Below are 55,338 nucleotides of genomic sequence, written 5' to 3'. Positions count from 1 at the left end.
ATGGACGACGTGCCGCAGCGCGAAACCGGCATGACCGCCTATGAAATGATGCTGTCGGAAAGCCAGGAGCGCATGCTCATGGTGCTGCAGCCCGGCAAGGAAGGCTTTGCCGAGGCGATCTTCCGCAAGTGGGAGCTGGACTTCGCGGTCATCGGCCATGTCACCGACACGGGCCGCATGGTGCTGGTCCACCGGGGCGAAACGGTGTGCGACATCCCGCTCGCGCCGCTGGCCGACGACGCCCCGCTCTACGACCGGCCGTCGCTGTCGCGCGAAGACTATAAGGCCTGGGCCAAGGTGGAACCGCTCGGCGACTTGCCTCAAAGCGCCAATGTGGGCGCGGACCTGCTGACCCTCATGGCCTCGCCCGACATCGCCAGCCGGCGGTGGATATGGGAACAATATGACCATATGGTCGGCGCGGACACGGTGCAGCGGCCGGGCGGCGACGCGGCGGTCGTGCGCGTCCATGGCACGCGCAAGGGCATCGCGATCAGCACCGATTGCACGCCGCGTTATTGCTATGCCGATCCCTATGAAGGCGGCAAACAGGCCATCGCGGAATGCTATCGCAACCTGTCGGCGGTCGGATCGACCCCGCTCGCCGTCACCAACTGCCTGAACTTCGCCAATCCCCAGCGGCCCGAGATCATGGCGCAACTCACCGGATGCCTCGACGGCATGGGCGACGCCTGCCGCGCCCTGGACTTCCCGATCGTGTCGGGCAATGTCAGCCTCTATAATGAAAGCAAGGCGACCGGCGGCGGATCGGCCATCCTGCCGACGCCTGCGATCGGCGGCATCGGCCTGCTAGCGGACGTGGACGTCATGGCGACGGTCGCGTTCAAGACCGCCGGCGACGCCATCTGGCTGATCGGCGGCGAAGGATCGCACCTTGGCCAATCGATCTGGCTGCGCGAGATTGCCGGCCGCGAGGCAGGCGACGCGCCCAAGGTCGATCTGGCGGCCGAGCGCGCCAATGCCGATCTCGTCCGCACGCTCGTCGCGAACGGCACGGCGAGCGCCGTCCACGATATTTCCGATGGCGGGCTGCTGGTCGCGATCGCCGAAATGGCGCTGGCCGGCAATATCGGCGCGGAAACCGTCACCGCCTTCACCCCTGCAAGCGCCTTTGGCGAGGATCAGGGCCGCTATGTCGTCACCACCGCGCCGGACGCCCAGGTCGCGGGCGCGGTGCGGATCGGCACGGTGGGCGGCGACGCCGTCGCCGGCGTGCCGCTGGCCGACCTGCGCGCCGCGCATGAAGGCTTCTTCCCTGCGCTGATGGGCGGCGAACTCTAAAGACGATCAGGGTCGGCGGTAGATAAATTCATGGTCGGTCCAGTCACCGACCGGAAAGCCATATTCGCCGACCTTCTCGAAGCCGCGCCGGCCATAGACAGCCTGCGCCCGTTCGTTGCCCGACCAGACGCCCAGCCACACCGGCCCCGGCATATGCGTGCCCAGCCAATCGAGCGCGGCGTCCAGCAGCGCGCGCCCGGCGCCCCGCCCCTGCGCGGCGTTGAGGGCGTAGATCTGATATAGCTCGCCCTGATCGGCGCTGGCCTCCGGATGGGGCAGCTTGCACGGTCCGACATGGGCATAGGCCAGCAGCCGGCCGCCATCCTCCACCACCCATGTCGCGTGCGTGGGATCGGCAATCTCCCGTGCCACCTTCTCCACGCCATAGCTCTCCGCCTCGAACCGGGCGAGGTCGGCGGGCGGATAGGGCACGCCGAACCCGTCGAGGAAGGTTTCGCGGAAAGCCGCCAGCTTGAGTGCCGCCAGCGCCGTCACGTCGGCGGCCTCGGCGGGGCGAAGGGAAAATCCGGTCGTCATCGCTCCCGCATTGCATGGGGGCCGCCGGTGCGCAATCCTCGTCTCAGCGCGTCACCCGGCCGAACAGCAGCTGATAGCGATCCTGCCCCCCGGCGGCGTCATAGGCGTCCATCACGCGCCGCAACTGCCCGGCGGACAGGGGGGGGCGCCCCGCGCCGGGCACGACCGCGCCGATCCCCTTGAGATGCGCCAGCAGCGCCCGCGCACCCCGCCCCTCGATCGCGACCTCCTCGTCGAAGGCGAAGGCGTCGCCATGATCCGCCAGCATCGGTCGCAACGCGTCCAGCGTGGGATAGAGCGGCACGCCGCATGGCAGTCCGCAGGCGTCGTGCGCCGCGCGCCAGGCCACGAAACTGCCCCGCCCCATGGTGGAGAAGATCAGGCTTCCGCCGGGCCGCAGCAGTGCTGCAAGTCGGGCGATGGCGGCCGACAGATCGTCAAACCACTGGAAGGCGAGGCTGGAAAGGATAAGGTCGAACCATGGCCCGTCGAAGGCCGGAGCCTCCCCGTCCATCGTCAGGAACGTGCCGGCCACCCGGCCCTGCGCCGCCGCCTGCGCCAACATGCCGGGGGAGATATCTGTCGCGGTCAGTTCCGCGGCGGGCCAGCGCGCCTGGATGTCGCGCGTCAGCAGGCCCGTGCCGCAGCCTATCTCCAATATCCGCGCCGCGCCGCCGGGATGCTGCCGCCGGGCAAGATCGGCGACAAGCGCCGCGGCGAAGCGCTGCGGCCCGGCATGCGCCTCATAATGCGGGGCCGCCGCGCCGAATGCGTCGCTGATCCGCTGCTTGCGCGCGTCGATCATGGCTGGATCAGGGCGGGTTGACGGGTCATGCACTCGCCTTGGAAAATGCGGCGATGAAGCACAAGGCCCTTTTCACGCCGGATGAAAAGGCTCTAGGCGCGTCAGAAGAGCGCCCGCCCTCCCGGCCGAAGCAGGAAAATATCGTCGCATGACCGCTTCCCCCCGCATTCCCGCCATGGACGTGCTGCGCGGCTGCGCCGTGCTTGGCATAGTGTGGATGAACATCACCGCCTTCGCCCTGCCGCAGAGCGCCTATTTCAACCCCGCGATCGCTGGATCGCTTTCGCCAGGGGACATCGCCTTCTGGGCGGTCAGCCTGATCCTGGTGGACGGCAAGATGCGCGGCCTCTTCGCCCTTTTGTTCGGCGCGTCCATGCTGCTGCTGATCGACAAGGAGGAAATGGCCGGCCGCGACGGGCGGCGGACCCAGATGATTCGGCTGGCCTGGCTGTTCGTCATCGGCTGCGCGCACGTCTTTCTGCTCTGGTGGGGCGACATATTGCGCATTTACGCCATTGTCGGCCTGTTCGCGCTGCTCTTCGTCGGGCTGGAACCGCTGGCGCTGGTCAAGCGCGCCTTTCTTTGCTTCCTGGTCCAGTTTCTGCTGATGGCCGCCTTCATCGCGAGCCTCTATCTGTGGGGAAGCGCCGCGGCAGCGCCCGATGCCAGCGCCGCCACGCGCGAGGGCTTCCAGAGCTTCATGCGCGCGCTCAGCGATCCCGCCAGCCCGGCGACGCTGCACGAAATCGCGACCTATCGCGGCGGCTTCACCGGCATCCTCGCCATGAAGGCGGCGGCGTTCCCCGGCGAATGGCTGTGGGGCTTCCTGTTCAACGCCTTCGAAACGCTGGGCTTCATGCTGCTCGGCATGGCGATGCTGAAGGGCGGGTTCCTGACAGGCGGCTGGGATGCCGACCAGTATCGGCGCACCGCCCGGCACTGCTTCCTGATCGGACTGCCGCCGATGGCGGCGATGGCGCTGTGGGTCGTGGCGAGCGGCTTCGCGCCCCTGCCCGCCTATGGCGTGGCGCTCGCCTGGTCGCTGCCCTTTCGCATCCCGCTGACGGTCGGCTGGGCGGCGCTGATCCTGTGGCTGCTCGCGCGCCATGCGCCCAGCCCTTATGTGGCGCGATTCGCGGCGGTGGGGCGCATGACGCTCAGCAACTATCTGGGCACCAGCCTTGTCATGACCGCGCTTTTCTATGGCTGGGGGCTCGGCCTGTTCGCCCATGTCCGGCCGGCGCTGCTGCCCTTGTTCGTGCTGGGCGGCTGGGCACTCATGCTCTTGTGGTCCAAACCATGGGCGGATCATTTCGCCTTCGGCCCCGCGGAATGGCTGTGGCGCACCCTCTCCTCGGGCAAGACGCAAAAGATTCGCAGGAGCAGCTGATTCTACTATTGCGACCCATTATCATCCACGCTATCTCCGTTGCGACAGGAGAAGCATCACGATGGTCGTCTGCGTTTGTAACGCGCTTCGGGAAAAGGATGTGCGGGAAGCCGCACGCAACGGCGCGGATACGCCGTGCAGCGCCTATGCCCAGTTCGGCCGCCGTCCCAAATGCGGCCAGTGCGTGTCCTTCGCCCGCACCATCATCGCGGCCGAACGCGCCTCCGCCTGACAGGATTGCGAAGCATCCGCAGGGAATTGCCGCGATCACCACGCAATAGCGCCCCAAAAAATCGCGGATTTCCAAGGCTTTTCAGCTTAACAGCCCTGCGTCGAAAGGCTATGGTCCGGCCGTTCCCCAATCGCCGGAGTATAACGCCATGAAGGGCGACCCGAAGGTCATCGAATTTCTGAACGAGGTGCTCAAGAACGAGCTGACCGCGATCAATCAATATTTCCTCCACTACCGCATGCTCAATCACTGGGGCGTCGAGAAGCTCGCCAAGTTCGAATATGAAGAATCGATCGACGAGATGAAGCATGCCGACAAGCTGGCGGAACGCATCCTTTTCCTTGACGGCCTGCCCAACTTCCAGCTGCTCGGGCGGCTGAAGATCGGCGAGAGCGTCGAGGAAATCCTGAAAGCCGACCTCGAGCTGGAATATGAAGCGCTGCCGGTGCTCAAGGACGCGATCGCCTATTGCGAATCCATCCGCGACTATGTGAGCCGCGACCTGTTTCAATATATCCTCGAAAGCGAGGAAGAGCATGTCGACACGCTGGAAACCCAGTTCGAGATGATCGAACGTATGGGCATCCAGAATTATGTGCAGTTGCAGAGCAAGGCCAAGGAAGACTGACCGGGCTTGTTGGCGGCCCGTCCGGGTCGCCACTCCTGCCGGACCGCACCGCGCATCCCTTTTATAGCAACGCCTCCAGCAGGCCGATCAGCGGCAGGTCGGCGGGAGGCATGTCGAGCGCATAGAGTTGCGCAGGCCGCGCCCATTTGAGCGCCGTCGCATGCCGCGCCTCCGGCACCCCCTGCCATTTGCGGCAGACATAGAGCAAGAGCAGCAAATGCCTGTCGCCCAGCGGTTCGCTGGCGAAGGTCGCCGGCGCCAGGCAACTGGCGTGGGTGCGAATGCCCAGTTCCTCCTCCAGTTCACGGACCAGCGCCGCCTCCGGCGTTTCGCCGGCTTCCACCTTGCCGCCTGGAAACTCCCACAGCCCCGCCATGGCCTTGCCCGGCGGCCGCTGCTGGACCAGCACGCGCCCGTCCGCGTCGACCAACGCCACCGCGACGACGAAGAGGGGGGAAAAATCAGTCATAACGCTCCAGATCACAGGGCTTTGTTAACCCTGCCTCCTTTACATGGCTCCAGGGGACTGTCTGCACCGAAACGGGGAAAATGATGCGCGACCTTCTACGGTTTCTGGCCCGCTCAAGCCTCATGCGGTGCAGCCGGGGCGCGACTGCGGTCGAATATGGGCTGGTCGTCGCGCTGATCGTGCTGGCTATGCTTGCAGCGTTGAACAAGCTTGCAAGCAAGACCGTCGGCATGTGGAACAATGTCGCAACAGAAGTAAGTTCCCATTAACCATCAAACTTTGACAATTGGATCGCGGCATTAAGTCTTTCTCAACTGAACCCCTCTATTTCCGTTGTTGCTGACCACCAATTTCCAGTCGGGGCGGCCGGGTATTTTTAACGCTGTATTTGGTATTCCAAGGAGACGTAGCATGAAGTTCGTGCGTAAGATGCTGAAGAACGAAAAGGGTGCAACCGCGATCGAATACGGCCTGATCGCCGCTCTGATCGCCGTCGCCGCCATCGGCGCGATGAGCAACCTGGGCAGCCGTCTGAGCGGCACCTTCAACAACGTGTCGGGCAACCTGAAGTAAGCTCCGCACCGTTGCAAAGACACAAGGGCGGTGGACGAAAGTCCGCCGCCCTTTTGCGTTTCCGTCACCAGCCGACGATCTTGACCCGTTGCCCCGGCCGCAGCGTGGCGTTGGCGGCGAGCGCGTTGATCGTCACGAACCGCTCCACCGGATAATCGGTATAGGCCATTCGCTTCGCGAGCGATTGCACCGTGTCGCCAGCCTTGACGGTCACGACCTGGACACGGCGCGGCTTGATGGCGGCGGCGTCCTGCGCGGAGAGGCGCTGGATCGATTCGACCATCGGCACAAAGGGGCCAATCCCGCGCCCGGCCGGCGTGATGAGAAGGAAGTGATAGGCTTTCCCGCCGCCAAAATCATAGGCGAAGACCGTGGCATCGACCTGGCTTGACTGGGTCGAGGCGCGCACGGTGCGCCACGCCGCGGGCAGGCCGTTGATCGTGGTGCGCTGCACCTCGCCCTGCGGCACGCCGCCCTTGCCGCCGCCCAGCCGAGCAAAGACGCCGTCGATATAGCCGGCAAGGTCGCCGCCGTAAGCGCCGCCGCCGAACTGCGCCTGCCCGCCCGATCCAGTGATGGAAACCGCGTCGGCGCCATTTTCCATGCCGAAGCCGCTGGGCGCGGTGAAGCTGAGCCGCAAGTCCGGATGGCGGAAGCGGTTGCCGTCGATCACGCCCTGCTTGGGATCGTCGCCATAAAGCACACCGTCCAATGCGTTGAGGAAAGCGTCGCGATTGCGCGCCGTCCCGCTGGCCCGGGTGGCATCGGCCGCCCGCGCCGCGCGGGTCACGCGAGACGCAGGGTCAGGATGGGTGCTTGCCCATTCCGGCGTGGACCGGGCGCTGCCCGCCGCCCGTGCGTCGAGACTGCTCTGCGCGGCCAGAGAGGCAAGCATGTCCGACAGCGCGCGCGGATCGTAACCGGCGGACGCCAGGTAGCGGATGCCCAGGTCGTCGGCCTCATATTCCTGCGTGCGCGAAAATTTGAGGGTCAGCAGCTGGCTCCCTGTGCCGATGCCCTTCTGCACGATACCGGCCAGCCCGGAATCGCCCAGAAATGCCCCCGCCAGCACCCCCAGCAGGGCGCCGCCAATGGCGTTGCGCTGGGCCGCTTTCTGCCTGCGCTGGCCATGTTCCGCCGCGACATGGCCGACCTCATGGCCCAGCACGCCGGCCAGTTCCGCCTCGTCGTTCATCAGGGCCATCAATTGCCGCGTCACATAGACATAGCCGCCGGGAATGGCGAAGGCGTTGTTGACGGGGGAATTGAGCAAGGTGACCGTGAAATCGCCCTGTGCGTTGGACAGGCCGGACTGGACGGCGATGCGCCGGCCGACCCCTTCCACATATTTCGCCTGTGGCCCTGCATAGGCGCCGCCAAATTCCTTCAGCAGTTCCGGATGCCGCTTCGCCCCGCTCGCCTTATCCTGCGCGCTGATCGACGATGTGGTGCGAACCGCGCGCTGTTGCCCGATCACCGCCGGCGCGGCGATGGCGGCGATCAACGCCGCGCCCGCACCGCCCAGCGCCCATCTACCCTTCATGCGCCTCACCCTTTCCCGTTACCCCTTCGCAACGAGCGACAATGGCGGGGCGTTCCCGGAAAATGAAGTGGGTTCAGGCCCCTATGGCGAGAAATTTGTCGGCACGGTCGGTGCGCAGCGCATCGGCGGCCATGCCGTCGAGCGCGTCCAGCTCCGCCTCTATCGCGGTTCCCAGGCTGGCGATCGCCTGCACCGGCTCGCGATGCGCGCCGCCGATCGGCTCCGGCACGATCCGGTCGATCACGCCCAGATTTTTGAGGTGCTGCGCCGTCACCTGCATGGCGGTGGCGGCGTCGCTCGCCTTGTCGGCCGTGCGCCACAGGATCGATGCGCAGCCTTCGGGCGAGATGACCGAATAGACCGCATGTTCGAACATGATGACGCGATTGGCCGCGGCCAGCGCAATCGCGCCGCCCGATCCGCCCTCGCCCACCACGGCGGCCACCATCGGCACGCCCAGCTTCAGGCAGGCTTCGGTCGATCGCGCGATCGCTTCGGCCTGCCCCCGTTCTTCCGCCTGCACGCCGGGGAAAGCGCCCGACGTATCGACCAGGGTCACCACCGGCAGGCCGAACCGATCCGCCAGTTCCATCAGGCGGATCGCCTTGCGATAGCCCTCGGGCTTGGCCATGCCGAAATTGTGCCGCACGCGGCTGGCGGTGTCGTCGCCCTTTTCATGGCCGATCACCATCACGCGCCGTTCGCCCAGCGTCGCGAAACCGCCCAGGATCGCCTGATCGTCGGCAAAGGCGCGATCCCCGGCAAGCGGCATGAAATTGTCGAACAGGCCGGCAACATAATCCTTGAAATGGGGACGATCGGGGTGCCGCGCCACCTGCGTCTTCTGCCAGGGCGTCAGCTTGCCATAGGTGTCCGCCAGCAGCTTGGCGGCACGGTTTTCCAGCGTGGCGATCTCGCCGTCGATGTTGATGTCGCCGACGCTCGCGGTGGCGCGCAATTCCACGATGCGCGCTTCCAGTTCGGCGATCGGCTTTTCGAATTCCAGAAAGCTAACCATGGCGCAAGGCGTTAGGGGGATGGCGCGTCCTCGTCAACGCGGGGATGCACCGCGCGGTGCGCCATGCCGGCCAGCGGGTGCCGCTGGTTGACCAGGTCCACCAAGCGCCTGCTGTCGACATGGGTGTAGATCTGCGTCGTGCCGATGTCGGCATGGCCCAGCATCGTCTGCAACGCGCGCAGGTCCGCCCCGCCCTCCAGCAAATGGGTGGCGAAGGCATGGCGCAGCACATGCGGGCTGACCCGTTCCGGCGCGATCCCCGCGGCGGCGGCCAGGGTCTTTACTATCGGTACCAGCCGCTCCCGCCCCCCCTTGCCCTTCAGGATCAGGAAGGGCCGATCGGCGGCCAGCGCGCGGCGCGGCAGCGACACCAGCTCGCTGGCACGCAGGCCCGATCCATAGAGCAGCTCGATCAGCGCCGACAGCCGCAGGTCCAGCGGCGCGGGATGCTCGACATCGATCCGTTCCGCGATCAGCGCGAAGAAACGGTCCACCTCCGCCGTGGACAATATCTTGGGCAAGGGCCGTCGCGTCACCGGCCGGGGCAAAGCGGAAGCCGGGTTGTCGGCGCGCAGCCCCTCCTCCTCCAGAAAAGCGTAGAAGGCGCGCAGTGCCGACGCTTTTCGCGCGACGGACGATGCGGCGAGCGGCGCCCATTGCGCCGACAGGCCAGCCAGCGCATCCTTGTCCGCAGCCACCAGTCCGCCGACCAGCGCCGCCGCCCCGGCCAGGTCGGTCCGGTAGGCGATCAGCGTATTCCTCGACGCGCCGCGCTCCGCCGCCATCATTTCGAGGAAGCGGTCGATCAGGGCGGCGTCTTCCTGCACCTTAAGTCCTGCTGATCGCCTCTGCCGCGATCATCCGCGCTTCGGGATCCAGCCCAACGCGATGCAGCGCCGCGACGATATGATAGAGATGGCCGGGGGGCAGCTTCGACCAGTCGTTCCCCTGCATGCCCACCGCCGCCAGCAGCGCGACGGTCGCTTTCTCGCCCCGCTGCGCCGCCGCGCCGATGGCGCGCGCCCAGCGGCTGTCGGCGGCGAGCGGCACGCCATTGTCCTGCGCCAGGGACTGCGCGTCGCCGGCGGACAGGCGCGACAGGCCCGCCAGCGCCGCGATCAGCATCCGTCCCTTCGCCGCGCCGGCCTCCTCGATATAGGAAGAGACGCGACCGCTGCCCATGTCCACCACCGGGCTGGGCGCGCCGACCGCCAGCAAGGCCCAGAATTGCGATGCCCCTGCGCCGTCCAGCTGGCCGATGGCGCGCGCCCACCGTGCCGCATTGCGATCATAGCCGGCCGTGAGCATCGACGCGACCAGATTGGCGGCATCCTGCCCATCGGTCTGCGCGACGGGCAACGCGGCGGCGGCGCGGGCGGTGGCGATCAGCCCAACATAATCGGGGTGCGCATTGTCCTGCCACCAACTGCGCATGCCGACGATCCGATCGCCCACGGTCGCCCCGGAATAGGCTGTGCGCAGGGCTTCCACCCGGTCGGCCACGTCCGCCGGCGGATCGCCCTCCGTCCCCATCTGTCCGTAAAAGCCCACCAGCGCGGCGCTGGAAAAGACCCCCAGCCGCGCCGCGATGTCGACGCCCGGCCGCCGCCGCATTGGCGACAGCGCCGCCGCGCGCGCTTCCCAGGCGCGGACATGGCTCCCCGCCGTCGCATAGAGCGGTTCGGGAATTTCCACATTGAGCGCGGTGGCGAGGCCGTAGCGCCATGACGTCAGCCGATCGACCCCGGTCCATTCGATCTTGACCGAACGGCGTGCGTTGAAGCCGGTGCCCACCACCTTTTCCGCCAGCCGGTAATCGACGCCGCGCACCTCGCCGCGCCGCTGCACCTGGTTGAGCGCGCCGCTCGCCGTCCCCTGATCGCCCGACAGCGCGGGGCAGATGGCGCGGGTCATGGCCCATCCTGCTGCCTTGCTGGTGCGCAGCGCGCCTTCCGACAGCGGGCACAGCCCGGCCGGATCGGCGGTCGCCAGATAGGTTTCCATCGCCACCGCATAGAGGCGCGGCGTGAAGCGGTCCGAATCGACGCTCTGCACCATCAGCCGGGCGCTGTCCGCCTCGCCCATGCGCAGCAGCAGCCAGGCGCGCTCGGCCGCCCAGTCCGCCCCGTCTATGTCGCGCGGGGTGTCGGTGGCCGACAGCAGCGCGCGGCGAAGCAGGATGGAGGCCCAGCGCGAGACGATGGGCGCATGGGTTTCGCGCATCAACGCCGCCAGATACCTGCCGGACTGGGCACCGAAGGCTGTGGATTCGAAGCCGCGCGTCTCCGGCGTCAGCGGTCCGATGCGGTCAAGCGAACGGCGCGCCGTATCGGGCAGGTCGTATTTCGCCTTCTCGGCCGCCAGTTCTTCCGGCGTCATTTCCTCGGCCGCATTGTCGCCGTCCAGCAGCGACAGGTCGGCCGATGTGCCGGTGTCCAGCGGCTGCACCATCGGAACGGCCGGCGCGGCAGGCGAGGATGGCGACGATTGGGCCGGGCGGGAGGGCTGCGGCGCTGGCGTTTCGGGCGCATCGCCAAAGCCGGGGGGCAGCAGCGATTCGGGCGCCTGCTGCGCGACGACGGGCAGCGCCAGCGCGAGCGCGAAGCTGCCCACCGCCCATCTGGCGTTCCCCCGCGGCCAGCGCATCGGCCTTATTGCCCCAGCTTGTCTGCGGGAATGACCTTCTCGACGCGTTGCTGCGGCTGTTCGCCGCCGCGCGACCAGAAGAAGGCGAGCAGGGCGACGACCAGCAGGACGAGGACGATGGGAATGACAGGCAACCGGGTGCCGCGGCGGCGCGCACTGCTATCGAAACTGCCGAAGTTGCGATTATTCTTCATAAATCCTTGGCTTAAGCTGACGAGCCTGCAAGGCCCGACGTCCGGGGGAAAGATGCGATTTGCCTCTGCGACGGCTGGCTGTATAGCCCCGCAAGCCATGCAGCGAAACAGCAAAATCCCCGACAGTCAGGCCGGCCGTGGCCCTATCGTCCTGGTGGGCATGATGGGCGTGGGCAAATCCACGGTCGGGCGCAGGCTGGCGGCGCGCCTGGGCCTCAGCTTCGTCGACGCGGACGAGGAGATAGAGAAAGCCGCCGGCATGAGCGTGGCGGAGATTTTCGAACGCTATGGCGAGGCGCATTTCCGCGACGGCGAGCGGCGGGTGATCGCCCGGCTGATGGATGGCGCGCCCAAGGTGATCGCGACCGGCGGCGGCGCCTTCATGCAGGAAGAGACCCGCCGCCTGATCCTGGACAGCGCGACCGCCATCTGGCTGGACGCCGACATCGACATATTGGTGGATCGCGTGGCGCGGCGCGACAGCCGCCCGCTGCTGAAGGGCAAGGATCCCCGCGCCGTGCTGACCGAACTGGCGGCTACGCGGAACCCGATCTATGCGCTCGCGCCGATCCACGTGAAGAGCATCGCCGCCCCGCACGAGGTCGCGGTGGAGCGCATCATGGAGCAACTGACGGCATGGCATTAGTCCGCGTGGCGCTGGACGCGCGCAGTTACGACATAGTGATCGAACAGGGGGCGCTCGACCGCGCCGGCGATCTTCTGTCCCGCCATGCGCGCAAGGGGCGGCTGGTGGTGGTCACCGACACGCATGTCGCCGCCGCGCAATTGCCGCGCCTCGACGCGGCCCTGCGCGCAAGCGACGTGACGGTCGAACCCATCATCCTGCCGGCGGGCGAACAGACCAAGAGCTGGCGCCATCTGGAACAGTTGCTCGACGCGCTGCTGGCGCTGGAGATCGAGCGGGGCGACCATGTCGTCGCGCTGGGCGGCGGGGTCATCGGCGATCTGGTGGGCTTTGCCGCGTCCATCCTGAAGCGCGGCTGTCACTTCATCCAGCTTCCAACAACCCTGCTGGCCCAGGTCGATTCGTCGGTCGGCGGCAAGACCGCGATCAACACGCGCGCGGGCAAGAATCTGGTCGGCAGCTTCTACCAGCCCGCTTTGGTGCTGATCGATCCTTCGACCCTCGACAGCCTGCCCCCGCGCGAAACCCGCGCCGGCTATGCCGAAGTCGTCAAATATGGGCTGATCGACGATCCCGATTTCTTCGCCTGGTGCGAAAGCGACGGCCATCGCCTGCTCGCCGGCGACGCGCAAGCGCGCGTCCATGCCATCGAACGAAGCGTTCGCGCCAAGGCCGCCATCGTCGCCGACGACGAACGCGAGACATCGGGCCGCCGCGCGCTGCTCAACCTCGGCCACACCTTCGGCCATGCGCTGGAGGCGGACACGGGCTTTTCCGACACGCTGCTGCACGGCGAAGGCGTCGCGGCGGGCATGGCGCTCGCCTTCCGCTATTCCGCGCGGCTTGGCCTCTGCCCGCAGGAGGATGCTGACCGCGTGACCGCTCATTTGAAGGCCGTGGGCCTGCCCTACGACCTCGCCACCGCTCATGTCACCGCTAACGGCCCGGCGCTGGTCGCGCACATGCTCCACGACAAGAAGATGGCAGCGGGCACCCTCCCCTTCCTCCTCGCCCGCGGCATCGGCCAGACCTTCCTGTCGAAGGACGTCGCGCTGGACGACGTGGCGGCGTTCCTGGACGAGGATCGGGCGAAAGCTCAGCGAGGCGCGACCCTGTAGCCGCTATCGGCTGCGATCCAGATCACAGGCTTGCCCGGCAGGTTCACGTCGACACGTTCCACCTGACCATATTTCATCAGCCTGCCGCCCTCCATCCTCAGGCCATCACATGTCTTTTTGCCGACAAGCGGCTTGAGCTTGGCAATCAGACTTTTCAGCGCCATCGCGTGACGGTCTGGTGGCAACAGCGCGCCACCAACCCTCACCTTCGCACCTTCAAGGGCGGCGTCAGTCAGCTGACCGCAGATGGAGCCGCCGTCGATTGTCACGGGAATCGACGTTTGAAGTGTAATCGGCTGGTCTGGGGCAAGCAGAACCTCCCCCGTTTCCACGAACGAGCCGTCTTCAGCGGCGGTGTAGGAGGCAATTGTCGAACATGTTTTGGTGGCGACGTCGGGGTTGGAACAGAGTTTCATGCCAGCCTTGCTGTTCGCGACCACGTCTATGTCCGATACGCCCGCGACAGCACCGGCAAGCAGCAACAATGAAATCATCTGATCGGTCCCTCCCCCTCGGCGGATCGCCTCCGCCAACCTGCAATGACGATGTCCACCACAATGGCAGGTCCAATCACAAGCAAAAAAGGGCGCCCCGTCCCCGGAGCGCCCCCTTCATCTCAAACCCGCTAAGGCCGATTACTTCTTCAGCGTCAGGCCGCCGAAACGCTTGTTGAAGCGCGCCACCTGGCCGCCGGTGTCGAGCTGGCGGTTGCCGCCCGTCCAGGCCGGGTGCGACTTGGGATCGATGTCGAGCGCCAGCGTGTCGCCTTCCTTGCCCCAGGTCGAGCGGGTCTGGAAGGTGGTGCCGTCGGTCATCTGGACGGTGATCATGTGGTAATCGGGGTGGGTATCGGCCTTCATGGCGGTGATGCTCCTATAGTGGCCGGTTTCCGACCGGCCGGATGCGAAAAAATGCGAAGGCGCGCCGTTAGCGGTTCGCGGGGCAATTGGCAAGGGATAAGCCTGCCCCCCAATCGTCATCCCAGCGAAAGCCGGGGTCTCATTGTGGCGCGCACTGGCAGGAAGATGCCAGCCTGCGCCGGCATGACGAGCAAGTTCCGCGTCAGTCCTTGGGCGGATCGGCGATCATCGCGACGAACTGCGCCTCGGCGGCCAGCTTGCCGTCGACCATCGCCTTGCCGCGGAACTTGCAGACCGCGCCGCGGAACTGCGTCGCGTCCACATGCAAGTCGAGCAGGCAGCCCGGCTCTACCGGAGAGCGGAACTTCGCGCCGTCGATGCTCATGAAATAGACGAGCTTGCCCGAATCGGCGAGGTTCATCGAATCGACCGCCAGCACGCCCGCCGCCTGCGCCATCGCCTCCACGATCAGGACGCCGGGCATGATCGGCCGCCCCGGGAAATGCCCCTGGAAGAACGGCTCGTTCATCGACACGGCCTTCACCGCATGGATCGACTGGTTGGGCACCAGCGACACCACGCGGTCGACAAGCAGCATCGGATAGCGGTGCGGCAGTGCAGCCATGACCCGACGGACATCCATCGGGCCACGCGCGGTCGATTCAACCTCCCCCGTCATCTTTTTATATCAGCGCGACTTGGGAGCCTGCGCCGGGGTCGCCGGAGCGGCGGCCGCAGGCGCGGGTGCCGCACCCTGCGCCTGACCCGGCTGCCAGCCGGCCGGCGGGGTGATGCCGACGCTGGGCACCAGCGCGTTGAGTTCGGTGATGACGGCGGGGGTGATGTCCGCGCCGGCGCCGAAGCTTTCGGTCGCGCCCTTCTTGAACACGATTTCCGACTTGGTCTTCGCGGTCGCGGCCTTCAGCGCATCATCCAGCTTGGCGACGATCTGCTGCTCGACATAGGCGCGGGCGAGCTGCACCGGCTGGCTCAGCCGCTGCAATTCGGCCTGGCCGTTCTGCTGGGCCTGCTGCAACTGCTGATACTGGGTCTCGATCGCCGGGGTCGGCTTGTTGCCGGCGGCCTTGTACGCAGCCTGCAGCGCGTCATTCTTCGCCTTGAGATCGGTCTCGATCGCGGTGCGGCGCGTGTTGATCTGGTCGATCTGCGGCTTGTAGGTGGTCTGCATCTGCGTCATCGCCGTGGTGAAGGCGGCGCTGCGGGCGACGGCTTCCTCCAGATCGACGACCGCGATGCCCGACTTGGTCTGGGCGGCGGCCGGCACGGCGGCCAAAGAAATCGCAGTCGCCGCGATGGCAGTCATGGGCGCCAGCGTCAGCGCCGCGGCCTTGATAATCGTCTTCATCAGAATTGAGTCCCTACGTTGAAGGTGATGAGCTTGGTGTCGTCCCCTGGTTCCTTGAGCAGGGCCTTGGCGATATCGATGCGGAACGGGCCGAAGGGCGAGTTCCAGTTGACGCCAAAGCCCACGGACACACGCGGCTTGAGCGTGTCGCCGAGATATTCTTCCTCGAAATTGCCGCCCGCGAAGCTGAAGTTCGTGCCGCATACCGGCGCGCGGGCGCTGCCGGTCGCGCGCACCCTGGTCGATCCGGTGGGCGCGGCCGTGGTGGGATCGCAATAGCCGGCAAAGCTGCCGGTGCCGTTGACGAGGACCGGGTCCTTGATGCCCGCGACGGCGCCGGCGTCCACATAGATGGACGGACGCAGCCCCATCTCGCGCGCGCCCGATCCCAGCGGGATTTCGAGTTCAGCGCGCGACATATAATAAATCCGGCCGCCCAGCGCGTCGTCCGACACATTCTGGTTGCCGTTGACCCGCTCATAGCCGGTGGTCGCGCCGTTGCTGTCGGTGGTCGCCTGGAGGAAATAGCGCTTCACGCGCGGACCGACGCCGCGGATGTTGAAGCCGCGGATCTGCGGTTCGCCCAGGAAGAAGCGGTCGACCAGGCGGATGCGCTCGGTCGGGAAGCCGTCCGGATCGGTCCGCTGCCCTTCGAGCGAATGGATATAGCCGCCCTCGCCAGTGACCGAGAAGATGAAGCCGCTGCCCAGCGCCCAATATTTGCCGGCATTCACGCGGGTACGGACATAGCGGACGCTGCCGCCCAGGCCCGCGAAATCCTGGCTCAGCACGACATTGTTGCCGCGGGTCGGACGGATGCGATTGTCGCGCGTGTCGTAGATCAGCGAATAGCCGATCGAGGAGGTCGTACGCTTGCCGATGGCGTCGCACAGATAGCGGCCGGCGAGCAGCGGGTCGCACCGTTCGGCCAACGGACCCGCGCCGTCGGGATCGGAATAATAGGTGGCGCGGTCGAGCGTCACATTGTCGAAGTTCAGGCTGTAGCGCAGCGCCAGCGAGATATATTCGGTGACAGAGAGACCCGCGCGCAGCTGGAAACCGGTCGTGGTCTGCTCATAGGTGGTGTCGCGGTCGTTGGTGCTGTTGCCCAGGAACCGGAAGCTGTTGAGGTCGCGGCGGTAGATGTCGCCACCGATGGCGATATTCTTGTCCATGAAATAGGGTTCGGTGAAGCCCACTTCCACCGACTTGGAATAGGCCGAATAATTGACCGAGGTCCGCAGTTCCTGGCCCTTGCCGCGGAAATTGCGCTGGGTGATCGACGCCGACACGATGAAGCGTTCCAGCGAGGAATAGCCGGCCGACAGCGACAGCTCGCCGGTCGATTTTTCCTGCACGTTCGTTTCCAGCACGATGCGGTCGGGCGCGGAGCCGGGCTTCTGCTCGATGTCCAGCTTCTCCTGGAAGAAGCCCAGCGAGTTGATCCGGTCCTTCGACCGCTTGACCAGGAAGCTGTTGAAGGCGTCGCCTTCGGCCAGGCGGAACTCGCGGCGCACGACCTTGTCCTGCGTCAGCGTGTTGCCGTTGATGTCGACGCGTTCCACATAGACCCGCGGCGCGTTGCCGATGCGGAAATTGATCCCCATCGTCAGGTCTTCCTTGGACCGGTTGAAGTCCGGCGACACGTCCGCGAAGGCATAGCCGAACAGGCCCGCCGTCTCGCTGAGCGTGTCGACCGTGTCCTCGACCTGCTTGGCGTTGTACCAGTCGCCCTTCTTCATCGGCAGCGTCTTCGTCAGCGCCTCGCCGGACAGGTCCCGAATGTCCGATTCGACCTTCACGTCGCCGAATTTGTAGCGGTCCCCTTCTTCCACCACATAGGTGATGATGAAGTCCTGCTTGTCCGGCGTCAGTTCCGCCACGGCGGAAATCACGCGGAAGTCGGCATAGCCTTCGGTCAGGTAGAATTGGCGCAGCTTCTGCTGGTCATAGGCCAGGCGATCGGGATCGTAGCTGGTGCCCGACGAAAAGATGCGGAACCAGCGCGACTGCTTCGTGACCATCTGGCTGCGCAGTTCGCCGTCCTTGAACTTCTCGTTCCCGATGATGTTGATCTGGCGGACCTTGGACTTGGGCCCCTCGCTGATCTCGAACACGATGTCGACGCGGTTCTGGTCCAGCTGGACCATCTTGGGCTCGATCGTCGCGGCGAAACGGCCCTGCCGGCGGTACAGCTCGATGATGCGGGCGACATCCGCGCGGACCTTCGATCGGGTATAGATCTGGCGCGGAGCCAGTTTTATTTCAGGACGTATCTTGTCTTCCTTGAGGCGCTTATTACCTTCAAGGACGATGCGGTTGATGACCGGGTTTTCCTTCACCTGGACCGTCAGCGCGCCATTGTCGTTGCGGATCTGGACGTCGGCGAACAGTTCCGTCTCGTAAAGGTCGCGCAGCGCCTGATCCAGGCTCTCCTGGCTGAAGGGCTGGCCCTGGCGCAGCTTGGTGTAGGAAAGGACCGTGTCCGGCTCCAGCCGCTGCGTGCCGGTGACGGTGATCGACCCGATCGTGCCCAGCGGCGCACCCGCCGGCGTCACGGCGGGCGCGGTCGAAGCGGCGGCCGGCGCGGACGCGGGCGCGGATTGGGCCATGGCCGCGATGGGCAGGCCCGCGATCATCGTCGTCGCCAACAGGGCGGCCACGACCGGGCGCTGCCTCATGCTGCTGTTCATCGCTGTCACCCGCTCCACCTCAAAACTCAAAACCCGAATGTTTCCGCCGACCCAAATGATGCCGGAGGGCGCTTCCCTGCCCGATGCGCGTCAGCCGATCAAGCCGGACAGGCTTTTCCACAGGCCGAAAGACGACAAATCGTTGAAAGTCACCAGCAGCATCATCGCCATCAACAGCGCCAGCCCCGACCGATAGGCCCATTCCTGCGCGGCCGGACTGACCGGCCGCCGCTGGACCGCCTCGATTCCGTAGAAAAGCAGGTGCCCGCCATCCAGCATCGGAATTGGCAACAGGTTGATGAACCCCAAGTTAATCGAGATGAGCGCGGCGAAGAAGATGAAGCTTTCCAGGCCCAGCGTCGCCGCCTGCCCCGAAACCTGCGCGATCTTGAGCGGCCCGCCCAGTTCCTTCACCGACCGGCCGCCGCCCAGGATCTGGCCCAGCGTCTCGACCATGGTGCGCACGATCTGCCCGGTGCGCTCGATGGCGACGATCGGCGCGCGCCACAGCGGCACCGGCTCGATCACCGGTTCGCCGGGCGCGATGCCGAGCCGCCCGACGGCGAATTTGTTGCCCAGCCCGTCATCCTCAGTCACGCTGCCGATCCGGCCCTGCTTGACGATCCGGCGACCATCGCGCTCGATCACCAGCTCGACCGGCTGGTTGGGGCGGATCTGCGCATAGAGGCGGATGTCGTCGAACGTGTCCATCGACCGGCCGCCCAGCGAAACGATGCGGTCCCCCGCGACGATGCCGGCCGCCGCCGCGGCGCTGCCCGGCTGGACCTGCCCCGCCACGGCCGGCGTGCGGCTTTCCCCATGCAGGAAGGCGAAGGTCGCCAGGATCAGGATGGCGAAGAGGAAGTTGATCGCCGGTCCCGCCGCCACGATCATGGCGCGCTGCCACAACGGCTTGGCGGGGAAGCTTTCCGCCCGGTCCTTCGCCGGCATCTCCAGCCAGGCGGGATCGGTCATGCTCGCCGCGTTCATGTCGCCCTTGAACCGGACATAGCCGCCAAGCGGCAGCGCCGCGATCCGCCAGCGCGTCCCGCGCCGGTCGACCCAGGCGAACAGCTCAGGGCCAAAGCCGATGGAAAAGGCCTCCGCCTTCACGCCGCACCAGCGCCCGACCAGATAATGGCCGAGTTCGTGCACGAAGACGAGCGGCCCGATGACCGCCACGAAGGCCAGCACGGTCAGGATGAAACCGGGATTCTGGATCAAGCCGTCAATCTTTCCATCACTTGCCCCGCCTGCGCGCGGGCCTGCGCGTCCGCAGCCAGCACATCGTCGATCGACGAGGGCGGCGGCGCGCTGTATCGCTGCAACACATCCTCCACAATCATGGCAATATCAAGGAAGCCGATGCGCCCGGCCAGGAATGCGGCGACCGCGACTTCGTTGGCGGCGTTGAGGATGGCGGGAGCGGCGCCGCTTTCCGCCGCCGCGTCGCGGGCAAGGCGAAGCGCGGGAAAACGTTGTTCGTCAGGGGCTTCGAAGTCGAGCCTGCCAATCTTTACCAGGTCCAGCGGCTGGCATGGCGTGGCGATCCTTTCGGGCCAGGCGAGCGCATGGGCGATGGGAATCCGCATGTCCGGCGAACCCAGCTGCGCCAAAGTGGAACGGTCGCGATATTCGACCATCGAATGGATGACCGATTGCGGGTGCACCAATATCTCGATCCGGTCGAGTCCCACGGGAAAGAGATAGGCGGCCTCGATCAGTTCCAGCCCCTTGTTCATCATCGTCGCGCTGTCGACGCTGATCTTCGCGCCCATCGACCAGTTGGGATGGGCGACCGCCTGCGCGGGCGTGATGTCGGCCATCTCGGCCCGGCTGCGGGTGCGGAACGGGCCGCCGCTCGCCGTCAGGATGATCCGTGCGACATCCTCCAGGCCATAGCTGGCAAGGCACTGGAATATCGCGTTATGCTCGCTATCCACCGGCAGCAGCGTCGCCGACGACGCAGTCGCCGCCTGCATCATCAGCCCGCCGGCCGACACCAGCGACTCCTTGTTGGCCAGCGCCACCGCGCCGCCGCGCTTCAGCGCCGCCATGGTGGGCTTGAGCCCCGCGCAGCCCACGATCGCGGCCATGGTCCAGTCCGCGTCCAGGCCGGCCGCCTCGACCAGCGCCTGTTCCCCCGCCGCCGCCTCGATCCCGGACCCGGCAAGCGCATCCCTGAGCGCGCCATACAACCGATCCTGCGCGATCACGGCGACCTGCGCGCCTGTTTCCCGCGCCTGCGCGGCGAGGCTGTCCACATCGCTGTTCGCGGTCAGCGCGACGACGCGGTAGGATTGCGGATCGCGCCGGACCAGGTCGAGCGTCGACAGACCGACCGATCCGGTCGCGCCGAAGATCGAGACGCGCTTCATGCGCCCTGCACCAGGATGAGGTAGCATAGGGCGGCAAGCGGCGCTGCGGCCACCACCCCGTCCAGCCGGTCCATCACGCCGCCATGGCCGGGGAGCAGCGTGCCGCTGTCCTTCACGCCCGCCCGGCGCTTCATCCAGCTTTCCACAAGATCGCCCAGTTGCGCCGCGACCGCCAGCAGCCCGCTCGCCGCCGCCAGCTGGATCGGCAGCCCGGCCAGGCGATGCAGCAGGAAGCCCAGCAGCAGCGCGGCGAGCACCCCACCGGCCAGGCCCGACCAGGTCTTGGACGGGCTGACGCGCGGCGCGAGCTTCGGCCCGCCGATGGATCGGCCGGCGAAATAGGCGCCGATGTCGGTCGCCCACACCAGCGCCAGCGCCCACAGGGCGAGCAGCAGGCCGAAGCCATAGGGCTGTTCCCCGCGCAGAAACTGCAACGCCACGATGGGCACGCAGACATAGGGGATGCCGAGCGCCAGACCCGGCTTCCGGCTGGTGAACAGGACGAAGAAGAAAGCCGCCGCGCCCGCCACCAGCACCGGCCAGTCGATGCCCGCCGCCAGCGGGCATAGCAGCGCCAGCGGGATGGACACGGCGAACATGGCGGTCTTGCGCTGCTGCGGGTCGGCGCCGGTCAGGTCGCCCCATTCCCCCTGCATCAGCACGCCGGCGACCACCAGCAGCATCCAGAAGATGAGGCCTCCGGCCAGCAGCGCGCCCATCGCCAGCGCGATCAGCGCGACGCCCACAGTGGCGCGGGTGCGCAATTCGCTCGTCATGCGCTCACAAGCCGCCGAACCGGCGGTCCCTCAAACGAAAGGCGTCCAGCGCCTGCGCCAGCGCCTGCCCGTCGAAATCGGGCCACAGCATGTCGGTGAAATAGAGTTCGGCATAGGCTGCCTGCCACAGCAGGAAATTGCTGAGCCGCTGCTCGCCCGACGTACGGATCATGAGATCGAGCGGCGGCAGGTCGGCGGTATAGAGTTCCGCGTCGATCATCTCGACGCCGATATCCTGCGTCGCCAGCATGCCTTGCGCGGCGCGTTCCGCGATCGCCCGGACCGCGCGCACCATCTCGTCCTGCGCGCCGTAATTGAGCGCGATCGCGATGATTGGCCCGCTATTTCCCGCCGTGCGCGCCATTGCGCCTTCGATCAGGTCGACCAGCGACGGGTCGAGCGCCCGATAGTCGCCGATGATGCGCAGCCGCACGCCGTTGGCGTGGAATTCGTCCAGGTCCGACTGGATGAAATGGCGCAACAGGCCCATGAGGTCGGACACCTCGCTCGCCGGCCGCTTCCAGTTTTCCGAGGAGAAGGCGTAGAGCGTCAGGCATTCCAGCCCCATCTCCCGCGCCGCGCGCGCGACGCGGCGCACCGCCTCCACCCCCGCCCGATGGCCGGCGATGCGGGGCAGCAGCCGCTTCTTCGCCCAGCGGCCATTGCCATCCATGATGATGGCGACATGCCGCACGCCCGGCGTTCCGGGCGGAACGCCCCGGTTGCGCGCGCCATCCATGGGCGCGCCCTCGCTCAGGTCGGGCTTGGCTTGACTGGCCATCAGAAGGACATGCGGGTTTTGGCCACGAAAGAAAAGCCCCGGCTTATTGACCGAGGATTTCCTTTTCCTTCGCGGACGCGGCGGCGTCGATATCGGCGATGGTGCTGTCGGTCAGCTTCTGCACTTCCGTTTCCAGCCGCTTGCGCTCGTCCTCGCTGATCTCGCCCTTCTTCTCGTCGGCCTTCAGGCTGTCCATGCCGTCGCGGCGGACATTGCGCACCGCGACGCGCGCGCCTTCGGCATATTTGCTGGCGAGCTTGGCCAGTTCCTTGCGCCGCTCCTCGGTCAGGTCGGGGATCGGCAGGCGCAGCGTCTGCCCGTCGACGATGGGGTTGAGGCCCAGCCCCGCCGAACGGATCGCCTTGTCGCACGGGCCGACATTGGTCTTGTCCCACACCTGCACCGACAGCATGCGCGGTTCGGGCGCGGAAACGGTCGCTACCTGGTTGAGCGGCATGTTCGCGCCATAGACGGTGACCATGACGGGATCGAGCAGCTGCACATTGGCGCGGCCGGTGCGCAGACCAGTCAGGTCCCCCTTCAGGGCTTCGATCGCGCCGGCCATGCGGCGTTCCAGATCGGCTTTGTTATATTGCGGCATGGGATTTCAACGCTCCTGATTTTGCACGATCGTCGCGACGCCATGCCCGGCAAGCACGGTGGCGAGATTGCCGGTCTCGCGGATGTTGAACACGACGATGGGGATATTATTCTCTCGGCACAGCGCGATCGCGCTGGCGTCCATGACCTTCAGATTGTCGTTCAGCACCTGGTCGAAGCTGATCGCATCATATCGCGCGGCATCCGGCACCTTCTTGGGATCGGCATTATAGATGCCGTCCACGCTGGTGCCCTTGAACAGCGCGTCGCAATTCATTTCGGCGGCGCGCAGGGCGGCCGTGGTGTCGGTCGTGAAGAAGGGGCTGCCCGTGCCCGCTGCGAAGATGACGATGCGGCCCTTTTCCATATGCCGCTCCGCCTTGCGCCGGATATAGGGTTCGCACACGCTCGCCATCGGAATGGCGGACTGGACGCGCGTGTCGTAACCGCGCTTTTCCAGTGCGTTCTGCACCGCCAGCGCGTTCATCACGGTGGCGAGCATGCCCATATAGTCGGCGCTCGCCCGGTCGAACCCGGCCGCCGCGCCGGCCAGCCCGCGGAAGATGTTGCCGCCGCCCACGACCACGCAGATCTCGAAGCCCGCGTCCTTGGCCGCTGCGATCTCTCCTGCCACGCGACTGACGGTCGCCGGCTCGATGCCGAACTGCCCCTGCCCCATCAGCACTTCGCCGGACAATTTCAGAAGGATGCGCTTGAAGGCTGGCCGGGTCATGCGGGGCTAGAATCCTTGGTCGTTGGCAGGGGAAGCGGGCGGGACATTAGAGGGGCGAAACCGCGATGCCAAGGGGCGTTTGTTGCCGGTCGCGGCCTCTTCATACTGAAATATCGAGCAACGCCGCCAGCTTGGGATGCGCAACGCCCGTCAGCGGGTTGATGACGGTCAGTCCACGCGTGACGAAGCCATGCTGCATATCCTCTGACAACAGCATCGCACAGCCTGCCTCGGCTGCGGCGGTAAGGATCAGCGCATCCCAATATTGCAGCCTGTGATCGACGACCAGATCGGCGGCGGCAAGCGTGGTCGTCGCCAGCGACGGCGCCACGCCAAAGGCGTCCGAAAATTCCAGCAGGATCGTGCGCGCCTCATCGGCTGGCGTACCCGTCCGACGCAGAAGCACGAACAATTCACCCAATGCCTGGGTGGGCGCGATCAGACTGGTCACCTCTGCAAGACGCCCAACCATATCCCGAACGACACCGATCTTGGCCTCATCCTGCGCGCCGTGGCTCACCCCCGCCAGATAAGCGAGAATAGTGGTGTCGAGCGCTACCCGCATCATCCGTAGAGATCATCCCGCGACCAATCCCCCGCATGGCGCACGGGCAGGCTCGCGACGAAGGCCAGCAAGCGCCGCAGCGAACGCACTTCGGACGCGCGATCGACCGGCGTCACCCGTGCAACCGGACGGCCGCGCGATGTGACGGTGAAACTTTCTCCCTCGGCGACATCCCGAAGCATTTCAGAAAAATGCTGATTGGCGTCGCTCGCGCTGATTTGCCGGTCCATGCAAAGAAGTTAGTGGATAATACTAAATTCCGCAATGGTCAGGCGATGGGCGCTGCGCTCACCTTCATCCTCCCTTGCCCGGTGAGGATTTTTATGGCTCGCTTCCGTTACCCACGGCAAACGCCATGATCGCCACATGAAAAAGGGCGCCCCGCAGGACGCCCCTTCCCTTTAGCCTTAATCGCTTACGCGCGTTCAATCAGGCGCCGGCAGCCGCCGCGACTTCCGCCGCGAAGTCGCTGACTTCCTTCTCGATGCCTTCGCCCAGCTGGAAGCGGATATAGCTCTTGAGCGTGATCGACGCGCCCGCGTCCTTCGCCGCCTTGGCGACGACGTCGGCGACCGGGGTCTTGTTGTCCATCACGAACAGCTGGCTCAGCAGCGCCTGTTCCTTGGCGAACTTGGCGACCGCGCCGTCCACCATCTTGGCGACGATCTCGGCGGGCTTGCCGCTCTCGGCAGCCTTCTCGGCGGCGATGGCGCGTTCACGCTCCAGCAGCGCCGGGTCGATGTCGGCAGCCGACAGCGCCAGCGGGAAGGCGGCGGCGATGTGCATGGCAAGCTGCTTGCCCAGCGGCTCCAGAACGTCGGCGGGGGCATCGCCCTCCAGCGCGACGAGCACGCCGATCTTGCCCAGGCCCGGCGCGGCGGCGTTGTGGACATAGGGGACGACAACGCCCTGGCTCACTTCGACCTGGCCGACGCGACGGACATTCTGGTTCTCGCCGATGGTGGCGATGTTGGCGACCAGCTTTTCCGCGACGGTGCCGCCCGACGGATAGGCCGCGCCGGTCAGCGCCTCGGCATCGGCCGCGCCGGTCTCCAGCGCGATCTGCGCGACGGTGCGGACGAAATCCTGGAACTGGTCGTTCTTGGCGACGAAGTCGGTTTCGCTGTTCACTTCGACGGCGACGCCCTTGGTGCCGGCGACGGCGACGCCGACCAGGCCTTCAGCGGCGGTGCGGCTCGACTTCTTCTGCGCGGCGGCCAGGCCCTTGGCGCGCAGCCAGTCGGTCGCGGCTTCGATGTCGCCATTGGCTTCGGTGAGCGCCTTCTTGCAATCCATCATGCCCGCGCCCGAACGGTCGCGCAGTTCCTTGACGGCGGCAGCGGTAATCTCGGCCATGTTTCGGCTCCTAAATGTTTCGGATGGTTCAAATATGCGGGAGGGCGCGTCTCCGAAGAGCGCGCCCTACCCTGCCAATCTTGCAGTATCGCGACGCCCGATCAGGCTTCGGCGACGACCTCTTCGGCTTCCGGCTCGTCCAGAGCGCCGAGGTCGACGCCCGAAGCCTGCTGCGCACCACGGTTGCCCTTGGTGGCGGCGGCGGCGATGGCGTCGCAATAGAGGCGGATCGCGCGGCTGGCGTCGTCATTTGCGGGAACCGGGAAGGCGATGCCGTCGGGCGACACGTTCGAATCGAGGATCGCGACGACCGGGATGCCCAGCGTGTTGGCTTCCTTGATCGCCAGTTCTTCCTTGTTGGCGTCGATCACGAACATGACGTCGGGGATGCCGTTCATGTCGCGGATGCCGCCCAGCGACAGTTCCAGCTTCTCGCGCTCGCGCGTCATCTGAAGCACTTCCTTCTTGGTGAAGCCGTGGGTGTCGCCCGACAGCTTTTCCTCAAGGGTCTTCAGGCGCTTGATCGAACCCGAAATGGTCTTCCAGTTGGTGAGCATGCCGCCCAGCCAGCGATGGTTGACGAAATGCTGGCCCGACTTGCGGGCGGCTTCGGCGATGGGGTCCTGCGCCTGGCGCTTGGTGCCGACGAACAGCACCTTGCCGCCGGCGGCGACGGTCGCCGACACGAAGTCGAGTGCGCGGCCGAACAGTGGCACGGTCTGCGACAGGTCAAGGATATGGATGCCGTTGCGCTCGCCGAAGATGTACGGCTTCATGCGCGGGTTCCAGCGGTGGGTCTGGTGGCCGAAATGGGCGCCAGCCTCGATCAATTGGTGCATGGTGACGACAGGTGCCGCCATGGTCTTTCTCCTTCCGGTTGCTACCTCTGGGAATCAGGAACCGAAGAAGCGCGCCTCAAAGGCGGCGTCGGCACCGGATATGGCGATTCCCATGTGGAATGGTCGCGCCCATAGACGCGAAAAAAAGCGATGGCAAGGGTTGACCGCGGTTCCGAACTGGAACATAAAGGGAACAGGCGGAACAAATACGGTTAACGCCAGTTTACACCGTCATACTGAGACATGCCGTGCAAATGGCAAGATGGAAAGTGATCTTACATGTTCACTCTTGTTGCAGCGACCCTGTTTTCCGCCGCCTTCCTGATGGCGGCCAGCACCATCGCCTGGATGTTCGCGGCCTATCGCGACAAGATGGTCGCCGCCTTGCTGTTCGAACCGATACCCCAGGAACCGGCCGTCTATCATATCCGCGTCCGCCGGCCGCGCGTGGCGCCCCCTGCGCCCCGCGCCGCCCTGCCCGCCAGCGCGCTGGCTGCCTGACGATTATCCTGCCGCCGGAGGAGACGCCACGACTTCGCGTTGGCGCTTCACCTTAGCGTAAGACATCACGCCGAAGGGGATCAGCGCGACATAGCCCCCGCAGATGATGAGCAGCGTCAGCCAGGGGTCCGTCACCAGCAGCGCCGCCAACAATCCCGCCACCGCGATCGCTTCCAGCCGGATCCGCTTGCGCAGCCGCAGCGCCGACCAGCTGTAGGTGGCGATGCTGGAAATCATCAGGAAAGCGGTGAAAGCGGTCCAGGGCGCGACCACATACCAGGCGCGGAATATCTCTTCCCCGGTCACCAGCCACAGATAGAGCGGGACGAAGGCAAGGCCAGCGCCTGCCGGCGCGGGAACGCCGGTCAGGAAGCCGGCGGATTTGTGCGGCTGCTCGTCGGCGTCGATATTGGCGTTGAACCGCGCCAGCCGCAGCGCGCAGGACAGCGCATGCGCCAGCGCGAAGATCCAGCCGAATTTCGGCATCGCATGCAGCGACCAGAGGTAAAGGATCAGCGACGGCGCGACGCCGAAGGCGATCGAATCGGACAGCGAATCCAGTTCCGCGCCGAACCGGCTCTCCCCGCGCAACAGCCGCGCGATCCGGCCGTCCAGCCCATCCAGGACACCGGCGAACAGGATGGAAAGCACCGCCCTCTCCCATTCGCCCGATATGCCGTACCGCACGCCGGTCAGGCCAAAGCACAGCGCCATCGCCGTAACGGCGTTCGGCGCGACCATGCGCAACGTGATCCCCCGGCGCAGCCCGCGGGGCACGGTGCGGCGGTAGCGACTCATGCGCAAAGACCCCTGCTCGCCCCGTCCGTTCGTCCTGCCGCCGTCGAAGGACGTTGCGCGCGCGCTTCGACAGGCTCGGCAGGAACGGCGGGACCGCGGATATGGCCCTGCATCATTGCTGGATGCCCGGCACCACGCGCCGGTCGCCGATCTGGCCCAGGATCGTCTCGCCCGCGATGGTGCGCTGGCCCAGGATCACGCGCGGCGCGGTGCCGGCCGGCAGATAGACGTCGACCCGGCTGCCGAAGCGGATGAGGCCGATCCGCTGCCCCGCCGCGACCATGTCGCCAGGTTTCACGAAGGGAACGATGCGGCGCGCGACCAGCCCGGCGATCTGCGTGAAGCCGATGCGCACGCCGTCATGCCGTTCCACTAGGATATGCTGCCGCTCATTATCCTCGCTTGCCTTGTCGAGGTCGGCGTTCAGGAACTTGCCGGAAATATAAACGACCGACTTGATCGTGCCGCCGATCGGCGTCCGGTTGATGTGCACGTCGAACACGCTCATGAAGATCGACACGCGGATCAGCGGTTCGTCGCCCAGGCCATTGGCACCCGCCATCTCGCGCGGCGGCGGCACCCGCTGGATCAGGGTGACCAGCCCGTCGGCGGGCGCGATGATGGCCCCTTCGTCCTGCGGCACCGCGCGGACGGGATCGCGGAAGAAGGCGAAGACCCAGATGGTCACGATCAGCATCAGCCAGCCGACCACGTCCCATCCCAGCAGGAACAGGACTGCCGTGATCGCCACCGCGATCAGGCCGAACTTCATGCCTTCGGGATGGACCGAGGGCCAGCGCCATTTGACATTGCCGCCGGCGGCGATCGTGATTTCGTCATTTTCCATGGGCACCGTCTTTAGGGAGAGGTTCGCCCCCTGACAACGACCGATCCCGCCCATGGCTCCCGGCCAGGCAGATAGAGCGCGCTCAGCGGTTGAACATTGTCGCCGCTTTCCCTAGGGCGGGCGCATAAAAACCACCCGAGACAGGAAAGCGAACTGGCGCATGGCGAAGATCAAGGTGAAGAATCCCGTCGTCGAGATTGACGGCGACGAAATGACGCGCATCATCTGGGAATGGATCCGCGAGCGCCTGATCCTCCCCTATCTCGACATCGACCTCAAATATTACGACCTTTCCGTCGAGAAGCGCGACGAGACGGGCGACCAGATCACGATCGATTCCGCCAATGCGATCAAGCAATATGGCGTGGGCGTGAAGTGCGCGACCATCACCCCGGACGAAGCGCGCGTCGAGGAATTCAACCTCAAGCAGATGTGGAAGTCGCCCAACGGCACCATCCGCAACATCCTGGGCGGCGTCGTCTTCCGCGAACCCATCGTCATTTCCAACGTGCCGCGCCTGATCCCCGGCTGGACCAAGCCGATCGTCGTTGGCCGTCATGCCTTTGGCGATCAGTATCGCGCCACTGACTTCAGGGTGCCCGGCGCCGGCAAGCTGCGCCTCGTCTTCGAAGGCGAAAATGGCGAGACCATCGACCGCGAAGTGTTCGACTTCCCCGGATCGGGCGTCGCGATGGCGATGTACAATCTGGATGATTCGATCCGCGATTTCGCGCGCGCCTCGTTCAACTATGGCCTGAACCTCAAATGGCCGGTCTACCTCTCGACCAAGAACACCATCCTCAAGGCCTATGACGGCCGCTTCAAGGATCTGTTCCAGCAAGTGTTCGAGACCGAAGGCTTCGACGCGAAGTTCAAGGATGCCGGCATCGTTTACGAACATCGCCTGATCGACGACATGGTCGCCTCCGCGCTCAAGTGGAGCGGCGAGTTCGTCTGGGCCTGCAAGAATTACGACGGCGACGTCCAGTCGGACCAGGTGGCGCAGGGCTTCGGCAGCCTCGGCCTCATGACCTCGGTCCTCTTGTCGCCCGATGGCAAGACGGTCGAGGCCGAAGCCGCGCACGGCACCGTCACCCGCCATTATCGCCAGCATCAGCAGGGCAAGGCGACCTCCACCAACCCGATCGCGTCGATCTTCGCCTGGACCGGCGGCCTCAAGTTCCGCGGCAAGTTCGACGAGACGCCCGATGTCGTGCGCTTCGCCGAAACGCTGGAGAAGGTCTGCATCCAGACCGTCGAAAGCGGCGCGATGACCAAGGATCTGGCGCTGCTGATCGGCCCGGAACAGGCATGGATGACCACCGAGCAGTTCTTCGAGGCGATCCGCGCGAACCTCGAAACCGAAATGGGCAAGTGGAACTGAACCGGCGGAACTGATCGCGGCCCACGCGGGTTCAATACGCTAACGGAACGAGGCGGCGCCGGATCATCCGACGCCGCCTTTTTCCATGGACATCATTCCCCGGCGCAGGCCCGGGACATCATGCGGCGGGACAAGAATCATGACCACGACGGCCAAGAAGCGCCTGGAAACCCGCGCCGCTGTGCCGGGCGACGCGCGCGGCATCCAGCGGCTGATCGCCCGCGCCTATCCGGGCATGCCCAATTATTCGCTGGCAACGATCCGGGGCCAGATCAACAATTTCCCGGGCGGCTGCTTCGTCGCGCTCTATGACGGCCGCGTCGTCGGCTATTGCGCGACGATGCGGGTCAGCAAGGGCATGGCCTTTTCCTTCCATGACTGGGAGGAAATCACCGCGAACGGCTTTGGCACGCGCCATAGCGCGGCGGGCGAGTGGCTTTACGGCTATGAAATGGCGGTCGATCCCAAGCTGCGGGGCCTGCGCATCGGCCAGCGCCTTTATGACGAGCGCAAGGAACTGGCCGAGGAGCTGGACCTGCACGGCATCGTCATCGCCGGCCGCATGCCCGGTTACGCCCGCGCCAAGCGCCGCGCCGGCAGCCCCGCCGACTATCTGGAGAAGGTGATCCAGGGCAAGTTGCGCGATCAGGTCATCAGCTTCCAGCTCAAGAACCAGTTCGAGCCGCTGGGCGTGCTCGAAAATTATCTGCCCGAAGACAAGCAGTCGGACGGCCATGCCGCCCACCTCGTCTGGCGCAACCCCTATGTCGATCCCGACGAAGCGCCCGAAATGCGCGTGCCGCGGGGGGTGGAAAGCGTCCGCCTCGCCACCTGCCAGCTTCAGGCGCGCGCGGTGCAGGATTTCGACGAATTCATCCGCAACATCGAATATTTCGTCGATGTTGCGGCGGACTATCGCTCCGACTTCATCGTCTTTCCCGAGCTTTTCACCCTCCCCCTGCTTTCCTACGAGCAGAAGAAGCTCTCGCCGGTCGAGGCCATCGACAAGCTCACCGGCTACACCCCGCGCCTCACGAAAGAACTGGGGCGGATGGCGCTGGAATATAATATCAACATCATCGGCGGCTCCCACCCGACGCGCGCCGACGATGGCGACATCCAGAATATCGCCTATGTCGCCCTGCGCGACGGGTCGATCCACACCCAGGAAAAGATCCACCCGACGCCCAACGAAGCCTTCTGGTGGAATATCAAGGGCGGCGACGCGCTGGACGTGATCCAGACCGACTGCGGGCCGATCGGCGTGCTCATCTGCTATGACAGCGAATTTCCCGAACTGGCGCGGCGGCTGGTGGATCAGGGCGCGCGCATCATCTTCGTCCCCTTCTGCACCGACTCGCGCCTCGGCTACATGCGGGTGCGCTATTGCGCGCAGGCCCGCGCGATCGAAAACCAATGCTATGTCGTCATGTCCGGCAATGTCGGCAACCTGCCGAACGTCGACAATATGGACATCCAATATGCCCAGAGCGCCATCCTGACGCCCTGCGACCTCCCCTTCGCGCGCGACGGCATCGCGGCGGAATCGACCGAGAATGTCGAAACGCTCACCATGGCGGACGTGAACCTCGCGGACCTGAGCTGGGCGCGCGCCGAAGGCACCGTCCGCAACCTGCGCGACCGCCGCTTCGACCTGTATCACATCGACTGGGACAGCAACCCCGACCACGGCCATGCGCCGAGCGGCGGCCCGGTGCCGGCGGGCGGGCACAACTCACCGGGCGGCGGGTGAAATATGGGTGGGAAGCGGACCGTTATTTTCGAGTATGCCCTATAAAGGACATCCCGATGATGTTGAATTGTAACGGGGAGAGGCGGAATGAAAAGGTCTTGGTAGACTTAGTCGGTTTCGCGTCGCTGGTACCTATTGCCATGCTTTACAACTGGGTTGAGCGAGAATGGGGCGGGCTATATGCTATGTTGGCGGCTGCGGTGCTGCTCATTCCCGTCAGCGTGGTCTGGCGCTATTATTACTTGCTGATCCGGCGGAACGACCGACAATACGCTGCCTGCGTAAAATGAACCCTGTCCGCAAATGGTCGATCCTCGCCATTCCTTCGCCACGCCGGGCCTGACCCGGCATCCCGCTTTCCTTGCCTCCGCGACGCCAGCCCACGCTGCCTTTCCTATCCGCCGCCGCCATGATCCACCGGAAGCATGTCCTGCTTCCCGACACTCCCGCCCCGCGCGCCATCCTCCAGCCCGCCCAGACAGGAGGGGCGTCGCGAGCGCTTAGGGGACGCGTCAGCGAGGCGTTGGGGAAGCCTCGCGAGCGCGTCGCGGGAGAATCGACGCTTTTGCGTGGCACAACGGTGTGAACTTCGTAAGGACCGGCCGCGTCGTCCCCCTATTCCACCGTCACCGATTTCGCGAGGTTCCTCGGCTGGTCCACGTCCGTGCCCTTGAGCACCGCGACATGATAGGCGAGCAGCTGCACCGGCACCGCATAGACCATCGGCGCAATCAGCGGGTGGACCTTGGGCATGGTGATGGTGGCCATGCACCCCTCGCCCGCCGCCTGCACCCCGTCATAGTCGGAAATCAGCACCACCCTGCCGCCGCGCGCCTGCACTTCCTGCATGTTGCTGACGGTTTTTTCGAACAACGGCCCGCTGGGCGCGATCACGATCACCGGCACCAGTTCGTCGATCAGGGCAATGGGGCCGTGCTTCATCTCGCCCGCGGCATAGCCTTCGGCATGGATATAGCTGATTTCCTTGAGCTTCAATGCCCCTTCCAGCGCCAGCGGATAGTCGGTGCCGCGCCCCAGATAGAGCACGTCGCGCGCCGGCACGATATGGTGCGCCATCGCCTCGATCGCTTCGTCATAGGCGAGCGCGCCGTTGATCGCGGCGGGCGCTTCGGCCAGGTGCCGAACCAGTTCCTTCTCCGCCTTCGCGTCCAGCCGCCCCTTGGCGCGCGCCAGGTTCGCGGCGAAGGCGGCGAGCACGGCCAGCTGGCAGGTGAAGGCCTTTGTCGACGCGACGCCGATCTCCGGCCCCGCATTGGTGGGCAGCAGCAGGTCCGCCTCCCGCGCCATGGTGCTGGTCGGCACGTTGACGACGGCGGCGATCTTCTGCCCTTCCTCGCGCGCATGGCGCAGCGCGGCGAGCGTGTCGGCGGTCTCGCCCGACTGGCTGATGACGATCATCAGCCCGCCATCCTCCATCACCGGCGCGCGGTAGCGGAACTCGCTCGCCACATCGATGTCCACGGGCACCCGGGCGAACTGCTCGAACCAGTATTTGGCCACCATCCCGGCATAATAGCTGGTGCCGCAGGCGACGATGGTGACGCGGCGGATGGCCGACAGGTCGAAGTCCGGGATCGGCAGCGACACGCGGTCGTCCATCCGTTGCAGATAGGCTTTCAGCGTCTGGGCGACGACGACCGGCTGCTCGTAAATCTCCTTCTGCATGAAATGGCGATGATTGCCCTTGTCGATCATCGCGCCGGACACGCCGCTGATCGTCACCGGCCGTTCGACGGGCGCATTGTTCTTGTCGAAAATCTCCGCGCCCTCGGCCGTGATGACGACCCAGTCGCCCTCTTCCAGATAGGCGATGCGCTGGGTGAGCGGCGCGAGCGCCAGCGCGTCCGAGCCCAGGAACGTCTCCCCCTCGCCATAGCCCACCACCAGCGGCGACCCCAGTCGCGCGCCGATCAGCAGGTCGGGATGGCTGCGGAAGGCGATGGCGAGCGCGAAGGCCCCGTGCAGGCGCGGCAGCACGTCGCGCACCGCTTCCATGGGCGACGCGCCCTGCTCGATCCTTTCGCTGACCAGATGGGCGACGACCTCCGTGTCGGTCTGGCTGTCGAAGGTGCGGCCGCGCGCGATCAGTTCCTCGCGCAGCGGCTTGAAATTCTCGATGATGCCATTGTGGACCAGCGCCACTTCGCCGGTCGCGTGGGGATGCGCGTTGCTGGTCGTCGGCGCGCCATGGGTGGCCCAGCGGGTATGGGCGATGCCGGTCGTGCCGGGCAGCGGCGCCTCGCTCAGTTCGCGGACCAGATTGCCGAGCTTTCCTTCCGCACGGCGGCGGTCGATCGTCCCGTCATGCACCGTGGCCACGCCCGCGCTGTCATATCCGCGATATTCGAGGCGCTTGAGCCCGTCCACCAGCCGTCCTGCGACGTCGTCCTTGCCGATGATACCGATGATGCCGCACATGCCGGAATGCCCCGTGGAAGCCGATGGATAGGGATGCGCCCATATAGGGCGGCTTTATCGCCATGCCATTAACGGCCCGCACGCGACAGCGCCATGGCGTGCGCATGAAAAGAATTTCATGCTGGGCGGATGGTGACGATCCAGATATCGGGCGGCGCGAACATGCGGAAAGGCAGCCCGCTGGTGCCCACGCCCGCCGACACGATCATGTGCCTTTGCCCGTCGCGATACTGGCCGCAGGCATAGCGAAGCCCGTAACGGGACGGGATGTAGGTCGCTCCCACGATCGGGAAGGCGATCTGCCCGCAATGGGTATGGCCCACCAACATCAGCGCGGCCATGTCGGGCAGCATCGGGAACAGGTCCGGGCTGTGCGACAACAGGATGGGCACGCCGCCCAGCCGGCGCATCGTCGCCAGCGTTCCGGGCATGTCGGGCTTGCGGGTGTAGATGTCCTTGACGCCCCCGATCACGAGCGGCCCCCGCCGGATCGCGCGGTTCTGCAACAGCACGACGCCGACGCGCGCAAAGGCCTGCTGCCATTCCGACGCCTTGAGCGCCGGCTGGTTCTTGCGGCTGTGCGCGTCGTGATTGCCCAGGACCGCGATGACGCCCAGCGGCGCGCGCAGCCCGGCAAAGGCCGCGATGCTTGCCTGTGCGTCGTACACCGCGGCGCCCTTGTCATCGCCGATATAATCGCCGCCCAGCAGGATGAGGTCGGGCCTGAGCGCATCGATTTGCGCGACGATCCGCGCCATTCGCTCCGGGCTGTTGTCAGGCCCCGAAAGATGCGTGTCCGTCATCAGCGCTATGCGTATCGGACGGCGCGGGGCGTCGGCGGGAAAGGGAAGCGAAATCTCCGCCTGCCGCACCACCGGCATGGCTCGCGCATTGGCCAGCATCCATCCGGCGAAAATCAGGACGGCCAGCATCAGGCCCAGCAAAGCCGTCAGCCATGGGCGTCGACGCGCGAAGCTCATCCCTTTGCGGCGGCCTTCTTCGCTTTCATCCGCTCGCGGAACCGCGCCGCCCAGCCGGGCTTGGTCACCTGCTCGGGCCGCACCAGGCACAATGCGTCCGCTTCGACCGGGCGGGTCACCACGCTGCCCGCCGCCACGATGGCGCCCGCGCCGATGCTGATGGGCGCGACCAGCGCGCTGTTCGACCCGACGAATGCGCCCGCGCCGATTTCGGTGCGATATTTGAGGAAACCGTCATAGTTGCAGGTGATCGTACCCGCCCCGATGTTCGCGCCCGCGCCCACGCTGGCGTCCCCGATATAGGACAGGTGATTGGCCTTCGCCCCCTCCTCCAGCCGTGCTTTCTTGATCTCGACGAAGTTGCCGACCTTGGCCTTCGGGCCGATCTCCGCGCCGGGACGCAGCCGTGCATAGGGGCCGATCTCGGCGCCGCTCTCCACCCGCGCGCCCTCCAGGTGAGAGAAGGCATGGATGGTGACATTGTCCGCCACGCTGACGCCTGGGCCGAACACGACATTGGGCTCCACCGTCACGTCGCGACCCAGCACCGTGTCATGGGCGAAGAAGACCGTATCCGGCGCGATCAGCGTCACGCCCTCGCGCATCGCCTCGGCCCGTCGCCGCGCCTGCCATACCGCCTCGACGCCCGCCAGTTCGATCCGGCTGTTGACGCCCGCGACTTCCCACGCCTCCGTCTCGATCACCGCGCTTTGCCCGCCCGGCAGCATGACGATGTCGGGCAGATAATATTCGCCCGCGGCATTGTCGTTGCCGATCCGGTCGAGCAGGACGAACAGGTCGGTCGACCGCACCGCCATCAGGCCGCTGTTGCACAGCGTCACGGCGCGCTCGGCCTCGCTCGCATCCTTATATTCCACCATCTTCTCGATGATGCCCTGCCCGTCGGCGACGATGCGGCCATAGGCGGCGGGGTCCGCGGGCCGGAAACCCAGCACCACGGCGCGCGGCTCGTCGCCCCGGTTCAGCCGGTCGATCATCGCGCGCATGGTTTCGGGGCGCACCAGCGGCACGTCGCCATACAGGATCAGCACGTCGCCCGCGAAGCCCGCCAGCGCGTCATGCGCCTGTGCGACGGCATGGCCGGTGCCCAGTTGCTGCGCCTGCACCGCCACTGCGACGCCGGCGCCCGCCACCGCCTGCTCCACCTGTTCCCGTCCGGCGCCCACGACCACGACCTGCCGTTCCGGCTGCAACTCGCTCGCGCTCGCCAGCAGGTGCAACAGCATGGGCCGCCCGGCGACGGGGTGCAGCACCTTGTGCAGCGACGATTTCATCCGCGTGCCCTGCCCCGCGGCAAGGATGATGACGGCGATCGGGCGGGATAGGGTCACGGGCGATGGGTCCTCATGCGACGCAGGTCTCTGTCGCGCGCTCTCTGCCATGTTTGCCTTGCCTTTGCCACCATGCACGCGGCATTGCGGGCGCATGAGCAACATCCCCTTCGACATCGTCGGCTTCGACCTCGACGGCACCCTGATCGACACCAGCGGCGATCTTGCCGCGGCGGTGAATTATGCCATCGGCACCATCGGCCGTCCCCCTTTCCCGGTTGCGTCGATCCACCCTTTCGTCGGCAAGGGCGCGAAAGTGATGCTGCAACGGGCGCTCGACGCATCGGGCGGCCATGATGCGGCGTTGCTGGAGGATCTGCTGCCGATCCTGCTCGACTATTATGAGCAGAATCTCGCCATCCACTCCGTCCCCTATCCGGGGCTGATCGACGCCATGGACGCGCTCACCGCGCACGGCGTGAAGCTTGCCATCTGCACCAACAAGGCGGAGCGGTTCACCATCCCGCTGATGCGTCAGCTTGGCCTGTCGGATCGGTTCGCCAGCATCGTGGGCGGCGACACGGTGGGCGTCGCCAAGCCCGACCCCGCGCCCATTCGCGCCATGATCGATCGGGCAGGCGGCGGACGGACGATCTTCATCGGCGATACGATCAACGACATTGCGGGCGCGCGCAACGCCGGCATCGCCAACGTCGCGGTCAGCTTCGGCTTCCTCGACGGCCCGGTCGAAAATCTGGAGGCGGACGCCGTGATCCACCATTTCGACCAATTGGTGCCGACGCTGGAAAACTGGGGCTGAACCGCCCGGCGATCAGCGGATGCCGACGGCAGCGTCGGCCCAGATCAGCGCGATGACCACGACCACCGCCGCGCCCGCCATCATACGCCAGACCGGCCGCGCGGCCATCCGGCTCGCCAGCTCCATGCCGCCGCCCGCCATCGCCAGCAGCAGCGCGGCGACCACGAAATCCTCCAGACCCCAATTGACCTCTGCGGTGAATGGCATGGCCACTGCTGGCAACAGGAGCAGCCCGACCAGGCCGGTCCACATCCATCGACGCCAGGCGGCATTCGCCCCTTGAACAACTGAAGATTGCATCGCGCCGAACCTCCCCGTCCTTCGACTGTGCCATGGATGCGGGAGCGGCTCAATCTCCTCCACCCACATAAAAAGGCCCCCGCATCGCGGAGGCCTCTTGGTTTCACGCTTGGCTGGCGAATGGATCACATATGGATCGGCTTGCCCGTCACGGCCATGGCCGCTTCCTTGATCGCCTCACTATGGGTCGGGTGCGCATGACAGGTGTAGGCGATGTCCTCGCTCGATGCGCCGAACTCCATGGCCTGCGCCGCCTGCGCGATCATCGTGCCGGCGACGGTGGCGATGATCCACACGCCCAGCACCTTGTCGGTTTCGGCGTCCGCGATGATCTTCACGAAACCATCGGGCTCATGATTGGTCTTGGCGCGGCTGTTCGCCAGCATCGGGAATTTGCCGACCTTTATCGCGCCCTTTTCCTTGGCCGCTTCCTCGGTCAGGCCCACGCCAGCGATTTCAGGCTTGGTGTACACCACGCTCGGGATCACGTCATGGTTCACGATCCCGGTCAGGCCCGCGATATTCTCCGCAACCGCAATGCCTTCATCCTCCGCCTTGTGCGCCAGCATCGGGCCGGGCACGACGTCGCCGATCGCCCAGACGCCCGGAACCTTGGTCGCGAAGTCATGATCGATCTCGATCTGACCGCGCTGGTTCACCGCCAGCCCGATCTTGTCGAGGCCGAGGCCTTCGGTGTTCGGACGGCGCCCGATCGACACCAGCACGACATCGGCCTCGATCGTCTCCGCCTCGCCGCCGGCAGCCGGTTCGACGGTCAGCTTGACGCCTTCGCCGACGACTTCCGCGCTCGTGACCTTGGTGCCGAGCTTATATTCGAAGCCCTGCTTCTTGAAGATCTTGTTGGCTTCCTTGCGGACTTCGCCGTCCATGCCGGGCAGGATCTGGTCGAGATATTCGATCACGGTGACCTTCGCGCCCAGACGCTTCCAGACGCTGCCCAGCTCAAGCCCGATCACGCCGCCGCCCACGACGACGAGATGGCCCGGCACCTTGTCCAGCTCCAGCGCGCCGGTCGAATCGACGATCTTGCCGCCTGCATTGTCGACCGCGACGCCCGGCAATGGCGTGACCGACGACCCGGTGGCTATGACGATGTTCTTCGCCGTCACCTTCTCACCGCCGACTTCGACCGTGTTCGCGCCGGTGAAGCTGGCGAGGCCCTTCAGCCAAGTCACCTTGTTCTTCTTGAACAGGAATTCGATGCCACCGGTCAGGCCCTTCACCGCGTCGATGCGCTGGCCTTGCATGGTGTCGAGGTCGAGGCTCATCGCATCGATCTTGACGCCCAGCTTGGCGAGCGCGCCATTGGCGGCCTCGTCATACAGCTCCGACGCGTGCAGCATCGCCTTCGACGGGATGCAGCCCACATTGAGGCAGGTGCCGCCCAGCGTCTCGCGGCTTTCGGCGCAGGCCGTCTTCAAGCCCAGCTGCGCCGCACGGATCGCCGCGACATAACCACCAGGGCCGGCGCCGATCACAAGGACGTCATAGTCGAAGTCTGCCATACCAATCTCCGTTCGCCCTTGAAGCGAGCCGCGTGTCTCGCTTCAACCTGTCGTAGGGCATTACTTCTTCTTTCGTCCTTCTAGAACAGAAAGAACGGGGCTTCGACAGGCTCAGCCCGAACGGATATATATGTTGACGACGCTCTTTACAGGTCGATCAGCAGCCGCGTCGGATCCTCGATCGCGTTCTTGACCGCAACCAGGAAGGTCACCGCCTCGCGGCCGTCGATCAGGCGATGGTCGTAGCTGAGCGCCAGATACATCATCGGGCGCACCACGACCTGTCCGTCGCGCACGACCGGGCGATCCTCGATGCGGTGAAGGCCCAGCACAGCCGACTGCGGCGGGTTGATGATCGGGGTGGACATCAGCGATCCGAACACGCCGCCGTTGGAGATGGTGAAGGTGCCGCCCTTCATGTCCTCCATCGTCAGCTTGCCTTCCTTGGCCTTCTTGCCGAAGTCGCCGATCGTCTTCTCGATGGTGGCGACGCTCATGCTTTCGGCATTGCGGATGACCGGAACGACCAGGCCGGTCGGAGCCGACACGGCAACCGAGATGTCGGCAAAGTCGTTATAGACGATCTCGTCGCCCTCGATCTGCGCGTTGACGCCCGGAATGTCCTTGAGCGCCATGCACACGGCCTTGGTGAAGAAGCCCATGAAGCCCAGGCGAACGCCATGCTTCTTCTCGAACAGGTCCTTATACTTTGCCCGAGCCTCGATGACGGCGGTCATGTCGACATCGTTGAAGGTCGTCAGGAGCGCGGCGTTGTTCTGCGCTTCCTTCAGGCGCTTGGCGACCGTCTGGCGCAGGCGCGTCATCTTGACGCGCTCCTGCTTGCGCGACGGGCCAGCGGCGGGTGCATCGGCGGCAGGCGCGGCGGCGGGAGCCGAAGCGGCGGCGGCCCTGGCGGTGCCGGCGGCGGCGGCGGCCATGACGTCATCCTTGGTCAGGCGGCCATCCTTGCCCGTACCCTTGATCTTGCTCGGATCAAGGCCATGCTCCAGCACCAGGCGGCGGACCGCCGGCGACAAGGTCAGGCTGCCGCCATCCGGAGCAACGGCGGGGGCTGCGGCCGGAGCCGGCGAGGCCCCTGCGGACGCACCTTCGTTGACATAGCCGAGCAGCGCGCCGACCTCGACGGTGTCGCCTTCCTTGGCAATGATGTCGCCCATCGTACCGGCGGCGGGCGCGGGCACGTCGACCGCGACCTTGTCGGTTTCAAGGCTGACGATCGGCTCATCGGCCTTCACGGCCTCGCCCGGCTTCTTCAGCCACTGGCCGACGGTCGCTTCGGTAACGGATTCGCCCAGCGTGGGGACTTTGACTTCGGTGGCCATGAGCTGTCTCAGCCTTTCTTCTGGCGACGGATTTCGGTGCGGACGCTGTGACCCAGCGCATCGGCGACGAGCGCGCCCTGTTCGGACACATGACGCGAAGCCAGGCCCGTGGCGGGCGAAGCGGACGCCTTGCGGCCGGCATAGCGGGCGCGCATCGGGGCCTTGCCGGCCTTGGCCAGCGCTTCCTCGATATAAGGTTCCACGAAGAACCAGGCGCCATTGTTGCGCGGCTCCTCCTGGCACCACACGACCTCCTCCAGGGCGGTCATGCGGGCGAGGCGCGTGGCGAGCGCTTCGGTGGCGAAGGGATAGATCTGCTCGACGCGGACGATCTGGACATTCGTGTCACCCGCCGCGTCGCGTGCGTCGGACAGGTCGTAGAAGACCTTGCCTGAACAGAGCACCAGCCGCTTCGTCTCCGCGTCCGCCGCACCGTTGGGGTCGGACAGGAGGCGCTTGAATTGCGTTTCGCCCAGGAAATCCTCGGCCTTGCTGACCGCGCCCTTGTGCCGCAGCAGCGACTTGGGGGCCATGATGATCAGCGGCTTGCGGAACGGGCGCAGCATCTGCCGGCGCAATGCGTGGAAGTAATTGGCCGGGGTCGTGATGTTCGCGACCTGGATATTCCCTTCCGCGCAAAGCTGGAGGTACCGCTCCAGCCGCGCGGAGCTATGCTCGGGCCCCTGCCCTTCATAGCCGTGCGGCAGCAGACAGACGAGGCCGTTGGAACGGAGCCACTTCGTCTCCGAAGACGCGATATATTGGTCGAAGATGATCTGTGCGCCGTTGGCGAAGTCGCCGAACTGCGCTTCCCAGATGACCAGGCTCTTCGGGTCTGCCAGCGCAAAGCCATATTCGAAGCCCAGCACGCCATATTCGGACAAGGGCGAATCCAGCACCTCGAACCGACCATGCGGCACGGTGGCCAGGGGGATATATTTGTTTTCCGTGTCCTGATCGGTCCAGACCGCGTGACGCTGGCTGAACGTGCCGCGCCCCGAATCCTGGCCAGACAGGCGTACGCCATAGCCTTCCGACAGCAGCGATCCGAAGGCCAGGGCCTCGCCGGTCGCCCAGTCGAAATTCTCGCCGGTCTTGAACATCTCCGCCTTGGCGTCGAGCACGCGCTTCAACGTCTTGTGGACGTTGAGGCCTTCCGGCACCGTCGTCAGCGTCTTGCCCAGGCTGTCGAACAGCTTGTTGCTGATCGCGGATTCGACGCTCTGCCGCGCGGTTTCGGCGTCGGCAGGCTTGTGCAGCCCCGACCAGCGGCCGGCGAACCAGTCAGCCTTGTTGGCCTTGTAGCTCTTGGCCGCCTCGAACTCTTCTTCCAGATGCGCGACAAAACCGTCGGTCTGCTGGCCAACGAACGCATCGTCGATGACGCCTTCAGCTTTCAGGCGCGCGGCATAGACGTCGCTCACCGGCGGATGCTGCCGGATTTCCTTGTACATCAGCGGCTGGGTGAAGCCCGGCTCGTCGCCTTCATTATGACCGAAGCGGCGATAGCACCACATGTCGATCACCACGTCGCGATGGAAGGTCTGGCGATATTCCATCGCCAGCTTGCACGCGAAAGTCACCGCTTCGGGATCGTCGCCATTGACGTGCAGGATCGGCGCCTGCACACCCTTCGCCACGTCGCTGGGATAAGGCGATCCGCGCGAGAATTGCGGGCTGGTGGTAAAGCCGATCTGGTTGTTGACGATGAAGTGGACGCAGCCGCCGGTATTGTAGCCGGGGACGCCGGAAAAGCCGAAGCATTCCCACACGATGCCCTGGCCCGCGAACGCCGCGTCGCCGTGGATCAGCACCGGGAGCACCTGTTCATGCTTGCCCAGGTCGTCGCGGAAGGTTTGCTGCGCGCGCACCTTGCCCAACACGACCGGGTCGACGGTTTCGAGGTGGGAAGGGTTGGGAACCAGCGACATGTGGACCTTGACCCCGTCGAACTCGCGGTCGGTCGATGTGCCGAGGTGATATTTGACGTCACCCGATCCGCCCACATCTTCCGGGTTGGCGGTGCCGCCCGAAAATTCGTGGAAGATCACGCGGAAGCCCTTGGCCATCACGTTCGCCAGCACGTTGAGGCGGCCGCGATGCGCCATGCCGAACACGATCTCGCGCACGCCCGACTGGCCGCCATATTTGATGACCGCTTCGAGCGCGGGGATCATGGATTCGCCGCCGTCGAGACCAAAGCGCTTGGTGCCGACATATTTGCGGCCCAGGAACTTTTCATACTGCTCGGCCTGGATGACCTTGGCCATGATCGCCTTCTTGCCCTCGGGCGTGAAGATGATCTCCTTGTCCTTGCCTTCCAGCCGGTCCTGGAGGAAGCGGCGCTCCTCCACGTCGGCAATATGCATATATTCCAGGCCGACATTGCCGCAATAATTGGCGCGCAGGATCGAAACGATCTCCGCCACGGTCGCATATTGCAGGCCAAGCGTGCCGCCGAGATAGATCTTCTTCGCCGGGTCGGTGAGGCCATGATATTCCGGCGTCAGGTCGGCGGGAAGCTCCCGCTTGGTCAGGCCCAGCGGGTCGAGATTGGCGGCGAGGTGCCCGCGCACCCGATAGGTCCGGATCAACATCTGCGCGCGGATCGCGTCATCGGCGGCGGCGACCGCATCGGCGTCGGACACGGCCTTGCCCGCGCTCTTGGCGGCGGTCTTCACCGCGACCTGCATCTGCGTGGGATCAAGCGCGCCGGTCAGATCGTCCGTGTCGTTGAGCGGCCAATTGTCGCGCGCCCAGCTGGGGCCGCGCTCGATCTCGAATTCCTGGTTCTCGTAACCCATTGTCTGTCCCATCCCAGCCGCGTGCAGTCGCGGAAGCGGGAGAATAGCGGCCGGGGTGCAGCCCGGCCGCTCTATATGTAGGAGTTATCTTACCCCTTCAAGACCTCGACCAGGGTCGAACCCAGTTCGGACGGGCTGGCGGCGACCTTGATGCCGGCGGCTTCCATCGCCGCGATCTTGCTTTCGGCGTCGCCCTTGCCGCCCGACACGATCGCGCCGGCATGGCCCATGCGACGGCCCGGAGGGGCAGTACGGCCCGCGATAAAGCCGGCCATCGGCTTCTTGCGGCCCTTCTTCGCCTCGTCGATAAGGAACTGCGCCGCCTGCTCTTCCGCGTCGCCGCCGATCTCGCCGATCATGATGATCGATTCGGTCGCGTCGTCGGCCAGGAACAATTCCAGCACGTCGATGAAGTTGGTGCCGTTCACCGGATCGCCGCCGATGCCGACGGCCGTGGTCTGGCCAAGGCCCGCGTTGCTGGTCTGGAACACCGCTTCATAGGTCAGCGTGCCCGAGCGCGACACGACGCCGACCGATCCCTTGGAGAAGATCGAACCGGGCATGATGCCGATCTTGCATTCATTGGGGGTCAGGACGCCGGGGCAGTTCGGACCGATCAGGCGCGACTTCGAACCCGACAGCGCGCGCTTCACCCGCACCATGTCCAGCACCGGAATGCCTTCGGTGATGCAGACGATCAGCGGGATTTCCGCGTCGATCGCTTCCAGGATCGAATCGGCCGCGAACGGCGGCGGCACATAGATGACCGATGCGTCGGCGCCGGTCTTGCTCTTGGCCTCGGCCACCGTGTCGAACATGGGCAGGCCGATATGGGTCGTGCCGCCCTTGCCGGGCGTCACGCCGCCGACCATCTGGGTGCCGTATGCCAGCGCCTGTTCGGTGTGGAAGGTGCCGGTCGCGCCGGTCATACCCTGGGTAATGACCTTAGTGTTCTTGTTCACCAGAATGGACATGCAGTGTCCCTTTGCTTCTGTGGAAGTGGCACTTGCTCGAAAGGCGCCACGCCTCAGGCTGCGCACTTACCTGACGCGTAACGGTGCAGGATGGAAAATCAGGCGAGCGAGCTGTCGATGCCCTTGCACGCCACCAGCAATTCCTTGACCGCGTCGACGGAGACCTGAAGGTTGGCCTTCGCCTCGTCGTCCAGCTTGATCTCGACGATCTGTTCCACGCCGTCCTTGCCGATGATGACCGGCACGCCGACATAGAGACCATCAAGGCCATATTTGCCCTCGACGAACGCCGCGCAGGGCAGCAGGCGCTTCTGGTCGTAGAGATAGGCTTCCGCCATGGCGATGCCGCTGGTGGCGGGGGCGTAATAGGCCGATCCGGTTTTCAGCAGGCCGACGATCTCGCCGCCGCCCGAACGGGTGCGCGCCACGATGGCGTCGATGCGCTCCTTGGTGGAGCGGCCCTGTTCGATCAGGTCGGGGACAGGGATGCCCGAGACGGTCGAATATTGCACCACCGGCACCATCGTATCGCCATGACCGCCCAGCACGAACGTGTTCACGTCCTTCACCGACACGTCGAATTCTTCGGCGATGAAGTGGCTGAAGCGCGCCGAGTCCAGCACGCCGGCCATGCCGACCACCTTGTTGTGCGGCAGGCCCGAAAATTCACGCAGCGCCCACACCATCGCGTCCAGCGGGTTGGTGATGCAGATGACGAAGGCGTCGGGCGCGTTCGCCTTGATGCCCTCGCCCACGGCCTTCATGACCTTGAGGTTGATGCCCAGCAGGTCGTCGCGGCTCATGCCCGGCTTGCGGGCGACGCCGGCGGTGACGATGATGACGTCCGCGCCCGCGATGTCGGCATAGTCGTTGGAGCCGGTGATCTTCGCGTCGAAACCTTCGACCGGACCGCACTGGCTGAGGTCGAGCGCCTTGCCCTGCGGCACGCCCTCCACCACGTCGAACAGGACGATGTCGCCCAAGCCCTTGAGCGCCGCCAGGTGCGCCAATGTGCCGCCGATGTTGCCAGCGCCGATCAGCGCGATCTTCTTACGGGCCATATGCGTGTCATCCTCCAAGCCATGACTATTGGATGGAGGCTCGCCTACGCCCATCGGGCGGGGGTTTCAACCTTGGAAATCCGCCATATGCAAATTATCTTTGCAATTAGTTCGCAATTGCATTAAAGCTCTGGCACAGCCTGTCGCTCGCCGGCTCCTACCCTGGCCGCGAGCCTTCCCTACAGAGCTACCCTGCCGGGCGCGCAGCTCCTCGGGCGCGCCCGGCCCCTTTTGCGGGCGGAACATTTCACTGAAATGAATGGATCGGCGGGTCGCGCCGGTCAGACCAAGACGGTCGGTCAGCCGCTATTTCGGGCCGTGACCCAGAGCCAGATAGTCGTCCGACTGCATTTCCATCAGGCGCGACACGGTGCGCTCGAACTCGAACGATCCGTCGCCGGTCGGATATAGCTGCGCGGGCGATGCGTCGGCGGCGGCGAGCAGTTTCACCTTATATTCGTAGAGCGAGTCGATCAGCGTCACGAACCGCGCCGCCTCGTTGCGCTTCTCCGGCCCCAGCACGGGTATGCCGACGATGATGACCGTGTGATATTTGCGCGCGACCGCCAGATAGTCCGGCGCGCCGCGCGCTTCTTCGCACAGGCGCTTGAAGGAGAAGACGGCCACGCCTTTCAGGCTCTTGGGCACGTGCAGCGTGCGCCCGCCCTGCACCGGGATGTCCTCGGCCGGCACTTTCGCCCGGTCCTCGACCGAAAAGTCTGTAAGGCGGAAGAAGGAGTCCGACAGCGCCTTGGTCGCCTCCGCCCCGTTGGGACAGTGCCACAGCTGCGCGTCGCCCAGCCGGTCGCGCCGATAATCTGTCGGGCCGTTGAGGCTGAGCACGTCCAGCTTCGCCTTGATGAGGTCGATGAACGGCAGGAAGAGCTGGCGGTTGAGCCCGTCCTTGTAGAGATCATCGGGTACGCGGTTGGACGTGGTGACGATCGTCACCCGTTTTTCCAACAGGCCGGTGAACAGCCGCGACATGATCGCCGCGTCGGCCATATTGTTCACCACCATCTCGTCGAAGCAGAGCAGCCGCGCCTCTTCGGCCAGCGACTCCACGACGGGCGGGATGGGATCGCCGCTCTCGCTCTTGCGCGCCTGCGCGAGCCGGGCGTGGACGTCGAGCATGAACTCATGGAAATGCGCGCGCGTCTTGCGCTTCACTTGAACGCAGTCGAAGAACAGGTCCATCAGCATGGATTTGCCGCGTCCGACCCCGCCCCACATATAGAGGCCGCGCGGCGGCTCGGGCGCCTTGCGGAGCAGCTTCCACAGCGTCGATCCGCGCGCCGGCGTCGCTTCCAGTTCCTGCTGTAGCCGGTGCAGCCGCTCGGCTGCCTTCCGCTGGTCCGGATCGGGCCGCAATTCGCCGCCCTCCACCAGCGCATCGTAGCGAGACAGAAGGCCGGTCACCTTGCCGTCGACGCCTTCCGCAGCGTAGCGGTCGAAGCCGCTACCGGTTCACCATCCTGGGTCATCAGCATGCGCAGGAACATCAGCCGCCCGGTTTCGCGCAACAACTCGACCTCCGCGACCAGGTCCGGGCCGACCGTGCCCACGCCCAGATACTGCATGGAAAGGTCCAGCGTCACGCCGTTGACCTGCGCCTTATGCCCCATGATCCAGACGCCGCCGAAATAGGCATGGTCGGCAAAACCGGCCAGGAACCCGCCATGAAGCATGTCCAGCCGGTTGCGGTGGCTGGGGCGGGTCTCCACCGCGACCAGCGCCTTGCCCGGCCCGATCGCGCGCATGTAGCCGCAACCGATGGCCTGCAGAAATGTGTCGGGATGCGGGTCGGACCATGCGGCCCAGCCCGCCCATTTCCCTTCGCTCAGCAGCTTGCCGCCGGCAACACCATCACGCGCCAACTTACAGCTGCCGCTCGACCATCATCTTCTTGGTCTCGGCGATCGCCTTGGCGGGGCTGAGACCCTTGGGGCACACATTCGCGCAGTTCATGATGGTGTGGCAGCGATAGAGACGGAAGGGATCCTCCAGCTCGTCGAGCCGCTCGCCGGTATATTCGTCGCGGCTGTCCGCCAGCCAGCGATAGGCCTGAAGCAGGATCGCCGGTCCCAGGAACTTGTCGCTGTTCCACCAATAGCTTGGGCAGCTGGTGGAGCAGCAAGCGCACAGGATGCACTCGTAAAGGCCATCCAGCTTCTCGCGGTCGGCCGGCGACTGGAGCCGTTCCTTGCCGCTGGGCGCGGGGCTGACGGTTTGCAGCCACGGCTTGATCGAGTTGTATTGCGCATAAAAATGCGTGAAGTCGGGCACCAGATCCTTGATCACGTCCATGTGCGGCAATGGGGTGATCTGCACCTGCTTGCCGCCGCATTCGTCGATCGCGGTGGTGCAGGCCAGGCCGTTCTTGCCATTCATGTTCATCGAGCAGGAGCCGCAAATGCCCTCCCGGCAGGACCGGCGGAAGGTCAGCGTCGGATCATATTCGTTCTTGATCTTCAGCAACGCATCCAGAACCATCGGGCCGCAATTGTCGAGGTCGACCTCGAACGTGTCGTAGCGCGGATTCTCGCCCGAGTCGGGATCGTAGCGATAGACCTTGAAGCTGCGGACATTCGTCGCGCCTTCCGGTGCCTTGTGAGTCACCCCTTTGCCTGAGATCTTGCTGTTCTTCGGCAACGCGAATTCGGCCATGACACTTCCTTTCGCGGCGGGCGATAGCCAATTGCGAGGCTCAGCAAAAGGCCAAATTGTCATGATCGCCCAAAGCTTGCCCGCTTGAATGAGAAAAGCCCTTATCATAGGGGGCGCACATGGCTCGAATCGCTCTTGTCACCTACGAACTGAACCAGGGGGGTACCAATCGCGTGCTGTGCCACCTGGCAAACGGATTTGCCGAACAGGGGCACCGAGTCGATGTGTTGTACTGCACCACGGCACGCTCGCAATTCGACCTGGACGCCACGCTGCGGAAAGACGTCAATCGGCTGGCCTTCGGCGATATGGACGCCAAGAGCCGGGCCTTTGCGCAGCTCATGATGTTCGGGTCCTATTGCCGATGGCTTCGGCGCGAACAGCCCGACATCGTGCTGGCGACGGGCAACAATATCAGCTGGTTCACAGCGCTGGGCGTTCTCACCACGCGCGCGGCCAAGCGCTACTATATCAAGACCACCAATCCCATCATCCGTGAACGGGACAACCCGTTCATCACCTGGATACGGCGGCGCGTCTATACCTATATATTCCGCCGGGCGGCAGGCGTGCTGACCCTGAGCGAGGCCGAAACGCGCCTGCTGCAAAGCCAATTTCCGCTGGCGGCGGAGAAATTCGGCATGGTCTACAATGCCTATCTGACCAGCCAGTTCGAAACGCGCGAGGCGCCTCCGCGCCAGAAGGCGGATCGGCCGATTACGATCCTGGGCGTAGGACGGCTGGTGGAGCAGAAGCGTTTCGACCGGCTGTTGCGGGCCTTCGCAGCGATGCGGTCGACCAACGCGCGGCTCCGTATCGCGGGCGAGGGCAAAGATCGCGAGACCCTGACCGCGCTCGCCACCGAGCTGGGTATAGCGGACCGGGTGGAGTTGATGGGTTACACGCCCGATGTCCCCGCCGTCATGGCGGATGCTGACTTGCTGGTTCTGTCCTCTGACTATGAAGGCCTGCCCGCGGTGGTGGTGGAGGCACTGGCGTCCAATCTGCCGGTCATCAGCACGGACTGCTTCGCCAACGCGCGCGATCTGCTGGAGGGGCTGCCCGGATGCGCGGTGGTGGACAAGACCGACGACGCGCTGGCCAAGGCCCTCGACGAGTGGATGGCCGCGCCGCCCTGGGGCGCGGAGTTGAAGCCCCACGCCATGCTCTATTCCACTCTCTCCGCCACCCGCAGCCACTTGGCGGCGATGGCCTGAAAGCGTTTCCATGTCGACCATAGCCCTGCGCCTGATTGGCGAGAATGATACGCCGATCTGGGGCATGTCCAACGCCGAACGCAACCGGCGCATGGCAGAAAGCGCGGGGAAGAATGGCAGCACGCCCGCGCCGGGGCACGAACTGGTCTTCAACCTGGCCTATGCCTTCGACCCGCTGCTGCTGCGCCTAGCGCTGGAAACGCCCGGCACGCTCTTCGCCTGGGCCGGCGAACCCGTAGTCGGCCAAGTGGCGCAGGGCAGCGATCCGCTCAGCGCGCCGCATGTCGTCGACCTGTCGGACGGCCGCAAGCTCTACAACCGGCAGCTTCGCAAGCTGGAGCAGCCCATGGTGCGCGAACTGACCCCCGGCACCCGGCGGGAGATCGAACGGCGCAGCTATTTCGGCGCTTACAAGGGCGTCACCGACCTGCTCACCAAATATCTCTGGCCCGAACTGGCGCTGATCCTGACACGCATCGCCGCGCAGTTGCGGATGACGCCCAACATGGTGTCGGTGATCGGGGTGACATTGTGCGTGCTGGCGACCTTCCTGTTCGCCAAGGGCATGTACTGGACCGGCTTCCTGTCGGGCTTCATCTTCATGGTGCTCGACACGGTGGACGGAAAGCTCGCCCGCTGCACCATCACCTCGTCCAAATGGGGGAATGTGATCGACCATGGCGTCGATCTCGTCCACCCGCCCTTCTGGTGGTATTTCTGGGGGACGGGGCTGGCCTATTGGGGCCTGCAACTGTCCGACAGCACCTTCACCTTCATCATGGCGGCGGTGATTGCGGGCTATATTCTCCAGCGCCTGATCGAAGGAATGTTCCTCAAGGACTTCGGCATGGACATCCATGTCTGGCGGCCCTTCGACAGCTGGTTCCGCCTCATCACCGCGCGGCGCAATCCCAATATGGTGATCCTGTTCGTCGCGCTCCTGTTCGGACGGCCGGATATCGGCCTTGTCGTCCTTGCCTGGTGGACCATCTTTTCGCTTGTCGTCCACGCCGTGCGGCTGGCCCAGGCCTATGCGGCGCAGCGGTCGGGCCGACCCATCGTCAGCTGGATGGACGAAGCGGAAGGAGCGACCGCATGAACGCCACGATCGAGAAATTCGGCTATCCAGCGACGCTGGTGGCGACGTTCGATCATTGGCTGGTGCTGCTGCGCCCGGCCCAGCCGACGCTCGGATCGCTGGTCCTTGCCGCCAGAAGTGACGCAACCGCCTTCAGCGCGCTTCCTGCGGAAGCCCATGCCGAACTGAAGGAGGTGAGTGCCGCCATCGAAAGCGCCCTTTCCCGCGCGGTCGATTATGCCAAGATCAATTATCTGATGCTGATGATGGTCGACCCGCACGTTCATTTCCACGTCATCCCCCGTTATGAGGGTGAGCGAAGCGCGGTCGGCCTTTCCGTCGCCGACGCAGGATGGCCGGGTCAGCCCGACCTTGCGCGGGCGGTCAAGCTGGACAGCGATGTGGACAGCCTGCGCGAATGGCTCAAGCCCTTCTTCGCACAGCCGCCCTGCTGAAGGACTGCGCTGTCCCACAGGACCACGCACCGCTATGATGGCGTCCGCGGTCCTCCCGCTTATGGGCGGCAGCGCGCAAGTTTATGTCGCGAATAGGAAAGAAAACGCGAATTCCTGCGGGAAATATGCGAAGTTAAGGCCGGATTTTCCTATTTGGCGTAGCGGCCTTCTTCCACCCATTTCGCGGTCAGCGCCATGGCGGCGTCGACGTCCTGCGGAAAATCGACCTCCTGCCATTCCAGCCCCTCGATCGACGCCGTCCCGACCCGGTTGCCTTTGGCGATGATGTCGATGGCGCGCAGATACCATCGCTCCACGCCCTCGGGCGTACGCATCATCTGGTCGATCTGGTTGCGGAAAATCGCCGGCCCTTCCCCGGTGAAGGCCAGCATGCCGATCGATTCTGCATTGGTGTCGGGCGGCAGCAGCCGCTTGCCGATGGCGCGCAGCCGCCCGTCGGCGTCCCTGCTGACCTTCATGTCGTCGTCGTCATAATCGCCATTGGGCTTCACATCGACGGTCACGGTAATGGCGTCCTGCGCGCCCGCGATCAGCGTCGCGACGATCTCGTCCGAAACGATCGTGTCGCCGTTCAGGATGATGAAGTCCCGGTCCATTTCCTCCCGCACGATCCAGCAGGTGCCAAGATTGTCGGCCACCTGGAAGAAGGGGTTGAAGACGGTGCGGATGCGCGCGCCGGTGTCGCGATAGAGTTGCAGCGCATGGTCCTCCACCCGTTCGGTGCGGAAACCGGTGACCACGACGATGTCGGTGACGCCGTTCGCCACCAGCGCCGCGACCTGCCAGCTCACAAGGCTGCGGCCGTTGAAATCGATCATGCATTTGGGCACGTCGCGCGTCAGCGGCAACAGGCGCGAACCCTGTCCCGCCGACAGGATAATGGCTTTGGTGATGCTCATGGCCCGGGCCTTAGCGCGGGATTGAGCCGAAAAAAAGGCGGCTTCAAGTCGGCCCCCGCAATCGCTAGAGAGGGTCACGCCGGGCATCCGGCCGCCACAGGAAAGGCCATCCGTCATCACCATGTTCAAGCAAGGAACGGGCGCGACTGGCGATGGGTTCGCGCGCATCCTGGCCAATACCGGCTGGCTGCTGGGGGGCAAGGGCGTGGGCGGGGTGCTGAGCCTCGTCTATCTCGCCATCGTCACCCGGACGCTCGGCGTCGCCGATTTCGGCCGCTTCGCGCTGGTGCTGAGCGCCGCCACGGTCATCAAGACGCTGGTGTCCTTCGACAGCTGGCAGATCGTCGTGCGCTACGGCCAGCGGCACTTGTCGGTGGGCGACGGCGACGCGCTCAACCGCGTGCTGCGCTTCTGCGTGCTTGTCGATCTCGCCTCGGCGGCGGCCGGCGGCCTGATCGCAGGGATCATCCTGTTCTTCTTCGACGATCTGCTGGGCCTCGGTCCCGGCATGGGCTGGCAGGTCTGGCTGTTCTGCATGGTGATGCTGGTCACCATCCGGTCCAGCCCGACAGGCGTGTTGCGATTGTTCGACCGCTTCGATTCGGCGGCGCTCGCTGAAACCATGATCCCGGTAGGCCGCATGATCGGCGCGGTCCCGGCCTGGCTGCTGATGCCCAATATCACTGGCTATCTGATTGCCTGGGGCATGGCGGAAGTGCTGTGCGCCGCGGCCTACTGGTATCTGGCGATCAAGGTCGGACAGGACCGGATCGGCCGCTGGGGCGCGGGCCGGGCGCTCGACGCGAAGCGCGAGAACCCCGGCATCATCGGCTTCCTCACCGCCACCAACCTCCAGACCAGCCTGACCTCGGTCGGCCAGCAGGTCGCGGTGCTGATCGTCGGCGGCTTCGTCGGTCCGGCGGGCGCGGGCCTCTATCGGCTCGCCAACCAGCTCGCCAATTCCCTGACCAAGATATCCAGCCTGCTGTCGCGCAGCATCTTCGTGGAACTGGCGCGCACCAGCGATCAGGGTAAGGAAGCTCTGGGCGACCTGTTCCACCGTACCAACCGGCTGGCGCTCGTGGCGGGCGTCGTCATCATCGGCCTTATCGTGACGATAGGCAGGCCGCTCCTGGGGCTGATCGCCGGGCCGGAATTCGTGCCCGCCTATCCGCTGCTCCTGATGCTGGGGGTGGCCGCCTGCATCGAGCTGATCGGGGTCAGCTACCGCCCGCTGCTGATGGCGACGGATCGCGCCGGCCTGTCGTTGCGCATCACCTTCGTCGCAACGCTCCTCTTGCTGGGGCTTCAGGCGCTCCTGCTGCCGCTTTACGGCACCAATGGCGCGGCGATGGCGAACATCGTCTCCTCGCTTGCCAGCTTTGCGATGATGGGCCTTGCCAGCCGCCGGGCGTTCAGGGACTGACGCGCGATCGGCGGAAGCGGGCTGGCGCGTAGCGCTGGGGATCGACGCCGCACAGCGTGTCCGGCATGGCATCGCCCCGGATGAGTGCCGCGCCCAGCAGCGCCGCGGCCGGCGCGGTCTGAATGCCGAACCCGCCCTGTCCCGCGAACCAGAAGAAGCCGGGCATGTCCGCGTCGAAGCCATAGACAGGCGCGCGGTCCGGCGCGAAACTGCGCAGCCCCGCCCATTTGCGCTCCACCGCCGCAACGCGCCAATCGACCGCCTCCTCGAACCGGGCGATGGCCCGCGCGACGTCCAGTTCCTCGGGTGCGGCATCGCAGGGCGGCGAAGGCACCTCGTCATGGGGGGTCAGCCACACGCGGCCCGGCCCTTCCGGCTTGAAGTAGAAGCCCGATCCCAGGTCCATGAGGAGCGGCAGGTCAGGCGAGGGCATATCCGGCACGCGCAGTTGCACGACCGTCCGGCGCAGGGGCGTAATGCCAACGGGATCAACGCCGCACGCACCCGCCACCGCGTCCGCCCACGCGCCCGCCGCATTGACCAGCAACCGGCAGGATAACGGGCCCTGGCGCGTCTCGCCCCGCCAGCCATCCCCGACCCGCTCTGCCGCAAGGACTGGACAGTCGAGTCGCAACGTCCCGCCCAGGCGACGGAATTTCCGCAGATAGGCCTGATGCAGCGCGGCGACGTCAATGTCGCGGCAGCTCGCCTCCAGCACTCCCAGCGTCCATTCCGGGCGCAATCCGGGCACCAGCGACGCCGGATCGACCCGCGCCAGTTCAACCTTCCCGGCGAAGTCGGACAGCAGCGCGTCCCGCAACGCCTCGTCCCCCGCCCGGCCAATATGCAGCGTGCCGCGCGGCGACAGGAAAGGGCGATCGTGGAAATCCGGATCGGGCCTCGCAAGCCACGGTCCCGACGCGGTGGTCAGCGGCTGCACCGCCGGACCGCCGTAGCTTTCCTCCCAAAAGGCGACGGAGCGGCCGGTCGCGTGATAGCCGGCCTGATCCTCCATCTCCAGGATGACGACTTCCGCATGGCCCGCCAGTTCCGCGCCCAGGCTGGCGCCCGCGATGCCGCCGCCCACGATCACGATGTCAGTCTGAATCAACGCGCCGTCTCGTCCAGAAAAGCGTCGATCCTGCCCAGCGCGTCCAGCCGGACCGGATCGGATTCGCGCAGGATCTCATGCGCTGCTTCCCGCCCATAGACATGCAGCCGTGCGCCCGCAATGCGCCCGGCCGCCCGCCGGATCGCGGGCGTCGACACCAGCCTGTCCTCCCGCGCGGCCAGGATCAGCAACGGTGTGGCGATCCGCGCGATCGCATCTCCTTCCACAAGACTGCGGGTCGAACGCAGCGCCTCCAGCACCCAGGTCCAGCTGGGCGATCCCAGGGCGATGTCGCGGCTGTGATCGCGCCACCATATCTCGTCGGCGTAGCGATCGGGATCGTGGGTCAACCGCTTTTGCCGGATGCGGTTCAGCCGGTCCGTCCCTTCCTTCTGCGTCCAGGCCTGTCGCTTCCCAAGGCCAAGGCGCACCATGGTCCAGGCGATCGCGACCGCCAGCCAGCGCGGCAGCCGCGCGCTGTGCACCCCCAGCATCGGCGCGACGGCGACAGCGGCATCGGGCGACGCCATCCCCTCCGCCAGAGCGCGCAGCAGCATGTGACCGCCCATGCTGTGCCCCAGCATGACAAGCGGCCCTTCCCCTTCCGCGCGCCAGTCGGCCGCCAGTGCCATGAGATCACCAATCCACACGGCGAAATCGTCGATATGCCCGCACAGGGGATCATCGGTCAGCCGGCCCGACCCGCCCTGCCCGCGCCAGTCGAAGCTGGTCACTGCCCAGCCCCGGCTCGCCCAATGGTGGATGACCTCAAGATATTTTTCGATCATGTCGCCGCGGCCAGCCGTCAGGCGCTGACCAGTAATCCAGCCGACCGCCGGCCGGCCAGGCCCGCCGGTCGATCGGCACGGAAGGGACATCGAACGAATCCATCGATCATGGTTACGGTTTGGTAAAAAATAGCAACGAATTTCTGCCGAAAAGCGAGCCTGTTTGAAAGGGTTTGAATGACCTCACTCTGTTCTCTCCCATTTCAGCATGGCGGATTTGCCGAGCTTCTTTTGCGATCTCTTGCGCGCATAATACTCGACCATCTGGAGGGACTGCCCGCTGATCGCCGCCGTTTCCGCAACGCTGCACTCCGCCTCCAGCAAGGCATTGACCGCGTTCTTGCGGAGGCCATGGGGCACAACCTTGAACCCATGCGCCGAGCAGACAGCCTGAATTGCGAGGCGCATCTTGTTCGTCTTTCCCTCGCCGGGCCTGCCTGGGATGATGGTCGCGAGGCTACGCGGATGCTTGGCCAGTTCCTTCGCTAGTTCGGCATGTATCGGTATCTCCAGCAGCTTGCCGGTCTTTTGCTGCGTGACGTGGATCGTGTCTCCATGAATATCGCGCCACTGCATCGCCGCCACGTCCCCTATGCGTTGGGCCGTATAGTAGAGCAGGTGCACGGTCAGCCGGGCATAATCGTCCGCCGCCTCAAGTCCCAGCTTGAGTGCCGAATCTGGCCACGGTTCATGCTCGCCGGTTTGCATTTCATCAATCTCGAAGAACGGGTCGTTGGTAACATGCCCCCGCTGTCCCCCGTCAGCACCAATGGCACAGATTTGAGGTTGTGATTTAAGGAGGGTTG

Annotated in this window: 56 protein-coding genes and 1 pseudogene (1 of these 57 only partly in view); 16 read left to right on the top strand and 41 right to left on the bottom strand. The window is 65.4% G+C overall.

Translation table 11 applies throughout. The features are described from left to right. Positions 1-1,302: the 3' portion of a phosphoribosylformylglycinamidine synthase subunit PurL gene (purL, locus tag AX724_RS01015; protein WP_066762585.1), read on the top strand. Its footprint begins 876 nt before the window's first position; only the last 1,302 of its 2,178 coding nucleotides appear in the window; the start codon falls outside the window, past its left edge; the stop codon is at positions 1,300-1,302. 6 nt (positions 1,303-1,308) lie between these two features. Here the strand turns inward: purL and AX724_RS01010 are convergent, their stop codons facing one another. Further along, positions 1,309-1,839: a GNAT family N-acetyltransferase gene (locus AX724_RS01010; RefSeq protein WP_066762582.1), complete on the bottom strand. Its 531-nt coding sequence runs from the start codon at positions 1,837-1,839 to the stop codon at positions 1,309-1,311. Positions 1,840-1,882: 43 nt separating this feature from the next. Further along, positions 1,883-2,644, bottom strand: a complete 762-nt coding sequence (locus AX724_RS01005; RefSeq protein ID WP_066762580.1) for a methyltransferase domain-containing protein — start codon at positions 2,642-2,644, stop codon at positions 1,883-1,885. Between the two features lie 148 nt (positions 2,645-2,792). Between AX724_RS01005 and AX724_RS01000 the strand changes: the two genes are divergently transcribed. The 3 genes from AX724_RS01000 (at position 2,793) to bfr (ending at position 4,894) form a co-directional block, all read left to right on the top strand. Further along, positions 2,793-4,034 (top strand): DUF418 domain-containing protein, encoded by a 1,242-nt coding sequence (locus tag AX724_RS01000; protein WP_066762578.1) that lies wholly within the window; start codon positions 2,793-2,795, stop codon positions 4,032-4,034. A gap of 61 nt (positions 4,035-4,095) precedes the next feature. Then, complete coding sequence (locus tag AX724_RS00995) at positions 4,096-4,266, top strand: (2Fe-2S)-binding protein (protein ID WP_066762576.1); 171 nt, start codon at positions 4,096-4,098, stop codon at positions 4,264-4,266. Positions 4,267-4,414: 148 nt separating this feature from the next. After that, entirely contained in the window at positions 4,415-4,894 is a 480-nt protein-coding gene (gene bfr / locus AX724_RS00990) for a bacterioferritin (RefSeq protein ID WP_066762574.1), read from the top strand. A 61-nt stretch (positions 4,895-4,955) separates the two neighbouring features. Here the strand turns inward: bfr and AX724_RS00985 are convergent, their stop codons facing one another. Continuing rightward, positions 4,956-5,363, bottom strand: coding sequence for a (deoxy)nucleoside triphosphate pyrophosphohydrolase (locus tag AX724_RS00985; protein WP_066762569.1), 408 nt, complete (start codon positions 5,361-5,363; stop codon positions 4,956-4,958). 83 nt (positions 5,364-5,446) lie between these two features. On the opposite strand from AX724_RS00985, the gene AX724_RS00980 reads away from it, so the two are divergent. Both AX724_RS00980 and AX724_RS00975 read left to right on the top strand, forming a co-directional pair. Then, positions 5,447-5,632: a Flp family type IVb pilin gene (locus AX724_RS00980; protein ID WP_066762665.1), complete on the top strand. Its 186-nt coding sequence runs from the start codon at positions 5,447-5,449 to the stop codon at positions 5,630-5,632. A gap of 142 nt (positions 5,633-5,774) precedes the next feature. Next, a complete protein-coding gene (locus AX724_RS00975; protein WP_066762566.1) occupies positions 5,775-5,936 on the top strand; it encodes a Flp family type IVb pilin in 162 nt (53 codons plus the stop codon). 64 nt (positions 5,937-6,000) lie between these two features. On the opposite strand, the gene AX724_RS00970 is transcribed toward AX724_RS00975, so the two are convergent. The 5 genes from AX724_RS00970 to AX724_RS00950 form a co-directional block, all read right to left on the bottom strand. After that, a complete protein-coding gene (locus AX724_RS00970) occupies positions 6,001-7,479 on the bottom strand; it encodes a M48 family metalloprotease (RefSeq protein ID WP_066762563.1) in 1,479 nt (492 codons plus the stop codon). Positions 7,480-7,552: 73 nt separating this feature from the next. Further along, positions 7,553-8,497, bottom strand: a complete 945-nt coding sequence (locus tag AX724_RS00965; protein WP_066762560.1) for an acetyl-CoA carboxylase carboxyltransferase subunit alpha — start codon at positions 8,495-8,497, stop codon at positions 7,553-7,555. A gap of 11 nt (positions 8,498-8,508) precedes the next feature. Next, on the bottom strand, positions 8,509-9,324 hold the full coding sequence (locus tag AX724_RS00960; RefSeq protein ID WP_066762558.1) for a tyrosine-type recombinase/integrase: 816 nt from the start codon (positions 9,322-9,324) through the stop codon (positions 8,509-8,511). 1 nt (position 9,325) lies between these two features. Beyond that, on the bottom strand, positions 9,326-11,143 hold the full coding sequence (locus AX724_RS00955; RefSeq protein ID WP_066762555.1) for a hypothetical protein: 1,818 nt from the start codon (positions 11,141-11,143) through the stop codon (positions 9,326-9,328). Positions 11,144-11,148: 5 nt separating this feature from the next. Next, positions 11,149-11,337 carry a hypothetical protein gene (locus AX724_RS00950; protein ID WP_066762553.1) on the bottom strand — a complete coding sequence of 63 codons (189 nt, stop codon included), beginning with the start codon at positions 11,335-11,337 and terminating at the stop codon, positions 11,149-11,151. Between the two features lie 97 nt (positions 11,338-11,434). Here AX724_RS00950 and AX724_RS00945 point away from each other — a divergent pair, with 97 nt between their 5' ends. Together AX724_RS00945 and aroB are read left to right on the top strand one after the other, a co-directional pair. Continuing rightward, positions 11,435-11,983, top strand: coding sequence for a shikimate kinase (locus AX724_RS00945; RefSeq protein ID WP_066762551.1), 549 nt, complete (start codon positions 11,435-11,437; stop codon positions 11,981-11,983). Further along, on the top strand, positions 11,974-13,101 hold the full coding sequence (gene aroB / locus AX724_RS00940) for a 3-dehydroquinate synthase (protein WP_066762550.1): 1,128 nt from the start codon (positions 11,974-11,976) through the stop codon (positions 13,099-13,101). The genes AX724_RS00945 and aroB overlap by 10 nt, the downstream gene beginning before the upstream one ends. On the opposite strand, the gene AX724_RS00935 is transcribed toward aroB, so the two are convergent. The 15 genes from AX724_RS00935 to rpsB all read right to left on the bottom strand — a co-directional run bounded on the left by AX724_RS00935 (position 13,080) and on the right by rpsB (position 26,069). Further along, entirely contained in the window at positions 13,080-13,595 is a 516-nt protein-coding gene (locus AX724_RS00935; RefSeq protein WP_066762547.1) for a hypothetical protein, read from the bottom strand. The two genes, aroB and AX724_RS00935, sit on opposite strands and share 22 nt — an antisense overlap. A gap of 141 nt (positions 13,596-13,736) precedes the next feature. Next, positions 13,737-13,961 (bottom strand): 50S ribosomal protein L31, encoded by a 225-nt coding sequence (rpmE, locus tag AX724_RS00930; RefSeq protein ID WP_009822308.1) that lies wholly within the window; start codon positions 13,959-13,961, stop codon positions 13,737-13,739. 202 nt (positions 13,962-14,163) lie between these two features. Then, entirely contained in the window at positions 14,164-14,640 is a 477-nt protein-coding gene (gene fabZ / locus AX724_RS00925) for a 3-hydroxyacyl-ACP dehydratase FabZ (protein WP_066762542.1), read from the bottom strand. Between the two features lie 9 nt (positions 14,641-14,649). Continuing rightward, positions 14,650-15,327 carry an OmpH family outer membrane protein gene (locus tag AX724_RS00920; protein ID WP_066762539.1) on the bottom strand — a complete coding sequence of 226 codons (678 nt, stop codon included), beginning with the start codon at positions 15,325-15,327 and terminating at the stop codon, positions 14,650-14,652. After that, on the bottom strand, positions 15,327-18,020 hold the full coding sequence (bamA, locus tag AX724_RS00915; protein ID WP_066762663.1) for an outer membrane protein assembly factor BamA: 2,694 nt from the start codon (positions 18,018-18,020) through the stop codon (positions 15,327-15,329). Before bamA ends, AX724_RS00920 begins: the two co-directional genes overlap by 1 nt. Positions 18,021-18,110: 90 nt before the next feature. After that, the gene (gene rseP, locus AX724_RS00910) at positions 18,111-19,244 is read right to left on the bottom strand and encodes an RIP metalloprotease RseP (protein WP_066762536.1); all 1,134 of its coding nucleotides are present in this window, start codon (positions 19,242-19,244) and stop codon (positions 18,111-18,113) included. After that, positions 19,241-20,398, bottom strand: coding sequence for a 1-deoxy-D-xylulose-5-phosphate reductoisomerase (locus AX724_RS00905; RefSeq protein ID WP_066762528.1), 1,158 nt, complete (start codon positions 20,396-20,398; stop codon positions 19,241-19,243). The genes rseP and AX724_RS00905 overlap by 4 nt, the downstream gene beginning before the upstream one ends. Beyond that, positions 20,395-21,174 (bottom strand): phosphatidate cytidylyltransferase, encoded by a 780-nt coding sequence (locus AX724_RS00900; RefSeq protein WP_066762526.1) that lies wholly within the window; start codon positions 21,172-21,174, stop codon positions 20,395-20,397. Before AX724_RS00900 ends, AX724_RS00905 begins: the two co-directional genes overlap by 4 nt. Before the next feature lie 4 nt (positions 21,175-21,178). Continuing rightward, positions 21,179-21,955 carry an isoprenyl transferase gene (locus AX724_RS00895; RefSeq protein WP_066762523.1) on the bottom strand — a complete coding sequence of 259 codons (777 nt, stop codon included), beginning with the start codon at positions 21,953-21,955 and terminating at the stop codon, positions 21,179-21,181. A gap of 43 nt (positions 21,956-21,998) precedes the next feature. Then, complete coding sequence (gene frr / locus AX724_RS00890) at positions 21,999-22,556, bottom strand: ribosome recycling factor (protein WP_066762520.1); 558 nt, start codon at positions 22,554-22,556, stop codon at positions 21,999-22,001. A 6-nt stretch (positions 22,557-22,562) separates the two neighbouring features. After that, entirely contained in the window at positions 22,563-23,288 is a 726-nt protein-coding gene (pyrH, locus tag AX724_RS00885; protein WP_066762518.1) for a UMP kinase, read from the bottom strand. 100 nt (positions 23,289-23,388) lie between these two features. After that, complete coding sequence (locus tag AX724_RS00880; protein WP_066762517.1) at positions 23,389-23,856, bottom strand: PIN domain-containing protein; 468 nt, start codon at positions 23,854-23,856, stop codon at positions 23,389-23,391. Continuing rightward, complete coding sequence (locus AX724_RS00875; RefSeq protein ID WP_066762515.1) at positions 23,853-24,083, bottom strand: type II toxin-antitoxin system Phd/YefM family antitoxin; 231 nt, start codon at positions 24,081-24,083, stop codon at positions 23,853-23,855. The genes AX724_RS00880 and AX724_RS00875 overlap by 4 nt, the downstream gene beginning before the upstream one ends. A gap of 199 nt (positions 24,084-24,282) precedes the next feature. Further along, a complete protein-coding gene (gene tsf / locus AX724_RS00870) occupies positions 24,283-25,209 on the bottom strand; it encodes a translation elongation factor Ts (protein ID WP_066762508.1) in 927 nt (308 codons plus the stop codon). Positions 25,210-25,310: 101 nt separating this feature from the next. Beyond that, complete coding sequence (gene rpsB, locus AX724_RS00865; protein WP_066762505.1) at positions 25,311-26,069, bottom strand: 30S ribosomal protein S2; 759 nt, start codon at positions 26,067-26,069, stop codon at positions 25,311-25,313. Between the two features lie 258 nt (positions 26,070-26,327). On the opposite strand from rpsB, the gene AX724_RS00860 reads away from it, so the two are divergent. Then, positions 26,328-26,549, top strand: a complete 222-nt coding sequence (locus AX724_RS00860; protein WP_066762502.1) for a hypothetical protein — start codon at positions 26,328-26,330, stop codon at positions 26,547-26,549. A gap of 3 nt (positions 26,550-26,552) precedes the next feature. Here AX724_RS00860 and AX724_RS00855 read toward each other — a convergent pair whose 3' ends face one another. Together AX724_RS00855 and AX724_RS00850 are read right to left on the bottom strand one after the other, a co-directional pair. After that, positions 26,553-27,290 carry a CDP-alcohol phosphatidyltransferase family protein gene (locus AX724_RS00855; RefSeq protein ID WP_066762660.1) on the bottom strand — a complete coding sequence of 246 codons (738 nt, stop codon included), beginning with the start codon at positions 27,288-27,290 and terminating at the stop codon, positions 26,553-26,555. A 169-nt stretch (positions 27,291-27,459) separates the two neighbouring features. After that, positions 27,460-28,194: a phosphatidylserine decarboxylase gene (locus AX724_RS00850; protein WP_066762501.1), complete on the bottom strand. Its 735-nt coding sequence runs from the start codon at positions 28,192-28,194 to the stop codon at positions 27,460-27,462. A gap of 160 nt (positions 28,195-28,354) precedes the next feature. Here AX724_RS00850 and AX724_RS00845 point away from each other — a divergent pair, with 160 nt between their 5' ends. Together AX724_RS00845 and AX724_RS00840 are read left to right on the top strand one after the other, a co-directional pair. Further along, complete coding sequence (locus AX724_RS00845) at positions 28,355-29,578, top strand: NADP-dependent isocitrate dehydrogenase (RefSeq protein WP_066762499.1); 1,224 nt, start codon at positions 28,355-28,357, stop codon at positions 29,576-29,578. 139 nt (positions 29,579-29,717) lie between these two features. Next, on the top strand, positions 29,718-31,331 hold the full coding sequence (locus tag AX724_RS00840; protein WP_066762496.1) for a carbon-nitrogen hydrolase family protein: 1,614 nt from the start codon (positions 29,718-29,720) through the stop codon (positions 31,329-31,331). A gap of 615 nt (positions 31,332-31,946) precedes the next feature. Here the strand turns inward: AX724_RS00840 and glmS are convergent. From glmS to glmU, 3 genes are all read right to left on the bottom strand, one after another. Then, positions 31,947-33,770 (bottom strand): glutamine--fructose-6-phosphate transaminase (isomerizing), encoded by a 1,824-nt coding sequence (gene glmS, locus AX724_RS00830; RefSeq protein WP_066762488.1) that lies wholly within the window; start codon positions 33,768-33,770, stop codon positions 31,947-31,949. 116 nt (positions 33,771-33,886) lie between these two features. Next, a complete protein-coding gene (locus AX724_RS00825) occupies positions 33,887-34,750 on the bottom strand; it encodes a metallophosphoesterase (protein WP_066762485.1) in 864 nt (287 codons plus the stop codon). Beyond that, a complete protein-coding gene (glmU, locus tag AX724_RS00820) occupies positions 34,747-36,045 on the bottom strand; it encodes a bifunctional UDP-N-acetylglucosamine diphosphorylase/glucosamine-1-phosphate N-acetyltransferase GlmU (RefSeq protein WP_231736426.1) in 1,299 nt (432 codons plus the stop codon). Before glmU ends, AX724_RS00825 begins: the two co-directional genes overlap by 4 nt. A 151-nt stretch (positions 36,046-36,196) precedes the next feature. Between glmU and AX724_RS00815 the strand changes: the two genes are divergently transcribed. After that, positions 36,197-36,862: an HAD family hydrolase gene (locus AX724_RS00815; protein WP_197421440.1), complete on the top strand. Its 666-nt coding sequence runs from the start codon at positions 36,197-36,199 to the stop codon at positions 36,860-36,862. Between the two features lie 12 nt (positions 36,863-36,874). On the opposite strand, the gene AX724_RS00810 is transcribed toward AX724_RS00815, so the two are convergent. The 9 genes from AX724_RS00810 to AX724_RS00770 all read right to left on the bottom strand — a co-directional run bounded on the left by AX724_RS00810 (position 36,875) and on the right by AX724_RS00770 (position 47,537). Then, positions 36,875-37,069, bottom strand: a complete 195-nt coding sequence (locus tag AX724_RS00810; RefSeq protein ID WP_156447964.1) for a hypothetical protein — start codon at positions 37,067-37,069, stop codon at positions 36,875-36,877. Between the two features lie 218 nt (positions 37,070-37,287). Further along, positions 37,288-38,688, bottom strand: a complete 1,401-nt coding sequence (gene lpdA / locus AX724_RS00805) for a dihydrolipoyl dehydrogenase (RefSeq protein WP_066762475.1) — start codon at positions 38,686-38,688, stop codon at positions 37,288-37,290. 146 nt (positions 38,689-38,834) lie between these two features. Further along, positions 38,835-40,031, bottom strand: a complete 1,197-nt coding sequence (gene odhB, locus AX724_RS00800; RefSeq protein ID WP_066762472.1) for a 2-oxoglutarate dehydrogenase complex dihydrolipoyllysine-residue succinyltransferase — start codon at positions 40,029-40,031, stop codon at positions 38,835-38,837. Positions 40,032-40,039: 8 nt separating this feature from the next. Continuing rightward, positions 40,040-42,835, bottom strand: a complete 2,796-nt coding sequence (locus tag AX724_RS00795) for a 2-oxoglutarate dehydrogenase E1 component (RefSeq protein WP_066762469.1) — start codon at positions 42,833-42,835, stop codon at positions 40,040-40,042. Positions 42,836-42,924: 89 nt separating this feature from the next. Continuing rightward, positions 42,925-43,809, bottom strand: coding sequence for a succinate--CoA ligase subunit alpha (sucD, locus tag AX724_RS00790; RefSeq protein ID WP_066762468.1), 885 nt, complete (start codon positions 43,807-43,809; stop codon positions 42,925-42,927). A gap of 98 nt (positions 43,810-43,907) precedes the next feature. Further along, positions 43,908-44,870 carry a malate dehydrogenase gene (gene mdh, locus AX724_RS00785; RefSeq protein ID WP_066762466.1) on the bottom strand — a complete coding sequence of 321 codons (963 nt, stop codon included), beginning with the start codon at positions 44,868-44,870 and terminating at the stop codon, positions 43,908-43,910. A gap of 306 nt (positions 44,871-45,176) precedes the next feature. Continuing rightward, complete coding sequence (gene zapE, locus AX724_RS00780; RefSeq protein ID WP_066762464.1) at positions 45,177-46,289, bottom strand: cell division protein ZapE; 1,113 nt, start codon at positions 46,287-46,289, stop codon at positions 45,177-45,179. Further along, complete coding sequence (locus AX724_RS00775) at positions 46,286-46,747, bottom strand: PaaI family thioesterase (protein ID WP_082733351.1); 462 nt, start codon at positions 46,745-46,747, stop codon at positions 46,286-46,288. The genes zapE and AX724_RS00775 overlap by 4 nt, the downstream gene beginning before the upstream one ends. A gap of 1 nt (position 46,748) precedes the next feature. Then, positions 46,749-47,537: a succinate dehydrogenase iron-sulfur subunit gene (locus AX724_RS00770; RefSeq protein WP_066762461.1), complete on the bottom strand. Its 789-nt coding sequence runs from the start codon at positions 47,535-47,537 to the stop codon at positions 46,749-46,751. 119 nt (positions 47,538-47,656) lie between these two features. On the opposite strand from AX724_RS00770, the gene AX724_RS00765 reads away from it, so the two are divergent. From AX724_RS00765 to AX724_RS00755, 3 genes are read left to right on the top strand one after another with little or no spacing between them, the layout of a single operon-like run. After that, complete coding sequence (locus AX724_RS00765; RefSeq protein WP_066762458.1) at positions 47,657-48,754, top strand: glycosyltransferase; 1,098 nt, start codon at positions 47,657-47,659, stop codon at positions 48,752-48,754. Between the two features lie 10 nt (positions 48,755-48,764). Continuing rightward, positions 48,765-49,853, top strand: coding sequence for a CDP-alcohol phosphatidyltransferase family protein (locus tag AX724_RS00760; RefSeq protein ID WP_066762455.1), 1,089 nt, complete (start codon positions 48,765-48,767; stop codon positions 49,851-49,853). Continuing rightward, the gene (locus AX724_RS00755) at positions 49,850-50,287 is read left to right on the top strand and encodes an HIT family protein (RefSeq protein WP_066762453.1); all 438 of its coding nucleotides are present in this window, start codon (positions 49,850-49,852) and stop codon (positions 50,285-50,287) included. Before AX724_RS00760 ends, AX724_RS00755 begins: the two co-directional genes overlap by 4 nt. Positions 50,288-50,436: 149 nt before the next feature. Here the strand turns inward: AX724_RS00755 and AX724_RS00750 are convergent, their stop codons facing one another. Further along, positions 50,437-51,207 carry a phosphocholine cytidylyltransferase family protein gene (locus AX724_RS00750; protein ID WP_066762451.1) on the bottom strand — a complete coding sequence of 257 codons (771 nt, stop codon included), beginning with the start codon at positions 51,205-51,207 and terminating at the stop codon, positions 50,437-50,439. Positions 51,208-51,328: 121 nt separating this feature from the next. Between AX724_RS00750 and AX724_RS00745 the strand changes: the two genes are divergently transcribed. Next, complete coding sequence (locus tag AX724_RS00745) at positions 51,329-52,633, top strand: lipopolysaccharide biosynthesis protein (RefSeq protein WP_066762447.1); 1,305 nt, start codon at positions 51,329-51,331, stop codon at positions 52,631-52,633. Here the strand turns inward: AX724_RS00745 and AX724_RS00740 are convergent. The 3 genes and pseudogenes from AX724_RS00740 to AX724_RS00730 all read right to left on the bottom strand — a co-directional run. Further along, positions 52,623-53,744 (bottom strand): NAD(P)/FAD-dependent oxidoreductase, encoded by a 1,122-nt coding sequence (locus AX724_RS00740; protein WP_066762444.1) that lies wholly within the window; start codon positions 53,742-53,744, stop codon positions 52,623-52,625. The genes AX724_RS00745 and AX724_RS00740 overlap by 11 nt on opposite strands. Further along, positions 53,741-54,635, bottom strand: a pseudogene (locus tag AX724_RS00735) (alpha/beta fold hydrolase). Before AX724_RS00735 ends, AX724_RS00740 begins: the two are co-directional and overlap by 4 nt. Before the next feature lie 80 nt (positions 54,636-54,715). Then, on the bottom strand, positions 54,716-55,338 hold a 623-nt coding region (locus tag AX724_RS00730; RefSeq protein ID WP_156447963.1), incomplete at its 5' end, for a tyrosine-type recombinase/integrase.

It is taken from the genome of Sphingobium sp. CCH11-B1 (genome assembly GCF_001556865.1).
Lineage (GTDB): Bacteria > Pseudomonadota > Alphaproteobacteria > Sphingomonadales > Sphingomonadaceae > Sphingobium.
This window is presented reverse-complemented; position numbering and strand designations above follow the sequence as displayed.

What these genes read in the sequence shown, in the direction of transcription:
- AX724_RS01010 (WP_066762582.1), bottom strand. Translation starts at nt 1,839, where the DNA reads ATGACGACCGGATTTTCCCTTCGCCCCGCCGAGGCCGCCGACGTGACG.
- AX724_RS01005 (WP_066762580.1), bottom strand. Translation starts at nt 2,644, where the DNA reads ATGATCGACGCGCGCAAGCAGCGGATCAGCGACGCATTCGGCGCGGCG.
- AX724_RS01000 (WP_066762578.1), top strand. Translation starts at nt 2,793, where the DNA reads ATGACCGCTTCCCCCCGCATTCCCGCCATGGACGTGCTGCGCGGCTGC.
- AX724_RS00995 (WP_066762576.1), top strand. Translation starts at nt 4,096, where the DNA reads ATGGTCGTCTGCGTTTGTAACGCGCTTCGGGAAAAGGATGTGCGGGAA.
- bfr (WP_066762574.1), top strand. Translation starts at nt 4,415, where the DNA reads ATGAAGGGCGACCCGAAGGTCATCGAATTTCTGAACGAGGTGCTCAAG.
- AX724_RS00985 (WP_066762569.1), bottom strand. Translation starts at nt 5,363, where the DNA reads ATGACTGATTTTTCCCCCCTCTTCGTCGTCGCGGTGGCGTTGGTCGAC.
- AX724_RS00980 (WP_066762665.1), top strand. Translation starts at nt 5,447, where the DNA reads ATGCGCGACCTTCTACGGTTTCTGGCCCGCTCAAGCCTCATGCGGTGC.
- AX724_RS00975 (WP_066762566.1), top strand. Translation starts at nt 5,775, where the DNA reads ATGAAGTTCGTGCGTAAGATGCTGAAGAACGAAAAGGGTGCAACCGCG.
- AX724_RS00970 (WP_066762563.1), bottom strand. Translation starts at nt 7,479, where the DNA reads ATGAAGGGTAGATGGGCGCTGGGCGGTGCGGGCGCGGCGTTGATCGCC.
- AX724_RS00965 (WP_066762560.1), bottom strand. Translation starts at nt 8,497, where the DNA reads ATGGTTAGCTTTCTGGAATTCGAAAAGCCGATCGCCGAACTGGAAGCG.
- AX724_RS00955 (WP_066762555.1), bottom strand. Translation starts at nt 11,143, where the DNA reads ATGCGCTGGCCGCGGGGGAACGCCAGATGGGCGGTGGGCAGCTTCGCG.
- AX724_RS00950 (WP_066762553.1), bottom strand. Translation starts at nt 11,337, where the DNA reads ATGAAGAATAATCGCAACTTCGGCAGTTTCGATAGCAGTGCGCGCCGC.
- AX724_RS00945 (WP_066762551.1), top strand. Translation starts at nt 11,435, where the DNA reads ATGCAGCGAAACAGCAAAATCCCCGACAGTCAGGCCGGCCGTGGCCCT.
- aroB (WP_066762550.1), top strand. Translation starts at nt 11,974, where the DNA reads ATGGCATTAGTCCGCGTGGCGCTGGACGCGCGCAGTTACGACATAGTG.
- AX724_RS00935 (WP_066762547.1), bottom strand. Translation starts at nt 13,595, where the DNA reads ATGATTTCATTGTTGCTGCTTGCCGGTGCTGTCGCGGGCGTATCGGAC.
- rpmE (WP_009822308.1), bottom strand. Translation starts at nt 13,961, where the DNA reads ATGAAGGCCGATACCCACCCCGATTACCACATGATCACCGTCCAGATG.
- fabZ (WP_066762542.1), bottom strand. Translation starts at nt 14,640, where the DNA reads ATGACGGGGGAGGTTGAATCGACCGCGCGTGGCCCGATGGATGTCCGT.
- AX724_RS00920 (WP_066762539.1), bottom strand. Translation starts at nt 15,327, where the DNA reads ATGAAGACGATTATCAAGGCCGCGGCGCTGACGCTGGCGCCCATGACT.
- bamA (WP_066762663.1), bottom strand. Translation starts at nt 18,020, where the DNA reads ATGAACAGCAGCATGAGGCAGCGCCCGGTCGTGGCCGCCCTGTTGGCG.
- AX724_RS00905 (WP_066762528.1), bottom strand. Translation starts at nt 20,398, where the DNA reads ATGAAGCGCGTCTCGATCTTCGGCGCGACCGGATCGGTCGGTCTGTCG.
- AX724_RS00900 (WP_066762526.1), bottom strand. Translation starts at nt 21,174, where the DNA reads ATGACGAGCGAATTGCGCACCCGCGCCACTGTGGGCGTCGCGCTGATC.
- AX724_RS00895 (WP_066762523.1), bottom strand. Translation starts at nt 21,955, where the DNA reads ATGGCCAGTCAAGCCAAGCCCGACCTGAGCGAGGGCGCGCCCATGGAT.
- frr (WP_066762520.1), bottom strand. Translation starts at nt 22,556, where the DNA reads ATGCCGCAATATAACAAAGCCGATCTGGAACGCCGCATGGCCGGCGCG.
- pyrH (WP_066762518.1), bottom strand. Translation starts at nt 23,288, where the DNA reads ATGACCCGGCCAGCCTTCAAGCGCATCCTTCTGAAATTGTCCGGCGAA.
- AX724_RS00880 (WP_066762517.1), bottom strand. Translation starts at nt 23,856, where the DNA reads ATGATGCGGGTAGCGCTCGACACCACTATTCTCGCTTATCTGGCGGGG.
- AX724_RS00875 (WP_066762515.1), bottom strand. Translation starts at nt 24,083, where the DNA reads ATGGACCGGCAAATCAGCGCGAGCGACGCCAATCAGCATTTTTCTGAA.
- tsf (WP_066762508.1), bottom strand. Translation starts at nt 25,209, where the DNA reads ATGGCCGAGATTACCGCTGCCGCCGTCAAGGAACTGCGCGACCGTTCG.
- rpsB (WP_066762505.1), bottom strand. Translation starts at nt 26,069, where the DNA reads ATGGCGGCACCTGTCGTCACCATGCACCAATTGATCGAGGCTGGCGCC.
- AX724_RS00860 (WP_066762502.1), top strand. Translation starts at nt 26,328, where the DNA reads ATGTTCACTCTTGTTGCAGCGACCCTGTTTTCCGCCGCCTTCCTGATG.
- AX724_RS00855 (WP_066762660.1), bottom strand. Translation starts at nt 27,290, where the DNA reads ATGGTCGCGCCGAACGCCGTTACGGCGATGGCGCTGTGCTTTGGCCTG.
- AX724_RS00850 (WP_066762501.1), bottom strand. Translation starts at nt 28,194, where the DNA reads ATGGAAAATGACGAAATCACGATCGCCGCCGGCGGCAATGTCAAATGG.
- AX724_RS00845 (WP_066762499.1), top strand. Translation starts at nt 28,355, where the DNA reads ATGGCGAAGATCAAGGTGAAGAATCCCGTCGTCGAGATTGACGGCGAC.
- AX724_RS00840 (WP_066762496.1), top strand. Translation starts at nt 29,718, where the DNA reads ATGACCACGACGGCCAAGAAGCGCCTGGAAACCCGCGCCGCTGTGCCG.
- glmS (WP_066762488.1), bottom strand. Translation starts at nt 33,770, where the DNA reads ATGTGCGGCATCATCGGTATCATCGGCAAGGACGACGTCGCAGGACGG.
- AX724_RS00825 (WP_066762485.1), bottom strand. Translation starts at nt 34,750, where the DNA reads ATGAGCTTCGCGCGTCGACGCCCATGGCTGACGGCTTTGCTGGGCCTG.
- glmU (WP_231736426.1), bottom strand. Translation starts at nt 36,045, where the DNA reads ATGAAATCGTCGCTGCACAAGGTGCTGCACCCCGTCGCCGGGCGGCCC.
- AX724_RS00815 (WP_197421440.1), top strand. Translation starts at nt 36,197, where the DNA reads ATGAGCAACATCCCCTTCGACATCGTCGGCTTCGACCTCGACGGCACC.
- AX724_RS00810 (WP_156447964.1), bottom strand. Translation starts at nt 37,069, where the DNA reads ATGCCATTCACCGCAGAGGTCAATTGGGGTCTGGAGGATTTCGTGGTC.
- lpdA (WP_066762475.1), bottom strand. Translation starts at nt 38,688, where the DNA reads ATGGCAGACTTCGACTATGACGTCCTTGTGATCGGCGCCGGCCCTGGT.
- odhB (WP_066762472.1), bottom strand. Translation starts at nt 40,031, where the DNA reads ATGGCCACCGAAGTCAAAGTCCCCACGCTGGGCGAATCCGTTACCGAA.
- AX724_RS00795 (WP_066762469.1), bottom strand. Translation starts at nt 42,835, where the DNA reads ATGGGTTACGAGAACCAGGAATTCGAGATCGAGCGCGGCCCCAGCTGG.
- sucD (WP_066762468.1), bottom strand. Translation starts at nt 43,809, where the DNA reads ATGTCCATTCTGGTGAACAAGAACACTAAGGTCATTACCCAGGGTATG.
- mdh (WP_066762466.1), bottom strand. Translation starts at nt 44,870, where the DNA reads ATGGCCCGTAAGAAGATCGCGCTGATCGGCGCTGGCAACATCGGCGGC.
- AX724_RS00770 (WP_066762461.1), bottom strand. Translation starts at nt 47,537, where the DNA reads ATGGCCGAATTCGCGTTGCCGAAGAACAGCAAGATCTCAGGCAAAGGG.
- AX724_RS00765 (WP_066762458.1), top strand. Translation starts at nt 47,657, where the DNA reads ATGGCTCGAATCGCTCTTGTCACCTACGAACTGAACCAGGGGGGTACC.
- AX724_RS00760 (WP_066762455.1), top strand. Translation starts at nt 48,765, where the DNA reads ATGTCGACCATAGCCCTGCGCCTGATTGGCGAGAATGATACGCCGATC.
- AX724_RS00755 (WP_066762453.1), top strand. Translation starts at nt 49,850, where the DNA reads ATGAACGCCACGATCGAGAAATTCGGCTATCCAGCGACGCTGGTGGCG.
- AX724_RS00750 (WP_066762451.1), bottom strand. Translation starts at nt 51,207, where the DNA reads ATGAGCATCACCAAAGCCATTATCCTGTCGGCGGGACAGGGTTCGCGC.
- AX724_RS00745 (WP_066762447.1), top strand. Translation starts at nt 51,329, where the DNA reads ATGTTCAAGCAAGGAACGGGCGCGACTGGCGATGGGTTCGCGCGCATC.